We start from the raw sequence: 52,549 nt of genomic DNA, 5'->3' as shown, positions 1-52,549 counted from the left end.
GCCATAACTCACGCCCTTTATTGCTCTTTTTACATAATTTAGCATTATATTTTATAAACTCTAAGATATAGCTTTTAAATAAGCGTAATTAAGCTTAAAGTTATTAAGGGCTAATAAGAAAGAGTTATCATTGTTTTTAGTAGATTTTTGAAATAAAGGGCGTTTTTATGCGTTAGAATAGGTAGAGTGTGAAAAACTTCGTTTTTCAATGCTTCCACTCACACGCTTTGGCGTGTTCGTTGTTAATTAGGGGTAAACCCCTAATAACCCCAATTGAAGTTTTTTTATTTACTCGGCTTTCTGTAAATCATCATTATTATTAGGAATAATGATACTTTCTAAAATGCTATTAATTACCATTTTTGAAAGGTTTTTATTGCGTGTTAAATAATGATGAGTAGTAGTAATGTTAGCGTGTCCTAGTGTAAGCATTACGCTTTCCATACTAAGTCCTAAATGATTAATAGCATAAGTTCCTATTAAATGCCTTATGTCGTGAAGTCTCATTTTTGGTAGATTGTTTTTATTTAAAAAGTTATTCCAAGCTCTGCGTAAATCTATATATTTATTTGCTGTATCTGGGTTTGTAAAAACGAAATCTTCTTCGGAATTGAAAAAAGTCCATTCAAAATGTAGTTTTAATCTATCTTTTAAAAGTGGTGTTAATGAATATTCCATAGTTTTAGAGATTTTACAATTTTCGGAGCGTATTATATAGCTTTCGTTTTTAAAATCTATATCTTTCCACTTAAGGCTTAATACTTCGTTTTTTCTTCTTCCGTGTAGTAAGAATAAAAAAATATTACTATACTTATCTTTATTATTAACAATGGCTTTAATTATATTCTTTTGAATATCGGTTGTATGTCTAAAATAAAGCTATTTTAGTTTATAGCCTTTTTTAGCAATTTATAAAATATCTTACTAAAAACCTTAAACTTAATTTATATCTTGATTAGCTGCAAAAAATCTCATTGTTGCAATTTCATCTAACTCTAACGCTTGTTTTTTTTCAAATTCTTTTTTCTTTTTTTTAATTTCTTCATCGTGTAAGTATTTTATTTTCTCATAATCTAGCGAAGCTTTTTTATACAAATGAGTAAAATGCACTATCTCTTTTTCACATAAACTAATTTTTTCTAGTAATTCTTTTTGTTTATTTAAATTAAAAAAAATCGCTTCATTTGCTAATTTTATTTCAAGTATAGTTTTTGGTTCTGGATATGTGTCTAATTCTTTTTTTACTAATTCAAATTCTTGTTCAATTGCAGTTTTTTTAAGTTTTGCTTTATTTAAAGCAAGCTCTGCATTTTGTAAAGCTTGCTTTTTTACACTTAATATTTGTTTAAATTTCATAAAATGATTGTATCTTCACGCTCAGGAGAAGTAGAAATCATTTTTATTTTTACACCAACTAATTCTTCAATTTTTGAGATATATTTTTTCGCATTTACAGGTAAATCATCATATCTTCTAATTCCATAAATTTTACCAAAGCCATCAACACTTTCATAAATTGGTTTTACATTTTCTAAATCAGCTGGAACATAATCAATTATTTCGCCCTTATATTCATATGCTTTACAAATCTTAATGCTATCAAAATTTTCTAAAACATCTAATTTCATTAAAGCAAGTTCGCTAAGCCCATTTAATCTAGCAGTATATCTTACAGCTACTGCATCAAACCATCCGCAGCGTCTTTTTCTACCTGTGCTAACACCTATTTCTTTTCCTATTTCGCCTATTCTTTCGCCCTGCTCTGTTTTATCTTCTGTAGGGAAAGGTCCGTGCCCAACTCTTGTAGTATAAGCTTTTACTATTCCTATTGATTTGCCTGCTTCATAAGGACTTAATCCTAAACCACTTAAAGCTCCTGCAGCAATAGTTGTTGAGCTAGTTACATAAGGATAAGTTCCGTGGTCAATATCTAATAAACTACCTTGAGCTCCCTCTAATAAGACTTTTTTATCTTCATCTAAAGCTTTCCATATAAGTCTTGTAGTATCACAAATAAATGGTGCTAACATTTCTTTATATCTTTTAAGATTAGCCAAAAGCTCATTTGCATCAGGTGCATTTACACCTAAAGTATCAAAATAAGGTTTATTTATCACAAAATCTTTCAAAATTGCATTACAAAGTTTTTCAGGTTCAAGCAACTCACTTACTCTATGCCCGCTTCTTGAAATCTTATCAGCGTAGCAAGGTCCTATTCCTTTACCAGTCGTTCCTATTGCATTATCACCTTTAAATTTTTCTTTAGCAATATCAATTTGTGCATGATAACTTAAATTAAGATGAGCTCTATCACTAATAAATAATCTACCTTCTAAATTATCAAATTGAGCCATTTCTGTAATCAAAACTTCAGGATTTAATACAACCCCATTTCCTATTACATTTTTACAACGATGATGTAAAATACCACTAGGCAATAAATGTAAAGCATAACGAACTCCATCAACCCAAATAGTATGACCTGCGTTATGTCCTCCTGCACTCCTACATACAAAATCATAGTTAGCGCATAATTTATCTACAACTTTGCCTTTACCTTCATCTCCCCACTGAATACCTACTAATATGTCAGCTTTGCTCATATATATCTCCTATAAAAATATTATTTCCGTTTTCATACATTTGCATAATTTTATCTCTATTTTTTTCTTTCACTAAAGATACTAATCTACTCATATAATCTGCTTTAATAGCCAATTCTTCATTAGTAAAATCAAAATTTCTAATATTATTTAAGAATTTATCAAAATCTAAATTATCAAAAGATTCGTTATTGTTAATTCTATTGCCAATTACTTTATAGTAATATTCGCAATACAAAATATCTAAATTCTCATTATTTACAATTCTATTTTTACAAAATACAACAAAATTATCCAATTCTGCTGGGTCGTATTCTTGTCTAAAAATTAAACAATATAAATTCTCACCTAAAGAATTCTTAGTTACAACATAGCTTAATTTATTAGGATGCAATATGTTATTAAAGTCTTTTAAATAAACAATATCCTTAATAGAACAAGTTTTGCCATCTAATATATTTGCAATAATTTTATCTTGTTCTTTTGCTAACAAGTCTTTTAAATATATCTTAGGTACATTTTGAGTATTTAATAAATTTCTTAGTTCTTTATTAGCACTAATACATTTAAATTCTTTATCAAATATACCTATGATAGAATTACTTTGTTTATAAATATCACTAAAAGATATAGGTTCTTTTATTTCATCTTCTAATATATCTTGTTTTAATAAAGCAAGATGAGCTGTTATATTTAAAAACCTAGCTTGTTTACTATCATAATTATAATCTCTTGAAATATTAAAGCTAACTTTAAATTCTGCATATCTACCATTATTTTGTCTTAAATATAAATTTTGTTCAATTACTTTAGAATAATTTGTAAAACTATTATCTTTAAGATTTTTTAATTTTAATAAAAATTCAATATAAGCAGGATAGCTACTTTTATGTAAAAGCTCTTTAAAATAAGTATAACTTAAAGCTGTATAACCTAAAATTCTATCTATATTTTTACTACAACTTCTTATTTTTAACTTACCACCTTTAAGGGTAAAATTCATAGTAATAATGAAACTTTTTTCTAAAGCTTCATATTGAGATTTAATATTTTCATAACTTTTACTAACCATATTAGTATCTAAAATCATCAAAATATCATAGCAAAATCTCTCTGATCTCATAACGAATGGATATATTTTAACTTCTTTAAAGTCTTCTCCATTCACATAGTGTTCAGTTTGTATATAAAATCCTTGATTTTTAATAGAATTTTGCATATTGTTTGCAAAATTTATCGGGTCTATAATAGTATCTCTTTGCTCTTTTTTACCAAGCATATATAAATTCATTTTAGACATACCTGTAATTTTTTGATTATAAAAATCAAGTGCTGATTGATTTGCTTTAAAAATCTTAGCCGTAAAAGCATCAATCATTAGCATAGGAATTGTGCTTTTACTAAACATAGAGCTAAGTCTTTGTTCTAATTCTCTATATTCTTTTTTAATATCTTTATATTCAAGAACTGAAAATGCCGTTTGTTTTTGCAAATCTTCTAAATCAGAGCCTTCTATTAGCTCAAAATTTTGAAACTCATCAATATCGCTAGCACCTTGTAAATCATAGCAATACCTTACTTGTCTTACTAAACCATTTTCAACCAACATAGAATCAAGATAAGCGTTCCAAAAATACATAACTAATATTATTAGCAAAAATGCACTTAACACAAAATAATAATTAAAATACTCGCTTGCAGATATAAAGCTTCTCACATTAAAGCCGCTATATTCTACTTCTTTAATAATATTATCAGAATTACTTGCTGTTTGATAAATTCCAGATAAATACCAATAGTAACTAAACTCATTTACATTGACAGATAAATCTAATTTTGATTGATTACTTGAATACAAAACATTACCAAAAGAATCTACTAATATATAATCAGTATTAAATTTATTCACACTTTTTAAAAGTTCTTTTAAATCAAGCTTTGCAACCAAAAATGTATTTTTATTATTCTCTAATTTTTTTGCAAAATATATGCTACTTTGTAAGTCTTTAGTAGTAATTAATTCGCTAATATAAGTAGTTTTGCCAGTTAAATTCCTAGTATTAATTTCTATAAATTTTTTTAAAGGGTCAACTTCATCACTGCTAATTTTATCTAAAACTTCTCCATCTTCATTAAGATAATAAAATGCTGAAAATGTATTTAAGTCTAAATTTTTTAAACTAGGATTCATCTCAAGTGCTTTTGAATATAAATCTAGTCTAATTTTATGCTGTTTTATAGCATTTTGAATACTATGAGAAATCAATTTGTTATTATTAATTAGTTTATCATTGACTGTTGTAAAATTTACATAAAAACTAAAAAATAATACTAATACAAGTAAAATAAAAGTAATAAAAAAATTTTTTCTTAAAAGCCAAATTATATTATTAAACTTAAGCACTTAAATCCTTCTTTGATAATTCGTTTTTAAAATAACCCTTAAAATATAAACTAATTATAAGTGATGGTAATAAAAACAAAGAACCGCATAATAATAAAATCATAACTAAAACAGTCAGTAATCCAAAATAAATAGTAGGTGTAAAATTAGAGCTCATCATAAGACAAAATCCTAAAACAATAGTGCAAGTTGTATAATAAAGTGCTGAACCAATACTTTGATGACTTGCCCTAATAGCATCATTTAAATTCCTTTTTTTGATTTCTTCTTTAAATCTATGAACATAATGTATTATATCATCAACTCCAATTCCAATAGAAATTGCTGCAATTGTAATACTCATTAAATCAAGACTTAACCCGCTAAAAGCAATAATCGCAAATAATAATGAAATAGGAATCAAATTAGCAATTATTCCAATAATACTAAATCTTATATTTCTAAAAATTATTAAAAATAATGCAAATAAGCTAAGTATAACAAAATTAAGAGTATCTACTTGAGAGCTTATAAGTGAGCTTAGCATATTGTTATAAAGCACCATAACTCCACTTACTTGAATATTTATATTATCATTTTTTGTAAGTTCTCTTAAATTATCATTTAAATCTTTTAAAAATTTAGCTCTTTTTAAAGTTTTATCACTATCAACCATTCTAATTGCTATTCTAAATTCTTTTGATTTTTCGTTGTAATATGGATAAATAATTTGCTTTTTAGTGCTTTCTTCAAGGTTATTTTGCAATATATTTAGCAAAAAGCCATCAATATCTTTACCATTATTCATAGATTTTGCAAAATCTAAAAGCGAATAAAGGCTTAAAACACTGCCTACATAATTTTGATTTTCTAAGAAATTATGAATTTTTTTTAGAATTTCTACTTTTGATGGTGTTAAATAGTACTTATCACTATTATCTAAAAATTCAGCAAACTCATCAGCTTGTTCATCGTCTTCATCGTTAAATTTAACAATTACATCTAACGGAAGCGTTCCACCTAGTTTTTCATCAATTAATAATAAACCTTTTTTAATATCACTACTATCTTTAAAATAATTCACAAAACTATTTTCAGCACTAAGCTTTGGAATTGAAACAATAGCAAAAACAACTATTATCAAGCTTACAAAATATACTATTTTTCTATGATTTATTGCAGTATTTGCACAAAACAATAAAAACTTAGGCTCTTTAGCAAAATATACATTTTTAAAATCTTTTTTTGCAAGTAACAAATAAGGCAAATATAAATAGCATAAAAGCAAACTAACACTAATACCAATGCTCATCATAACGCCTAATTCACTAATAGGTTTTATTCCTGAAAAAACAAGACTTAAAAACCCAACTACGGTTGTTAAAATAGCATAAAAGCTAGGTTTTGCCTTAGCTAATAATGTGTGTCTTACTTGTGTTAATCTATCTGTATTTTTATTAAAATTTATAAGTTCTGAAAAATGAGATAATAAATGCACTATAACAGAAATTGTAATAATTAAAACCAATGCTACATAATTACTTGAAATAACGGTTATATTATAACCCAAAATCGCCAAAATTCCCGTCGTGCTAAAAAGAGAAATTAAGCATATAAACATACAAACAAATACAAAATACAAACTTCTAAAAAATATAAAAATAGCAATTGATAATAATACAAACAACCCTATTCCATAAACATATAAATCAGATTTAACATAAGTAATCATATCACTTGCAATAACGCTCATCCCACCTAAAATCAAATCATTATCAAGCGCAAATTGCTTTAATGTAACAATCAAATCATCTGGGTTATTTGCATATATTAAAAAATCAACAACCGAATAATCTTTGCTAATTAAATTCTTTAAATAAAATTTATTTTTACTTATTTCATCTTTAGCTTTTAATAAATTAGCTCCTTCATTTATACTTTTTCCATCACTTAAAAATAATGGAGCATTTAAAATACTAAGAACTGATTTAACACCATCTATTTTTAATAGTTTTTTTTCTATATTTTGAAGTTTTTCAATACTTTCAATACTAAAGACATCGCCTTGGCTTTTATAGGCTAATACTAAAAAATCTTGAGAACCAAAAGTTTTTATACTTTCATTAAATAGTTGTAAATCCTTATCATCTTCTAAGAAAAAGCTAGTTGATTTTGCTTCAACTTCTATCTTAGTAGAATAATATGATAACCCTAAACAAAGTAAAAGAGTTATCATAAAAACTTTTTTAGAATTTACAAGAAGAAAATTAATTATTTTATTCATTTAAGCTTTTCAAATAAGCCATTAATTCCACTCTGTTTTATAATATCTAAAAACTGAGCTCTATAACTAGCTATTAAACTTGTATTTAAAATATCAATATCATATAACTTACATTCGTTATTGATAATTCTAAACTTAAATATCATTTCTTTAACTTGTTCTTCATACTCAACTTTCATATTTGCCTGACATCTTTTATCATCTATATTAGTGCTTGTTAATTCAAGGCTACTACCTTTAACCAAATCAATTTTAGATGAAAAATCTTTTTTAAGTCTTTCTATAAAAATATTTTGAAATTCTGCTAATTTTTCAGCGCTTAACTCATTAGCGTTTTTTGAAAGAACTAATTTTGTCATTAATTCAATATCTAAATCATCTTTTAATAAATTAAATAAATCTTGTGATTTATCGTTGCCATCACCCTTAAAGATATCTTGTATTTTTGCAACATCTAAAACAATGTCATCTTTAAAAGTATCAATTTTGTAAGCATATAAACTTGCTAAGCTTAAAGCTATTATTAATAATTTTTTCATTCTAATTCCTTTCGGTTTTTTTCATAAAAATCCCTTATTGTTACATAAGGATTTATACTTTTATAAGCTTCATTAATTAAAACAGAATTACTACTTGTTTTATCAATCAGCCCAAAAGTAGAAACGCTAATACTAGCATTATTAGTTAAATAAAAATTAGGCTTTAAAGCATAATCAAACGGCAATGCCAAAGCATCTCTTACATTTGAAGGTCCTAAAAATGGTAAAACAATATGCTCTCCTGGTGGAACACCCCATCTAGCAAGCATCAAGCCAAAATCACTTTCTTTTTCATATTTAAAAGGTCTTAAAATACCACCTAAACCCAATGTGGTATTACCTAAAAATGCTCCTAATTCAGCAGTTCCTGATTTAAATTCTCCACTCAAGTATAAAGTAATAAATCTAAGCGGAGACCCTAAATTGTGGAAAAAATTATTAACACCTTTTTTAACTATTGGAGGGGTGATAGTGTTGTAAATATTGCTAAGTGGTCTTAAACTCATATTATAAACTGCATAATTAAAACTAGTAACAGCTTTATTGTAATTATAAAATTTATCTACTCTTTCTACTTGATTAAATTCTGCTTCAAAATCATCAATTTCGTTCGCAACTACTAGCGTAATCAAAGAAAGGATAAAAAATAATTTTTTTATCACAAAATTACTCCATATTTAGTATTTTTGGCAAATAATAACAAAAAAATATTAAGAACAAACTATGAAAATTAATCTAGAAATTGAATTTATTTTAAATGATAATGTAAAAATTACAAAAAAACATATATTGCTTTTGCAACAAATTAAAATAGACAAAAGCATTAGCAAAGCTGCTAAGAATTTGAATATTTCTTATAAAAATGCTTGGGATAGTCTTGATGAAATAAGCAAAGCTAGTGAGTATAATCTATTTTCAAATACTTCAAGAAAAGAAGGAAGTAAATTAAGTGCTTTTAGCGAAGATATATTAAAAAAATATGAAGAGTTTTGCAAATTTAAAGCAAAACTCAATGATGATTTTACCTATAAACTATCAGCTCAAAATAAAATTAAAGCTAAAATAGTTGAGATTAAAAATGAGAAAAATTATATAAATCTAACTTGCAAATGCGGTGATGACTTAATAAAAGCAAATATTTCAGTAGCTGCTCTTACTGAATTAAATCTAAAATTATTTGATGAAGTTATATTAATAACAAAAATTAATTTTATAGAATTAGAAAATAATAAAGAAAATAGCTTTAATGCAATTATTCAAAATATAGATATTAAAGATGAGTTAATTTATTTTACATTAAATTTCAATAATCAAATCATCAAAGCAATTGGTAAAAAAAATAAATTATGTAAAAATTACTCAATAAATGATGTAATTCAATTTCAAATTCCCGCTAAAAAAATCATAGTATCTTTATAACTTGTTACGGAATGTAACAATTTTTAATTTAATTTATAAAAATGTTACATTTTAGATAAGATTTAAATAAAATTATGTTAAAAACTTACTCAAAATCATAATTTTAAGGATAATTATGTTGGATATAACGCTTATTTTATTGGCTGCAGGTAATTCTACTAGGTTTAATTTACCTTGTAAAAAGCAAAATTTATATATAAATAAATCCCCATTATGGCTATATTTAGCAAAAGAATTTGAGAAATTATATAAGTTTTCAAAAATAATAATTGTTTGTGATGAGCCTTGTTTTTATGAAGTTAAAGAGCCAAATTATATTTATGTTAAAGGCGGTAAAGAAAGATTTGAAAGTATTGAAAATGCTTTAGAAAAAGTAAATTCTCAATATGTTTTCATTACTGATGTAGCAAGAGCTTTTATCAATCCTAATGTATTAAACGAACTTATATTAAATGCTAAAAATTATGATTGCGTTTTTCCAGCTATTAAAATTGTTGATACAATTTATAATGAAGAAAAACAATGTTATTTAAATAGAAATGAACTAAGATTGGTTCAAACCCCACAACTTAGCAAAAGCTCTGCTTTAAAATCTGCGAATTTAAAAAATTTTACAGATGAAAGCTCGGCAATATTAGCAAATAACGGAACAATAAAAGCTATAAATGGAGATGAATTAAGCTTTAAAATAACTACAAAAAATGACTTGCAAAAATTAAAATTACTCAATCTAGCAAAGCCAAGTAAAGATATTTTTGTTGGATATGGATACGATGTTCATGAGTTTTGCCACTCTAATGTAGGGCATAAATTAGATGAAGATAATAAAAATGAAGAATTAATCTTAGCAGGTGTAAGACTAGGGAAAGAATATGCTCTAAAAGCACACTCTGATGGAGATGTATTAGCTCACGCATTTACTGATGCTTTATTTGGAGCTTGTGGCTTAGGAGATATTGGGGCTGCTTTTAGCCCTGATGATGATAATTATCATAACGCAAATTCTATGCAATTATTAAAACTTGCTTATGATAAATGCAAATCTTATGGATACGAGCTAATTAATGCTGATATTACAATATGTGCTGAAAAACCAAAACTATTAAAATATAAACAAGAAATGCTAAAAAATTTAATCACTACCTTAAAAACAAGCAATATTAATATAAAAGCTACTACAACAGAAAAACTAGGTTTTGTTGGGCGATGCGAAGGTATAAGCGTAAGCGTAGTTGTTAATATGAAATTATTTGATTGGAGCGAGTATGAGAATATTAATAGTTGAAAATGAGATTTACTTAGCTCAAAGTATGGCTTTAAAGCTAAATGATGCTGGATATATTTGTGAAGTTGCAAATGATTTTAAAGATATAAAAAACAAATATTATGATGTTATTTTGCTATCTACTAATATAGATAATTTTTTAAAGGTTATTCAAAATCATAAAAATAGCGTTATATTATTGTTAGTTTCTTATGTGAGTAGTGATACAGTTAGTATGCCTATTGAAGCTGGAGCGTATGATTACATACAAAAACCTTTTATGATAGAAGAACTTATTAGAAAAATAAACTATTTTTATGGCTACAACAAGCTAAAAGCTCAAAATACCGCACTAAGTAGCTATATAAAATCAGTTATTGATTCAAAATTTCATACAGCAAAAAGATTAGTATTTCCAACACTAATAAAAACAAATAAGCAAATCTTAGCAGATAGCTATGTTTTTAATTATGTATTTTCTCATAATGTAAATATTCATTTTACTGATTTAAGTAGCTCATTTAATCTAAACAATTTATTAGTAGGAGATAGAGATATTAGGTATTTTACAAATTTTCAAGTTTTAAAAGGCTCTAAATTAGAGCAAATTATCAAGCTTAGTAAAGGGCAAAATTTTATATTTCACACTAATGGAAATGCCGATATTGAAGGCTTTAACATAATTGAGCTAGAAGACAACTCAAATACACTAGCATTAGGAGAAATTCTAACAATTGATGATTACATAAAAAATATGATAATTAATTGGCAAAAAAGCTATTCTGATACAGAACTTAGTAAAAAATTAGGATTAAGCAGAAAATCACTTTGGGAAAAAAGGAGAAAATATGGAATCAATAAAAAATAAAATAAAAGAAATAAAAATTACTGAAAAAGAATTAAGTATATTAAGTTTAATTGAAATTAATTCTTTTAATACCAATGGATATTTACCAAATAAAGAAGAAGTTTTTAAGGAATTTAATTCCGCCACAATTGATAAAAATATATCAGCCTGTACTTTGGCTTTTTCTCCTAATTACGAATTAAATAATGATATTAAAAACTATCAATTTAACAATGAAATTACATTAATATTAAATGATAAAAAAGTAGGAAAAATCACTCAAGCAACTACTTTTGATAATGATAAAGCATACACAAATATATTTAGTGCAAATACTTGCAAATTAGATAAAGAATTAAATCCTTGCATAGCAGGAAAGGTTGAGATTTTTAATAATGAATTTAAAAAAGTAAAAACTACTCTAAATAATAAAATCAAAAAAAATAATGCCAAAAAAATAACAGCCCTAATCCTAAATGCCGACCCAATTACAAGAGCACACGAAAGAATGCTAAGATGGACTATTGATAAGGCTGATTTAGTGATAATTTTCGTAGTTGAAGGATATGATACAAATTCTTTAAATTTTCAAGCAAAAAAAGAATGCTTTGAATACTATGCGAAAAACTTTTTACCACTTGAGAGAATTTTCCCTGTGTATTTAAAAAACATAGATTTATTTAGTCCTTATCTTGACCCAAATTACGAATGTTTATTGGCAAGTTCATTTGGTGCAAATAAGCTAGTAATAGGACAAAACCATCAAGGTTTAGGATTGTTTTATGATAATAATTTAGCACATACAGCTATAGATGAATTATCTAAAAAAACAGGCTTAGAGCTAATAGTTTTACCTGAATTTGTATTTTGTAATAAATGCAATGTAATGGTAAGCACAAAATCATGCCCACACGGAGCTCATCATCACATAAAATATCGCTCATCAATGATTAGAGAAATGCTTCATTCAGGGCTAATCCCGCCAACCGTTTTAGTAAGAAAAGAAATATCAGCAAAGCTATTAGCACACTTACACCCTAATAGATTTAAAAATGTTCAAATGATTTATGATGGATTATTTCCAAGTAATGGTATTATAGAAAAACGAAGTGATGAAGACCTTTATAAAGAGCTAATTACTTTATATCAAACAAGTTATATGATTTAAGGAGATTTTATGAATAATTTTAATGAATTTTGTGAAAAAGTTCAAAGCGAAAAAGACTTTTTTAAACCACTTGCTTTTGCTTTAGGAGTTGGGTATTTCGGACAAAAAAGCAAAGAATTAATTTATATTGATTTTGCAAATGTAAATTATATGCAAAATTTCGGCACTTTTGCTGTATATTTTAAAGAATTAGCACTAAATAATTACAAAAATGAAAGTGAATTTTGTATCGAGCTTAAAGAAGAGCAAATCAAAAATATCTTAAAACATTTTGAATGCTTTGAAAGCGATGGCAAAAGACACGAAAATATAATAAGTCTAAAAGCAGCTTTAAAAAATATAAAAAATGAAAGAATTTTTCTAGTTGCACTAAATAGCGATGAAGCACCTAAAAGCATTGCTAGTGTTTATTTAAAACTACATTTATTATCAAGACAATTCGTAAAACCAAGAGAGATTAATCTAAATGGAGCTTTTGGGCTATTAAAAAATCTTGCTTGGAGCAATTCAAAACCTTATGAATTAGAATATTTAAGAGAATTTGAAGCTGAATTAAAATTTAGCAAAACTTATCCTGAAATTGATTTTGTAGATAAATTCCCAAGATATTTACAAACAATAATCCCAGCTGATAATACAAGGATTTTAGATACTTCTAAGGTTAGATTAGGAGCACATTTAGCTAATGGAACAACGATTATGCCAGGTGCAAGTTATGTGAATTTTAACGCAGGAACTCTAGGTTCAGTGATGTGTGAAGGTAGAATTTCAAGCTCTGCAATAGTAGGCGAAGGTAGTGATGTTGGCGGTGGTGCAAGTATTTTAGGAGTATTAAGCGGGACTGATGGCACACCAATTAGTGTTGGTAAAAGATGTTTATTAGGAGCAAATAGTGTTACAGGAATAGTTTTAGGAGATGATTGTGTAATTGATGCAGGTATTGCAATTTTAGGTGGAAGCAAGGTTGAATTGTTATTATGTGATGGACTTAAGAATGCAAATCCTAATTTTAATTTTGATAAAAATGTTTATAAGGCTAAAGAATTATCAGGATTAAATGCCCTACACTTTAGACTAAACTCAACTAATGGAAAACTTCAAGTAGGCTTTAATAAAAAAGCAATTAAACTAAATAAAGATTTACATTAAAAACTAAGAAATTACGAGAAATCGTAATTTCTAAATATCACTTAAAATATGTATTTTTATTAGTATTAAATATAAACTTATAAATCAATAAGAATACGCTTATAAAATTCTTTGAATTATAAGTTTATTTCTAGTTTAATATATAATTTTATGAATATAAAAGAATATAAAAACAAATTTATTTTACAACAACAATTGCTCTGCAATAAAAAATTTATAAATATTTTAATAAAGCAAATACAATCCATAAATTTGAATACTAATTTATTTTGTGAAGCTTTAAAATATATTAGTTTAAATTCTCTTAAAAATTTTAATATCTGTTTTAATAAAAAATTCTATCAATTTTAACACATAAATTGATTTTAAAATCTATTTAGTAGATTTTACAAAAATTATTAAATTACATTTTAAGGATTTTAAAAACATTTTATAAAGCAAAAGCCCTTTTTATAAATCACTTATATTGTAAAAATTAAGCTCAAATAACGATTATAAATTTTGAACCTGTATTGTTTAAGGGTATTATTTTTATTCGTTATTAAGCAATATTAATTGTAAATTTTATAAGCAATCTTAAAAATAAAATATGTTTTTATAATTTACTTATTTAATAATTCACCTACAAAATCACTCATAGAATAATTTTTATTCTCTTTAGTAATAAGCCATTTTGCTACATTAATAGCACCTTTAGCAAATATTACTCTAGAATTTGCATTATGAATTAATTCTATACTTTCATCATCTCCATAAAATCCAACACTATGATACCCTGCAACGCTTCCACCTCTAAGGCTTACTAAACCTATTTCGTTATCTTCTCTTTTGCCTTCTCTATTAAAGCAAATCTTATGCTCTTTATTTAAAGCTTTATTTCTAGCTTCAAGTGCATTTTTTGCTAATGTTAGAGCTGTTCCACTAGGAGCATCAACTTTATGCTTATGATGTTTTTCATAAATTTCTATATCAAATTCTTTTAAAGCAAGTGCAGCAATTTTCGTAAGTTCATTTAATATTGCAACACCCAATGAAGTATTAGAAGCCCAAAAAAACTTACCTTTATAAGATTTAGCTTTTTTAAAATATTCATCTTTAAGCCCAGTAGTTCCAACAACTAAAGCTGGTGGATTATCTAATAAGCTAGCTTTTTCAAGTAACTCAACACTAGCAGCAGGAGTAGAAAAATCTATTATAACATTAGCTTTAAAAAGCTCATTATAATCATTATTTTCCTTAGTAAAAGAATATACTAAATCAATATTCTCATCAGCCAAAGCTAGTTTTACTAGCTCCTTACCCATTCTACCATTTGCCCCAAATACTGCTAGATTTATCATTTTATTATAATAGTGAGTTTAATTTATCAGCTAAAGCTTGTTTTGCTTGAGCACCAATTACCGTATCAACTATTTCGCCATTTTTGAAAAATAACATAGTAGGAACTGAGCGAATTCCAAACTCAGCAGCTAATTCTTCACAATCATCAATATTAACCTTAGCCACTAATGCTTTACCTTCAAATTCATTTGCTAATTCTTCAATAGCAGGTGCAAGCATTCTGCAAGGTCCACACCATGGTGCCCAAAAATCTACTAAAGCAACGCCTTTTTTAGCTAAATTAATATTTTCACTTGTTAATTCTTTTGCCATTTTATTCTCCTAAAAAAATATTTGTAAATAAAAATTATCATCTAACTTAGTTAATGAATATTTATTTTATTAAAGCACAATAACACAAATTACAATAAGGAAAAATTATGATATTTAGTGATGAAGAATTAATTGAACCTTGTTTAAATGTCCTAAAATCAAAGCTTCACATACTTCATAATGATGGTGGTGATTTGGAGTTTTTGGGTGTTAAAAACGGGGTTGTTTATATAAAATTACTTGGTGCTTGTCATGGTTGTGCTGCTGCAAATACCACTTTAAAATTAGGGCTTGAAAGGGCTTTAAAAGAACAAATTGATAGCAATATTTCGCTAATAAATCTTGAAGGTGGAAAGGAAGCTTTTGAAAAACTATGAAAGTTAATTTAGATAATTCTTACATAACAGATAATTCAAATGAATGTGAAAAAGGTTGTTATTTTTTACTAACCAATTCAAATTCCAAATACGAAAACGATGCAAAATCTAAAGGTGCTTTAGTGATTAACGAAGCAAAAGCAAGAGAACTTTTAAAAATCAATGAAAATATAAAAATTATAGGTATAACAGGCACAAATGGTAAAACCACTACCGCTGCTGCAATTTATTCTATATTGCTTGATTTAGGAAAAAAAGTATTTTTATGTGGAACTCGTGGGGCATTTTGTAATGATAAAAAAGTTGCGGCAAAATCTTTAACAACAGGATTTTTATTAGAATTATTATCGTATTTACAAATTGCAACTTTAAATAATTGCGAATATTTTGTAATGGAAGTAAGCTCTCACGCAATTGCACAAAATCGCTGTGGAGATATGAAATTCGCTGCTAAAATCTATACTAATTTAACTCAAGACCATTTAGATTTTCACGAAACTTTTGAAAATTATGCAAATTGTAAAGCAAGTTTTTTTCAAGATGAATGCTTAAAAATAATAAATCAAGATGCTTATAAATTTTCTTATAATGTAAAAGGTGCTATTACTTATGGTATAGAAAATCCTGCTTTATATAGCGTAAAAGCTTATACATTAATTGATGGTATTGAAGCAGTTTTTGCTGTTAAAAATGAGCTTTATGAGATTAGCTCTTCTTTAAAAGGCTTATTTAATATCTATAATCTTCTTGCAGCTTTTGCTTGTGTTAATGAATTGGTAAAACCTAATAAAGATGATTTAACTAATGCTATTGCTAATTATGCAGGGGTAATGGGAAGAATGCAAAGCATTCCTAATAAATATAATAAAGAAATAATAGTAGATTTTGCCCATACTCCAGATGGAATTGCTAATGTGCTAGAAGCAATGAAGCATAAAGAATTAATAGTAGTATTAGGTGCAGGTGGTAATCGCGATAAAAGTAAAAGAACTCCTATGGCAAAAATAGCTAGTCATTATGCAAAAACTTTATTTTTAACAAGTGATAATCCAAGAGATGAAGAACCTATTACTATTCTTAAAGATATGATAGATGGCTTAAGCGAAAACGAATTAAAAAATATAAATATTGTAATTGATAGAAGATTAGCGATTTATAAAGCACTTTTAGCTCAAAATAAAAATGAATGTGTTATGATTTTAGGTAAAGGTGATGAAGATTACCAAGAAATAAAAGGTGTAAAATATCCATTTTTAGATGAAAAAATAGCACTTGAATGCTTAGATGAAATACACAATTATGAAGAAAAAATTAGATTGAAAGGTGAATATGTTTAAAGATTTTGATTTTTCTAAAATGCAAGAAATGTTGCAAGATGTCCAAAATAAAGCTAAAGAATTTGAAAACGAATTAGCAAATAAAGAATTTGTAGCAAAAAGTGGTGCTGGAATGGTAGAAGTTAAAGTAAATGGCAAATTTCAAGTAATTGATATAAAAATAGATGATGAATTATTAAAAGACAAATCATCTATGCAAATATTATTAATTTCTGCACTAAATGAAGCATTAGAAAGTGCAAGTTCAAGCACAAAAAATGCTGCGGCTGATATGTTTTTTAAGGTAGGAAAATGAGAAAACTTGCATTATCTTTAATGTTAGTAGCGACCTTATTTGGCGTAGAGCGACCTACATTTGATGATTATTTAGCATGTTATGAAAAAAATAAAGCAAGTATGTTAAATTACGAAGGCTTACCTGCTTTTGTGTTAGATGAAAATCTTTTAGCTGTAGTAAAATTACCTGATACAAAATTAAATTCATACATTAAATACGACCCATTTTTAAATCTTTATTTAGTAAGGACTGATTTTTCTTTAATAAAGCCAATCACAGATGATGAAACAACAAGAACTAGAAATGATTGGCTAGGAATTATTGATGCTAAAAAAGAATATATAGGACATTTAAAATATCTAGCTCAAGGTTTGTTTGAAAGAGATAAGCTTGATTTTAATACAAAAATTGGCTTATTAAATTCTCCTTGTTGCAAGGTTTTGGGTATTAGTTTATTAAATGGAGAATTCATAGGCAATCGCTATTTAAATCATTTTAAAAAATATAATGATGTTTATTGGGGCGATATTGGTGCTACATTTACTCAAAGAGGGGATAGATATTTTGTAAGTGGTATTACTTTTAATAGCAACTTAAGATTAAATGATGAAATCTTAAGCATAGATGATAAGCCTATAGAATCACTTAGGGCATTAAATGAAAGAATACTTTTTGCAGAAAATCAAAGCACTATTTATTTAAAAGTTTTAAGAGATAATGAAGAAATTAATATAAGCTCTGTTGTAAGTCCTAAAATATATGAACAACCAGTATTTACAACAAAAAAAGCAATTGTTAAAAAACAGATTTCAAATTCTTTAGGAATAACTTTAGATAATAATCTAAATGTAATAGGAATTTCAAATAAAAATTTAGGCTTTAAACTAAAAGATAAAATCCTAAGAGTAAATAATGTAATAGTAAATACTAAAGCAGATTTTAATAAACAAATTCAACAAAGCGGTGTTTTAAATATATTAATTCAAAGATATATTAAAGACGAGAATAAAAACGGGGATTTTCAATTCTTTATAACAATTAACAAAGGAAAATAAATGTTAGAAAAAATGTCAAATAATTTAAGATTTTTAAGTGTAGATATGATTAATCGTGCAAATAGTGGTCATCCAGGCGTAGCAATGGGGCTTAGTGATATTTTAGCAGTGCTTAGCACAAAAATTAATCTAAATACAAAAAATCATATAAATCGTGATAGATTAGTATTTTCAGGCGGACACGCAAGTTCTTTAATATATTCGTTTTTACATTTAAGTGGATTTAATTTAAGTCTTGATGAGCTTAAAAATTTTCGCCAATTAGGCTCACTTGCAGCAGGGCATCCTGAGATTAAAACTCACGGAGTAGAAATAGATACAGGCCCACTTGGTCAAGGTATTGCAAATGCTGTTGGTTTCGCAATGGCAGCAAAATTTGCTAGTAGCAAACTAAATAATTCGTTAAATCATAAAATATACTGCCTTTGTGGAGATGGGGATTTGCAAGAAGGAATTAGCTATGAGGCTTGTTCTTTAGCAAATGTTCATAATTTAAATAACTTAGTATTAATTTATGATAGTAACGAAATTAGTATTGAAGGCGATGTAAAACAAGCATTTCGTGATGATATAAAGGCTAGATTTAATAGCGTTGGCTTTGATGTTTATACTATTGATGGGCATAATTTTGATGAAATTAGCAAGGCTTTAGAAATGACTAAAAATGCTGAGCGTCCAAGTATTATCATAGCTAAAACCAAGATTGGAAAAGGTGCTTGTGAATTAGAAGGAAGCGAGAAAACTCACGGCTCACCACTAGGTGCTGAACTAGCTTTAAAAGCTAAAAAAGCAGCTAATTGGAATGAAGAAGAGTTTTATATAGATAGCGAAGCTAAAAATGGCTTTGAGAAAATGTGTAGAAGAAGTGATGAGTATTTTGCAAGTTGGGATAAAGCAAATAAATTTAATGATGAACAATTAGAATTTATAGCTTATTTAGAAGGTAAAAAAGATTTAAATGTGGATTTTTCTAAACTTGATTTAAGTAAAAATTACGCTACAAGAGATAGCAACCACGCTTGTCTAAACGAAATAGCAAAACAAATTCCTACATTTTTAGGTGGTTCAGCAGACTTAGCACCATCAAATAAAACTTATCTAAAAGATTATGCAGATATTAGAAATGGTGGTAAAAATATAGCTTTTGGTATTCGTGAGCATGCAATGGGTGCAATTATAAATGCAATGGCAAGATATGGTTTGCATCCGTTTTGTGCTACATTTTTAGTATTTAGTGATTATTTAAAGCCTTCAATAAGATTAGCGGCTTTAATGAATTTGAAAGCATTTTTTGTATTTTCACACGATAGCATAGGAGTAGGAGAAGATGGTCCAACTCATCAACCAATTGAGCAAATCAGCACTCTTAGAAATATTCCTAATCTATACACTTTCCGTCCTGCTGATATGGCTGAAAATATAGCTTGTTGGCAAGTGGCTTTAAAGCTAAATAATCCAAGTGCATTCACACTTAGTCGTTCAGCACTTCCAAGCTTAAATACAAGTATTCCTGATATTAGCAAGGGAGCTTATTTTATAAAATATAGCGATAATGCAGAAGCTACAATAATTGCAAGTGGTAGTGAAGTTGCACTCGCACTTGAAGTTGCAAAAGATAAAAATATAAATGTATTAAGTATGCCTTGCTTTGAATTATTTGATAAAGAATTTGATAAATCTTTATTAAAAGGCAAGATTATCGGAATAGAAGCTGCAAGGTCTTATGAATTATATAAATACTGCGATGAGCTTTTCATAATGGATAGTTTTGGCGCTAGTGGTAAAGAAAAAGATGTATTTAAATATTTTGGATTTGATGCAGAAAAAATAAAAGAAAAACTATAAGTTTAAAGGCAATTTATTTGCCTTTAAATCAATTCTTCTATTTGTAATTTATAAAGATAAGCACTAATTAATAAAAATCTAATTTTAGCGCTACAGAACTAAAGGCAATTTATTTGCCTTTAAATCAATTCTTCAATCATACCTTTTATATTTGTAATTCCTAAAGATAAAGCACTAATTAATAAAGCTCTAGCCTTAACATCACTTAAATATTCACTCATAATTACACCATTTTTAATCAAATCAACTTCAGCTCCAGCATAAGCATAGGTTCTAAGACCTGCTTTACCACTTTCACATCTACTTGTCATAATTATTGGAATATTTGCTTTTTGAATAATTGGCATAGCTCTAGCCATTACATGCCCTGCTCCATAGCCACTAATTACCAAACCATCATAATTATTTAAAGCATATTCAAGCATATCATTATCAAAATCAAGGCACATTTTTAGTAAGGCTACTTTTTTAGTAATTTCTTTTAAAGGCTTTAGTTTTAGCCTTTTATAATTATTATTAAATAAATAAAACCTACCTTCTTTAATCTCTCCAACCAAACCACGATTAAAACTTGTAAAAGTTTCAAGACTAAATGAATTGCTTTTATGGATAAATTGTGCTGAATGAACGCTATCATTTAATACACAAAGCACACCTAAACCCCTTGCTAACTCACTATTTGCTAAAGTAATTGCATTGCTAATATTAGCTAGATAATCACTTCCTAACTCGCTAGGATTTTTCATAGCACCTGTAAAAATTAGTGGCTCATCTAAATCCCAAAATAAATTACAAAAAAATGAACTTTCTTCTAAAGTATCAGTTCCTTGAGTAATAATTACAGCACGAGAGCCTTTTTTAATCTCTTCTTTTGCAAGATTTAAAACTTCAATTAACATTGAAAAAGTTATATTTGGACTTGAGATATTGCTAAAAGTTATTGCATTAATGTCTTTAAATGAACTTGTTAAATCATCGGCATTTAGGCTAGGAATTGCTCCTTCGCCTAAATTACGCATAGAAATTGTCCCGCCAAGAGATATTAAACTAAGCATTTCTTACACAATCTATTAAATATCTTACATTTTCTACTGGAATATCAGGTAAAATTCCATGCCCTAAATTAAATATATGAGCCTTATCTTTTGTAAGTTCTTTTATGATTTCAACGCCTTCTTTTATAGCTTTTTTACTATAAAGTCTGCAAGGCTCAAGATTTCCTTGCAATACATAAGGAGTTTTTGCTGCTACTTGAAGTGGAGTGCTCCAATCAACACCTAAAACATCAATTTTTGCATCTAAACATTCAATAAAACCACCTACTCCTTTAGGAAAAGCAATTATTGCAATATGTGGGTATTTTGTCTTTAAATAACTTGCTAAATCTTGAATATATTTCCAAGCAAATTCCAAATAAGCACTAGGCTCAAGCGCATTAGCCCAGCTATCAAAAATCTGAATAGCATTAGCACCTGCTTTTATTTGATTTTCGCAGTATTCTTTTAAAACTTCAGTAATTTTTGCTAATAATTTATGTGCTAGGGCTGGATTTTCATAAATCATTCTTTTGCTTTTTGCATAAGTTTTAGAGCCTTTTCCTTCTATCATATATGTTGCTAAAGTCCAAGGAGCACCACAAAATCCTATTAAAGCTTTATTTGAAGCTAATTTTTCACGAGTTAATTTTATAGCGTCATAAACATAAGTTAATTTACTAGCTGCATTTATATTTAATTTTTCTACATCAATTTCACTTGATATTATCTCATCAAACACAGGACCTTCACCTGCTTCAAATCTAAGTGGTAAGCCCATCTCAAGTGGCACTACTAAAATATCTGAAAATATAATAGCTGCATCAAAATCTAGTATATCCACTGGCTGAAGCGTAACTTCGCTAGCTAATTTATAATCCTTACAAAGACTTAAAAAATCTCCTGCTCTAGCACGAGTAGCCTTGTATTCAGCTAGGTATCTACCTGCTTGACGCATCATCCAAATAGGCATAACATCACTTTTTTTTCCAAAACAAGTATCTATAAATATCATCTTTGCTCCTTAGTGTTCTTTAGATTTATTATCACTTTTATGTAAAGCCCATAATCCAAGGCAAATACACATAATACCGATTGCTAAATAAAGCATATCCATACTTGAGCTAAATTTTAAATTAAGTGCGTGTTGGAAAAAATTAACAACTAAAACCATAATAATAACTTTACCAAGCTTATCTTTTAGCTCATCTAAACTATGAACTTCTAAAACCTTGCTTTGTTTATATTGTTTAAATTCTTCAACATCGCTTATAAATAATTCATATATTCCAAAAGAAAATATATAAAAAACTAAAGCCATTAAATATAAATCAACAGCTCCAACTATAGTGCTTACAGCTTCTTCGTGAATATCAATATCAGCACCTAAAAAATAATAAGTATATGTAACTTTTATGACCTTATACACATCAAAACTAGCAATAAAAAATAACATAAAAGCACCTAAAAGACCAAAAATAACAGGTAAGATTGTAATAAACCTAGAATTTACTAGGAATTTTTCAAAATATTTTTCTAACATTTATTCCCTTATTTCATAAAATCCGAATTGTTGGTATTCGTGTGGTTTATTATAAAAATCTTTTGTAGTGCTTTGATAAATAGGACTTAAACTTAACTTAAAGTTATTTGAATTTTTATAAGTAGAATTACTTTGTTGTAAAAACAACCAATCTATTTGATTTTTGAAAAGTTCTAAGGCATTAAACCCGCCTTCAATCATTACAAATTTAATATTTTGCTCTTGCAATTCATCTTTTAATTTTAAAGGATTTTTACCAAAAATAATTTCTCTATTAGTTTTAAAAATATTTAGAGATTTAAAATTAGAATTTAAATCTTGAAAATATTTTGAAAATACTAATAAATTAGGTGCTTTTTTGCTAGTAGAATATCTAGCATCAAGCATAGGATTATCAAGTCTTAAAGTATTGCCACAAATTATTAAATAATCTATATTGGTTCTAATTTCGTGAAAATATGTCCTTAAATACTCATTACTAATACTACCTTCATTGTTATAATTTAGATTAATTGCTAATTTAAATAAAACAAAAGGCTTATTATCTAGCCAGAATTTAAATGGAGCAATTAATTTATCGCATTCATCTTGTAAAATCCCAAGATTTACTTTAATTCCAGCTTGTCTTAATTCATTTATACCATTTTGAGAACTATCACTTGAGCCTATATTTACTTCTTTAACTTTATATTTTATTAATAATTCGTGGCAAGGTGGAGTGCGACCTTGCTTACTGCAAGGCTCTAAAGTTACATAAAATACACTATCTTTTAAAGCATCTTTTCCATATTTTTCTAAGATTTCATTCACACATAATCTTTCTGCGTGAAATGTTCCTGCTTTTTGGTGTGCTTTAATACTTAAAATCTTGCCGTATTTATCTAATACTAGACAACCTACGGCAGGATTTGGATAAGTTAAGAATTGATATTTCCAAGCCTCTTTTAAGGCTAGGTTCATATAAAAATCACTTCCTAAATTCAAGTTTTTTAACTCCAATAGCTTTATAAGCATCAATTCCTGCAGTTATCTTGCCTAATTTTAAATCAATTTGCTCTATTAAGCTATTTTGTAAAGCTCTTTCGCTATCTAAGAATTCTAAAAAGCTGATTTCTCCTTCATTAAATTTAAGCTTATTAAACTCATAAATTTCTTCTTCTAGTTTTACTATTTCATCATAATCTCTTAATTTAACTTCGGCATTATTATATTTTAAAATAGCATCTTCTATTTCTTTTAACGCAGTTTTGACTACTTTTTCATAGCCTAATACTGCATTATCTTGAGCTAAATTTGCTCTAATTACTTGCTCATCAACATCACCTAAATTAAATAAAGGTTGTAACAAACTAGCAGTAATTGAGCCAACAGGGTCAGAAAATACATTATGTGTATCTCCACTCCAACTAACACCAGCACCTATTGTAAAGGTTGGAAAAAAGCTATCCCAAGCAATTTTTGCATTATTATGAGCTATTTTTACATCTAAAATTGCTTTTGCTATATCAGGACGATTTGTCATAACAGAGCTTGGTATAGTAGCTGGCATAACAAAATCTTCTATTAAGTTATTAGCAAATTTAATTGGTTCTTTTTCTTGATTTAATCCATAAACTAAAATATCTAAAGAATTAATATATAAATCTCTTTCTAATTTTAAACTTCTTAATTTAGTTTGATTTAGAGTAAATTGTTCTTTAGTTTGTAAAAGAACTGATTTTGTAATAAAGCCTAATTTATATTGCTCTTCTTTTAATTTTAAAGTTTTTTCATAGCTATTTATAAAGTCTTCTAAAATTTCTATTTTTTTATTAGTTGCTACAACTTGATAATAAAGTTTTGCGATACTAAATCCAATAGTTTGATAAGTATTTTCTACATCAAATTCGCTAATATTAGCACTATAAATAGCGTTATCTTTAGCCTTACCAAATTTATTTAATAAATCTATTTCATAAGATAAATTAAGACCTAAAGAATGTCCGTAAGTTGGCTTTTGGTGTTTAATTAATCTCTCATTTGCATTAATTCCAAGATTAATGCTAGGCTCTCTTTTAATCCCAACACTTACTAAATTTGATTCAGCTATTAAAAGATTATTAATAGCCATTTTAACATCTTCATTGTTTTCCATAGCAATCTCAATCAAGCGATTAAGATTTGCATCATTACCTAAACTTCTCCAATCTTTAATTTCAAATTTAGTATTATTATCTAAATTATTTGGAGTTTTAAGCTCATAATTATTAACACTAGAGCAAGCAGCTAAAAATAAAGCTGCGATTGCTGATATTAAAAGCTTATTCATTAATTTGCTTTCCTTTCTTTTTAAAAACCTTATCATTTAAACTCTCTAGTAAATAGAAAAATAAAGGCACAAATAAAATAGATATACTAGAAGCTATAATAATACCACCAACTAGCCCTGTGCTAAGTGAGTGTCTAGCAGCACTACCTGAACCTTCGCTAAATACTAAAGGTAAAATACCAAAACCAAACGCTAAAGAAGTCATAATAATAGGTCTAAATCTAAGTTTTGCCGCCTTTATAGCTGCATCATAAGTATTTAAGCCGTGTTTATATTTTTCTTCCATAGCAAATTCAACAATTAATATAGCATTTTTTGCACTAAGACCAATTAACAATAATAAACCTATTTGAAAATATATGTCATTTTGCATACCCCTTAAATAAGTTGCTGCTAAACTTCCAAATACTGCAAAAGGAACTGCCGTAATTACTGCAAGTGGCATTAACCATCTTTCATATTGAGCTGCAAGTATTAAAAATACAAATACCATACCTAATGCAAATGCAGTAGAACCACTACCACTAGCATTTACTTCCTCATAAGAACTTCCTGCCCAAGCATAAGAATATTCATCTTTATTCATAGTTTCATTAAATACTTCAACTATAGCATTAATAGCATCTCCACTAGTATATCCTGGAGCTGGCGAAGCTGTAACTTTTGCAGCTGGGAAAAGGTTAAATCTAGTTACTGAAAACGCTGCTACACTTGGCTTAATATCAACAACACTAGCTAAAGATATACTTTTGCCTTCACTATTTTTAACATAAATATTTTCAAGACTTGTTCTTTTATTTCTAAATTCTTCATCGCCTCTTACATTTACTTGGAAATTTTTACCTAAAGCAGTAAAATCATTCACATAAACAGAACCAAAAATTAAATTTAAATTTGAATATATATCACTTAAACTAAGCCCTAAAATTTTAGCTTTTTTCTCATCAACACTTACTTTTAACTCAGGATAATCAGTGTTTAAAGTCGTTCTTGCTTGAGTTAATTCAGGTCTTTTTGATGCTGCTGCAAGTAAAGTATCTATATCTTTTTTAATTTCTTCATAACTTTTACCTGATTTATTTTGCACATACATTTCAAATCCGCCTGTTAAAGAAAGCCCCATAATCGGTGGTGGATTTAAGAAAAATGCAAAACCATCAGGGTCAAGCCACATATTTTTCATCCAAGTATTAGCTAAATTTTCACTATCTCCATTAATACCTAAATCTTTTCTATCTTTATAATCTTTTAATGTAATAAATGAAATTCCAGCACTTGGAGAAAGAGCTGAACTCTCTACATCAAATCCATTTAAAGAAATCATACTTTCTACTGCAGGATTATTCTTAACCATATCATAGATTTTATTATTAAAGGCTAGAGTTTTATCTAGGTTGCTAGAAGATTTTAATTGTGATAAAACCAATACAGCACCCTTATCTTCGCTAGGAACAAGTGAGCTAGGAATAATTTTTAGTAAGGCAAAAATTCCATAAAAGAATATAGCAACTACTATTAAACTTGGAATTACATGTCTTAAAACTTTTGCAACTGCACTACCAAAAATATTAATACTCCAATCAAAAAAGTCATTAAATTTTTTAACTAAATAAAAAGGCTTATCTTCATGGTCTTTTAATAATATACCGCATAATGCAGGAGTTAGCGTTAATGCAACAAAACCTGAAATACAAACAGAAATTACAAGAGTAATTGCAAATTGTCTTTGAATTTGCCCTACAAAACCATCTAAAAATGATACAGGAATAAATACCGCACTTAATACTAAAACGATAGAAATTACAGGTCCGGTTACTTCATCCATTGCCATTTTAGTAGCTGCTTTTACATCTTTTGTAATACCACTTCTAAACACACGCTCAACATTTTCTACAACAACAATAGCATCATCAACAACAATGCCGATTGCTAAAACTAAAGCAAATAATGTAATAAGATTGATTGTAAAACCAAAAACATAAAGGAAAGCAAAAGTTCCAAGTAAAGAAACCGGCACAGCAATTAATGGAATAATAGTTGCACGAAGGTTTTTTAAGAACATATACATAACTATTAAAACAAGTAAAATAGCTTCAACAAATGTTTGAACAACTTCGCTTATACTATCTTTTACGAAATCAGTAGTATCATAAGGCATACTATAAGCAACACCACTTGGGAAGAATTTGCTTAGCTCTTCTAATTTTTCTTGCACAGCTTTAGCTACTGCTATAGCATTTGCACCTGATTTTAAATTAATCATCATAGGAACCATTTTTTTACCATTATTAAGTCCGGCAAAACCATAGTTTTTAGTTCCTATCTCTACTCTTGCTATATCTTTTAAATATAAAATATTTCCATTTGGAAGTGCTTTTATTATGATATTTTCAAAATCACTTACCTTACTAAGCTTACCTTTAGCACTCATTGTATAAACAAATGGACTAATTTCTTTCATAGGTAAATCGCCTATCGTTCCTGTTGGATATTGTGAGTTTTGTTCTCTTATAGCTGCACTTACAACAGCTGGATTTAAATCATATTTATTAAGCTTTTCTGAATCAAGCCAAATTCTCATAGAATAATCTTTAGCTCCAATTACTTCAGCACTACCAATACCTTCTAATCTCTTTAACTCTTCAGCCACATTTAATGTAGCATAGTTACTTAGATAAGTTTCATCACGGCTATCATCAGGAGAATAAAACGAAACAACAGCTAAAATATTTGAGCTAGTCTCATCAACACTAACACCTAATTTTTTAACTTCTTCAGGCATTTTTGCTTGAACGCTTTGAACTTTATTATTAACATCAATTAATGCTTTTGATGGGTCTTTTCCAACCTTAAAATAAACATTTAAAAACATCAAACCACTTGAACTTGAGCTTGAAGTTATATAAATCATATCTTCAACACCATTAATTGCGTCTTCAAGAATACTTGCTACATTTTGAGAAAGCGTAGCTGCATCAACGCCAGAATAATTAGCAGTTACCCTAACCGTTGGAGATGTTACATTAGGATATTCTTCAATAGGCAAACCCTTCATTCCTAAAATACCAGCAATAGTAATTATGATTGAAACAACTATTGCAAATACTGGTCTATATATAAAAAACTTAGAAAACATTATTGTTCCTTAGTCTGCTCTTTAGGAGCTTGCTTTTGCATCATCGCACCAAATTCTGCCTTAGTTGCTATTTTTGCGCCAGGATAAATCTTTTTATAATTATTTAAAATCAATTCATCATCAACTTTTAAATCACTTGTTTTTGCGTCAATTACGGCAATTTTCTCATCATCAAAAATTGTTTTAACATGAATTTGTTTTGTTATATTTTTGTCTTTAACAAATACATAATATCCATCAATATCTTGTAATAAATTTTCTCTACTAATTACAAAAGAATCATTTTGCATAATATTGCTTAGTTTAAGACTAACAAAGGTTCCTGCACTTAATTCTTGATTAGTATTTTCAAAAACCGCATAAGCCTTAGTGCTTGCTAATTCATTATAATTTGATATAAACTCAACTTTACCTTCATAAGTCTTACCATTTAAAGTAAAATTAGCTTTTGCACTTTTTAAATCATTATTATTTCTTTTAATTTGTTCCATATTTGTATCTGATATAAAAAATGTAGCTTTTAAAGTATTTTGATCTACAATTTTTACTAATTGAGTATTATTTGCATTAGCATAGCTTCCAGCATCAACTAACGAAGCTTGCACATATCCATCAAATGGAGCTTTTACATTAGTATAATCATAGTTTAATTTAGCTATCTTATAAGCTGCATTGGCTTTATCTAAACTAGCTTTTGCACTTTTAAAGGCTGCTTCTTTTGTATCAAATTCTTTTTGACTAACTGCTTTTTTAGCATATAAGTCTTTAGTTCTATTATAATCAGTATTAGCGTTTTCGTAGTTTGCTTTAGCAACACCAACATCAGCTAACGCTAAATCCAAACTAGCTTTATATTGCTCATCATCAATTTTATATAAAATTGTTCCCTTTTTTACAAAATCACCATCTTTAAATAATATTTTTTTAATCTCACCAGATACTTTTGGCAAAACTATTACATCTTTATTAGCTTCTAATTTCGCTGCATATTGATAATAAATTTCAGCATTTTCTAAACTTACTTTTTTAATATCTACAATAGAAGGTGGCATTTCTTGCTGCTTTTGCTCTACCTTGTCATTGCAAGCTGTAAATAATAATAAGCTAGCAACGAAACTTAATTTAATAAGTCTTTTCATAAATCTTCCTTGTTGTAATTTTAAATTTTAAAGATGTAATTATAATTACATTTAAGTTAATGAAATTAACGCAAAGCCCTTAAAAATAAGATATTTACATTTTTTACATGCTCACTTAATTCATCTTTTGTAAAGATTTCTTTAGAGTTAAAAATCAAATCAAAAATCTTATTACTTCTAATCATAGAGCAATATAAATTAGCTAAATTATAAGCACTTATTTCATTTAGAATTTCTTTTTTGATTTTTTTCTCAAATACTTCACATAAAAATCTAATTATTACATCTTTATCTGCTTTTGCACATTCTTGTTTAAAATTAATATCTTGATAAGTTCTCTCAAGAACTAATCTTAAAAATTTTGCATTATCTTCGCCTATAAAAAAATTACAATATTCATTACCAAATACATTTAAAAAATCTGGTAAATCCAAGTTGGCTTTTGAAGAAATCATAATTTTTAAATTCTCTAACCTAGTTTCTGCCCTAAATTTTAAAGCCTTTAAAAATAAATTATTTTTATTTTCAAATTTTTTATATATCGTCGCAAGAGAACCGCCAGTTACTTTAACAATATCGTTTAAACTTGTATTTTCATAGCCCTTTTCTAAAAATAGTTCAAGGGCTACTTTTAAAATTATTTCTTCTTTTCCTTCCATTTTTTCTCCTTAGGATATATAAATATTGTATCCTTTATGGTAAATATTTTATCATCATCTAAGGCATAAGCTCTTATATTAATATGCTTATGATGTTTTTTAACTTTCTTAAGCTCGCTTCTTAAAATAACAATTTGTTTTAATTTCTCACCAGCTTTAACTCTAAAATCTTTTTTAGGTTTTAAAATACTAATATCATCATCTAATATTTCTAAATAAAATCTATGGTCTTGCTTGCTAGTATTGTGAAATAATATAACATAGGCATTATCAACATAATTTTCATCTTTATTTATTGTATATAATTCAGTAGTTCTATTTATATTCATAAGCATAGTTTCTTTACTACCAGCCGTTAAAACTAACCCAATAAACATAGCACACAATACAACTATATAAACAATAGTTCTAAATCTAAAGAATTTAAGTTTTTCTTTAGTTTTTATTTCTTTTGTGCTAGACCAAGATATTAATGATGGTCTATTAAATCTTGCTTGAACATTTGAACAAGCATCAGCACATTCAAGACAATTTATACAATCAAGTTGCATTCCTTTTCTAATATCTATATGAGTTGGGCATATTTTTACACAGGCTTCACAAGCTATACATTCTCCACCTATTGGTTTTTTTGTAATTTTTTCTCCATCTTTATAAATAATTCCGCCACGACTTTCATCATATATAACACTTTTTGTGTCGTTGTCAAACATAACGCTTTGAATTCTTGCATAAGGACAAATATAAGCACAAAAATTCTCTTTAATAAAAGTAATATCAAATGTTATAAATAAAGATAAACATAAAACAATTCCAAATAAAAGTAAGTGTTCATTAAAATGGTCAAGATAAGTAAAGAAATCTTCAGGTGGAACAAAATACCATAAAAAATTACTTGCAGCAATTAAGCTAATTGGGTAAAACACAATAACACTTGCAATTCTTGCAAATATTTTATTTCTTGGTTTATTTTGTTTATTTTTTCTGCCACTATAAATTCTAAATAATTTAGTTTGTATTAAATCTCTAAAAATTATTCTAAATATAGTTTGAGGACAGCCCCAAGCACACCAAACTCTACCAAGTAAATTTGTAATAAAAAAAATAAATACAAACATCATAATTAATAAAAATGGCATTAAATACAACTCGTTTGTATTAAAAGATATGAAAAATAAATCTAATTTTTGTTTATCAAAACTAAGCAAAAATAAATGATTACCATTTATTCTAATAAATGGAATAATAAAAATAATACAGGTAAGTAAAACATAAAATGTAGTCCGCTTTTTAAAATAATTTGTAATATTTCCCATTACGCTCTCCTTAATTTTAACTTAATTTGTAATTTTAAGATAATTTTAGTCTTTAAAAATTAAGAATAGTAAATTAAAAAATATTTTGTTTATTAACAATTTTTTTATAAATTAGCACTTTTAATTTTACAACGAAAGGAAGTGATTGCCGTGCCAGGGATTAAAGTTCATAATAACGAATCTTTTGACGAGGCTTATCGCAAATTCAAAAAGCAAACTGATCGTAACCTAATCGTAACAGAAGTTAGAGCAAGACGCTTTTTTGAACCTATGACTGAAATTCGCAAAAAACAAAAAATTTCAGCTAGAAAAAAAATGCTAAAACGCCTATATATGTTAAGACATTACGAAGCAAAGCTTTAATAAAAAGGGGTTATCCCCTTTTTAAAGGTTAGAAATGAAACTCTTAGTAAAAGACGCCGCAAAATACTTAAATATCAGCAAAGAAGCTATTTATAATAGAATTAGAAGAGGCACTTTAAAATCAATAAAAGAAGATAATAAAACCTATGTTTTAATAGAACCAGAACAAAATAGTTTAGCTATTAAAGATGAGCTATTAGAACAAATAAAAATCTTAAAACTAAGCAACGAAGAATTAAAAAAAGAAAACGAAGAATTAAAAAATAAAATAAATCTACCAGTAATTATAAAAGCAAAATGGATTTTAATAGATGAATATTTATTAAGATTTAAGAAAAAAAAGCGTGAAAAAATAAAAAAATATCTAATATCAAGGCTTTTTAAAAGTAAAAAAATAAAACTAGAAAACAATCAAGTATTTATAAGAAACAAAAAATTATCAAAGATTTAGGAGGAAAAATGTTTAAGAATTTAAATAACTTAACTTACAAAGCGTCTTTAACTGCAATTGTAGCTGGTTCATTATTAAGTGCTTGTGGTGGTGAAGAGCAACAACAAGCTAAAGGCTCATTTTTAATAATAGAAGAATATGCTCCTAAACAATACAGAATTAAAGATGAATTTCCAAGCGATGAAACAAGAGTAGTTCTAAAAGAATTAAATGGAAATGAAAGAGTATTAAGCAAGGCTGAGATGGATGAGCTAATAAAAGCTGAAAATGCAAAAATAGAAGCAAATCAAAGCTCATTAACAAATGAAAGTATTGGTTCAAATCATTCATTAGGCGAAGTTTTGCTAAGCTCTGTAGCAGGTGCAATCATTGGCTCTTGGATAGGCAATAAGTTATTTAATAATTCACATTTTAATGCAAACAAAGCTACGCATTATCAAAACCCAAGCACATATCAAAGAAGTGTAAATAGCTTTAAAAGCACACCTAGTGCAGGAGCTTCAAAAAGTAGTGGATTTTTTAAAAGCCAAAGCACAAGTGGTGCTAGTAGTTCTGGTAGTTTTGGCTCTTAATGTATATTGAAATTATAAAATTTAAAAACTTTATAGTTTTAATAAAAGCTAATGATGAGTATTTGATTTCAGTTGATATTACAAATCTTGCTACTTTAAAAGAAAAACCAAATCAAATAACTTCATTAGTAAAATCTGAACTTTTAAAGTATTTTAAGGGAGAAGATTTTGATTTTACAAATATAAAACTTAATCTTGATAAATTTTCTACTTTTACAAAAGAAGTTTTAAATGAACTTAAAAATATACCTTATGCAAACACTATAACTTATAAAGAATTAGCATATAGAATAAATTCTAAAGCCTATCGTGCAGTAGGAACTGCATTATCAAAAAACCCTTATTTAATAATACTACCTTGCCATAGAGTAATTCGCTCTGATGAAAGTCTAGGAAGATTTACTTGTGAAGTGTCTAATATGAAAGAGTTTTTAAATAAACACGAAAAAAATAATATCAAACCAAATAATTTTTAAAGTATTTTATAAGCCATTATTAATTTATAAAATACTTAATCCTAATTTAAATTCCAAAAAGGAATTTAAATTAGAAATTTAACTTAATAATCTTTTCTAGTAAATACATAGCCTTGCATTAAGCATCTTGCAGTCCTAATCACACTCACACTATCATTATCAATAAATCCCGTAATTGTCCCACTTGGATGAGCTATTACTAATTCATTAGAAAAGCTACTTAAATGCTCATTAATTAATGTGCCTTGTGTCTTTGCTGCCATTGAAATACATACCGTTCCTGTAACTGCAATTGATGGGTGTGGGCGTTGCATACTCATCATTCTAACGCATACATTTATATCATTTTTTGATATTTTAGCACCACTTGTGCTAGTGTAATCTTGCACGAAATCAACCAAACAAGCTTTAGGCACTGATGGATTTTTTGCTGTTGCTTCTTCTTTTTTTGCTAAGCCAATTAGCTCACTTGCTATACTTCTTACTTCTTCAATTTTATCAAGCTCGTTTTGAGAAATTTCATCATACATATTGCCACTTAATAAATCTTTAGCTCTCATAAACACAAGCGCTGCTCCAGCATCTACTATACTAATTTCAATATTGCCAAAACTTGTATTTACAACTTGTTTTGCAGAATTTGTAGGCAATAATCCTTTATTCATAGAGCCTTCAGGATTAATAAAACCTAATTTAATTTCACTAGCTGTATTTGGCACTCCTGCTATTTTAGTATCTCCTGCTGGTTCAAAACTCTTTAAATCATCGCTTAATTTAAATCTAGCTTTTAAATATTTATTTGTATTAGTATTTAAAATCCTAACGCAAATTATTTTATTTTCTAAATCACACTCATCTTTTATAATGATTTTTTCATACATTTTAGAATCATTTAAATCAATCAAACCCAAATCATAAGCAAAAGCACCAACGCATGAGCTAATATTTCCACAATTACTATTAAAATCAACCATTTCTTTATCAATATTTACTTGAGCGAAAGTATAAGTTAATTCATTATTTTTAATATCAACTATAGCTACTTTTGAAGTTACTGACGCAGCACCACCAATTCCATCAATTTGCTTTGTAGCAGTTCCCATAACATCAGCTAAAAACTCACCCCATTTAACTCTTGCTGGCATATCTTTTTCATAAAAACAAGCAGCTTTAGATGTGCCACCTCTATAAATACTACATTTAAATTTCTTCATATTTTCTCCTTTTAATTAATGTAAATAAATCCGTCCATTATTCTTCTTGCACTTCTTTTAAGTCCAACACCTATGATTTTACCACTTTCTATCTCTACGCTAACATCTACTACGCCTAAAAAATGTTTAATTTTTACATCTTGAATACCATTTTGTATCATAGTTAAACCACTAAGCTCATTTGCTAAAGTGCCATTTTCTAATGCTGCAACGGCTAAATTATATAATCCACTAGCAGGAGAGCTTTTGTGAAGATTTCTAAGGCTTAAAACCCTAATTCCTATATCAAATTCACTTTTATCATCAGATTTAAAAAGTGCTGCTATTTTTGGTATAGCTTGATTGTTTTCTAAATCATTTTCATCTTTAGCAAAACCTAATTTAATAGCATAAAAATCTCTTAATTTGTTTAAATCTTCAATAGCTTTTAAAGCACTAAAATCATTATAATTTAAATTAAAATCTAAATCAAATTCCCTTGCATCAACATATAAAAATGGATTTATTAAATCAAGTAAAGTAGCTCTATAACCATTAAAATTGCTAATTTTTCCTAATGGATATTTAAGTCCTGTTTGTTCAGCCCCTGCATTTTTAATAAAAACATCAGCCAGCTCACAACCACCAAAAACTCCTTGCATAATACTAGAACCTTTTTCTACAAATTCTCCATCTTTAGTCTTAGCTTTAAATTCAATAATTTTTTGAATATTTGTATTGTAAATTCTAACACATACATTGCTTGCAAACCTATCAAAACTAAATAACTTTTCATTAATAGCATAAGCTCCAACAGCAGCTATTAAATTCCCGCAAGTGCCTTTATTATCTATACTATCTTTCATAACCCCAGCTTGAAAGAATTCCCACTCAATATCATAATTTTTATTATTTACACTTTTTACAACGCATATTTTATTGGTTGATGATATAGAACCACCTAGCCCATCAATAGCGTTTTGGTTATGACAATCAATAGATTTTTTAAATATATCAGCCCAAGTGCTTTTATCTTTAGGCAAGTCATTTGCGTTAAATATTAGCCCCCTACTCGTGCCACCCCTATAAACACTGCATTTAATTTTCATAATTATCCTTTAAATTTATTTTCTATATCCATCCACTTATCAAATTCACATATTCTATTTCTTTCTTTCATAGAAATCATTAAATGTTCTGCATTATCTGTTCTGCCTGTAGTTTTTAAATGATTTAATAAATCATTCATACCTTTAATAGCAGCTTTTAAAGTAGCATTTGCATAAAGAACTATATTAAAGCCCATTTTTTGTAATTCATCATTGCTCAATATCGGAGTTTTGCCACCTTCTACCATATTTGCAATATGATAAGCTTTTACTAATTTAGGAAGACTTGCCATTTGTTCTATGCTAGTAGGAGCTTCTATAAATAATATATCAGCTCCACTTTCTAAATACGCATTAGCTCTATTAATAGCATCATCAAAACCATTAACAGCAATTGCGTCTGTTCTTGCAATTATTAAAGTATCATATTCTAAAGCGTCTTTACAAGCTTTGATTTTCGCACACATTTCATCTTGAGATATTAATTTTTTCCCATCAAAATGCCCGCACCTTTTTGGTAGTTGCTGGTCTTCTATTTGAATTGCTGCTATTTTGTTTTTGCTAAATTCTTTTGCTGTTCTATAAACATTTAAAGCATTGCCGTAGCCATTATCTATATCTGCTATTACGGGAAGATTTGTAGCATCGTTTATTCTCTTTGTATTTTCTAACATTTCATTCATACTAACAAGTCCTATATCGGGAAAACCAAACTGCATATTTGCCATACCTGCTCCTGTAGCATAAACAACTTTAAAACCTGCTAATTCAATAAGTCTTGCATATAAAGCACAAGAAGCTCCTGGTGCTACTAGAATTTCTTGTGAATTAAGTGCTTCTTTTAAAATTTTTGCTTTCATTAGCACTCCTTTTAAAAAATGCTTAATCTTAACACAAAATTTTAATTTTTGATATTAATTGTTAATTAATAAGAAATAAGTGTGTAGAATTGTAACAAGATGATTTAATTAAAAATCATCTTTTTTACTAAAGGCATTAATAATATATCCTAATATAAACATAACAATCACAGGTATAACCCAGCCAAGCATAGATGAGTAAAATGGCAACATTTCTAAATATTTAGCTATACCTAAATAAGATAATATTTTTTCATCGTTTATGCTTAAAATTGAGCTATCAATTGCGTTTAAAATTCCTATAAAAGCCGCAGTATAAACGCTAAATCTATAAATGATTTTGCTCTCATTTATTAAATTATTTATTAAAGATAAAATTATTAAAACTATAGCTATTGGATAAATCGCTATTAATATAGGAACGCTTACTTTTAAAATCTGCGTTAAACCTTGAATTGATAAAACAAAACTAGCAACTACCCAAATAATAACCCAAGTTTTATAAGAAATCTTAGTAACACTACTAAAATAGCTAGCACTTGAGCCAATCAAACCAATCGTAGTAGTAAGACAAGCAAGTAAGGCAGTAAATCCTAAAATAAATCTACCAAAACTACCAAATAAATCATCACTAATTAATGATAATAAAATAGCCCCATTACTAGCGTCTTTAAAGGTATTACCATAAACATAGCCTAAATACCCTAAAGCAAAATAAACTATCATTAAAATAATTCCAGAAAATAATCCTGCTTTTATAGTAAGTAATGATAATTGATGTTTATTAGTAACTCCTAATGATTTTAAAGCTCCAACAACGCTAATCCCAAATACTAAAGCAGCAAGCGCATCCATAGTCTGATAGCCTTCTACAAATGCTGTTGCTACTGGGTGGGTAGTGTAATTTTGATTAGGAATGCTAACATTTACTTCTGAATAAATTAAAGTGCATATAAAAAATACTGCTATTAAAATAAGTAAAATCGGTGTTAAATACTTGCCTAATGTATCTAACATAGTGCTAGGATTTAAGCATATATAATAATTAAGTGCAAAATATATAAAACTATAAAAAGCTAAATAATATACATTATATTCATTATCAACAAAAGGTAAAATCATTATTTCATAAGGCATAGTGCTAGCTCTTGGAATTGCTACTAAAGGCCCTATGGTAATATAAATAACTGCTACAAAAATTACTGCAAATGTTACATTTACTCTACTTGCTAATTCTTTTAATGTTCCTGCTTTAGCAACTGCAGCAACGCCTAAAACAGGTAAAGCAACACCTGTTACACAAAAAAACAAAATCGCTAAATAAAAATTACTCCCCGCATCCATTCCTAGTTTTGGTGGCAAAATAAAATTCCCCGCACCAAAAAACATAGCAAATAGCATTAATGCAACTACATAAAATTCTTTTTTTCCTATTTTTGTCATATTTCTCCTTAGATTTTTTTACAAAAGACTTCTTACGCCTTTTGCGTTAGGTTCGCTCAAAATTCCTTGCTTTTCGCACTGCTCTACAATATTAGCAGCTCTATTATAACCTATATTTAATTGGCGTTGAATATAAGAAATACTAGTTTTTCCGCTCTCTTGCATAATTCTTACAGCTTCACTGAATAATTCATCTACACTATCATCATTATTTTTAACATAGGTTTGAGTAAAGCTTGAATCTTGTAAAATACTCTCATCATAATTTGATTTTTCTTGTTTTTTTAGGTGCTCTACTACTCTAATTATCTCTTCTTCACTTGCAAATGGAGCGTGCAATCTTACTATCTGACTTGTTCCTGGTGGAGTAAATAAACTATCTCCACGACCAAGCAAACTCTCAGCTCCTTTAGAATCTAGTATAACCTTACTATCAACTCCAGTTCCAACTTTATAGCTTAATCTACTAGGTAAATTTGCCTTAATAAGACCTGTTATTACATCTACACTTGGGCGTTGTGTAGCTACTATTAGATGAATTCCTGCTGCTCTTGCCATTTGAGCTAATCTTGCTATATAAGTTTCTACTTCTTTTCCACTAGTCATTATTAAATCAGCCAATTCATCAATAATAATTACAATATAAGCAAAAGGCTCAAGTCCTAATTTAGGTGCTTTTTCATTAAAACTTTCAATATTTTTAGTATAAACGCTAGCCATTAATTCATATCGTCTTTCCATCTCTAAAACCATATTTTTTAAAGCTAAAGTTGCTTTTTCTGCTCTTGTAATTACAGGAGTTAATAAGTGCGGAATATCATTATACATTGAAAATTCAAGCATTTTAGGGTCAATCATCAATAACCTTAAAGTCCTTGGGCTATTTTTATATAAAAGACTTAAAATCATAGCATTAATACCTACACTCTTACCACTTCCTGTAGTTCCTGCTATTAATAAATGCGGTAAGCGTTTTAAATCAGTTACAAAAGTATTTCCTACTATATCCTTACCTAAGGCTATTGTTAATTTGCTTTTAGATTTTGAAAATAATTCATCTTCAAAAATAGTTCTAATGTTAATTGTTTGAGAAGTTTTATTTGGAATTTCAATCCCTACCACATCTTTTCCTGGAATTGGTGCTTGAATTCTAATACTTGTAGCCTTAAGTGCCATAGCTAAATCATCAGCTAAGCCTGAAATTTTGCTAAGCTTTACATCAGCAGCAGGTCTAAACTCAAATGTAGTAACCACAGGACCCCAATAGGTTTTAACCACATCTCCATCAATCTTAAAATGCTTTAATTTTGCTAAAAGCTCGTTTATTTTCTCATCAAGCTCATCTTCATTAATTATTATTTCTGTAGTTACGGCTTTATCTAATAATTCCACACTAGGTAGTTCAAAATCTCTTGGTATTTCAATCGCTCCTAATTCAATATCTTTTAAAATTGCTTTATTTTCTTCAAGCTCATTTAAAATCTCTACTTTTTTGCCTTTTTTAGGGACAAAACTTTGAGAATCTTGCTCATCTACTATCAAAATATCTTGAAAATCATTAGAATTTAAAACAGGAATTTCATTTTGTATTTCTTCGGTTTGCTCTACTGATTTTTCTTCTTTTATTTCGTTTTTAACTATTTTAAAATCATCTTTATTAATGCTATCTTTGTTTATTTTCTGCATTAAAGGCTCTAAGATTATTTTTGGCTCACTAATTATTTTGCCTTGTTCGTTTGTAAAATTAATTTTAGTCTTTTCATCTTCTTTAGGAGTTTTTATTTCATATGATTTTACAAATCTAATATTGCCTAAATCGCTTAAAATTTCTTCTTTTGGTTTTGATTTGTCTTCTTTAGGAGTTTTTATTTCTTTTATGATTTTTTCTTTTTTAATAGGTTTTTCTTTGCTTTTAAAAAGATTTTTGAACTTATCTTTATCTTGTAATTTTGAATAAATATAAGAATGATTAAAATAAATTAAAACAAATACAAGCAAGATAAAAAATACAATATTTACAAAACCTAAAAAGCTAATAATTCCAAAATCAAAAACACTAGAAAAAGGTAAAGATAATATCAAAATACTACAAATTATATTGGCTAACATTTTTAAAGCATATTTAAAAGATTTATATACAAATAAGTAATTTCCTACAAATGCTAATAAAAAAATATAAGAAAGATTTCCAAAACAAATTCTTAAGCCCTTGCTAAAATAAGCACTTGCTAAAAACAATCCATTAGCTTCGGGCAAAAACAGCCCGAAACTAAAATAAAATAATATAAATGAAACAAATATAAATATAAATTCTTTTTTCATCTTACATATAATTTAATAAGCTTAATTTTGAAACCTGCGCACTAGCTTGTAAAGTAGCTTGTAAGGTAATTGTCGCTTGCATTAGCATTAATTGGCTTTCTACAGGGTCTGAATTAAGAACCTTTGCCTTAACTTGTTCAACATTTACTTTCATTAAATCCGCTCTATCTTGAGAATTTTGAATACTTGTTTGAGTTGCACCTATTTTTGTATGAACTTTATTAATATGATCTTGTAAATGGTCAATCCTTTTTAAAGCTCCTTGAATACCAACACTTTTTAACAATTCAGGATTATTGCTATCTGCTCTATAATTTCCATTTCTAACAGCTTCTATCATCTTATCAAGGTCTTTTATAATATCAACCCTGCCTTCATCAACAATTAAAGTAGAATTTGTATTAAAATTAAACAAATCTCCCTTTTTAGAACCTTCAGCAATTGGCAAACCATTAGCATCATTTCCAAAATCAAATTCATTAGCGTTCATAGTATTAGCATCAAATATAGCTAAATCTATTTTAGTAGTAGTCGCACCTTTGTCTATTAAAGTCATTTGACCTTTTTCGTTAAGACCTACATCAACTGAATTTTTAGAATTAATTAACAGCCTTTCTAATTCTGCTTTATCATCATTATTTAAAATCATAGGAGAATTAGCTTGATTTGGATATTTTTGAACTAATTGATAATCTTTAGTTGGGATATTATCACTAGCAAACATAGAAATAATATCTCCTAATTGCTTATATGTTATATTTTCAGGATTTGTCTTAACACTATCTGAAATATGCTGATTATTATCATAAACCACATTTGTAATAGGTAAAGTTACTTTTTTATCTTGACCATTTTGTTTATAACTAGCCGTTGCAGTGCCTTGAGTAATATTAAAATCTATTGAATAATGCACCTTATTTTTTGAAGTAATTTCTAGTTTTAAAACACTATCAGGTCTTGTAGCATCATTTGGATTTAGCTTTAATGTTCCTTGCGAAGCCTCAACTAATTTAGTCTCATTAGTAGCTACATTATTACTTTTATCTACTTGAGCTATGTTTGAGCTTAAGATATTATCTTTTTTACTAAATAAAGACCTAGAATAATCAATCCCATCACTAGTAAAAGAAGTATCAATATTACCTGTATTTGTAAATTCTAAAACAAAAACATTATTATTATTTCTTAAATCATTTGGATTAGTTACACTTGCTAACTCACTTTTAACAGGAAAAGGAATGATAGGCATTGGTGGTGTATCAGGTATTTTTGGTGGATAAATTTGTCCGAAATCATCAGCCTTAGCAGTAGCTGCAAACATAGAAAAATTAATTCTACTTTCTTGATTTTTTAAATCAGTAATTTCTATTGTTCCATTATTGCTAAGCGTTACATCTACTACCTTATTTTCTTTAGTATTTCCGTATAACTCACCTATTTTACTAAGCATAGCACCAACATCTTCACTAGCACCCATCTTAAACTTAGCTTTAAAACTCTCACCATTTCCCTTAGTCCCACGAACATAAAAATAAGTATCAGGAAATCTTCCTTCATCATTTTTTAAAAAATGATCATTCACATTAAGCTCTTTTCCATTAGCTTGTGGTTTTAAATATTCTTTACCAATTAAGTCTTTAATCTTACTATCTTGAGTAATATAATGCACTTCTTCTGGTTTATTAATATCATATCTTCTATCAACCAAACGAACATTTGTGCTGATTATTTTTTTATAATCATTATCAACACCCTTCATAAGCTCTTGACCTGAAATATTGTAATCATTATACACATTAGACCCTAGTAAAACTTGCATATTCTCATCATTGCCATAATAATTACCTTTTTCATCAAAAGGCTTAGTCCCAACATTAGTTCCACTGAATAAATATTGTCCGTTAATACTTGTATTTGCAATATTTACAATATGATCTCTTATTTTTTGTAAGTCATTTGCTAAAGCGTTTAAAGAAGTATCAGAATGAACTTCGTTTGCACCTTGGATTAATTTGTTTTTAAATTGGTCTAGTGCCTTACTCATTTCATCTACTGCTTTATCAGAGTTTTTTGTAATATTTATAGCTTTACTAGCAGCTTCGCTAATTTGCTGAAATGTAGAAATCTCATAAACAAGTCTTGAACCTTCTGAATAAATTCCAGCGTCATCATAAGATTGATTAATCTTCAAACCACTTGTTAATTGGTTATTTGCGTCATTTATCATATTTTGCTGACGCTGAAAATTGCCTAAATTTTGTGAATAAATATAAGAGCTTGTTATTCTCATTCTTTTTCCTTGTTAATAATCTTTAGGGTATATCGGTAAAAAAATTATTTTATTAAGTCTAAAACTTCACTAGGTGTATTTGCTATGCTAAAAATATTTAAAGAACTCTCATCAATTGCACCGGAATTTAAAAGTGTATTTTTAAAAAAATCAACCAATGGTTTAAAAAATTCTTCGTTATATAAAATGATTTTATAATTTCTTAATTTTGTTTGAGCTAAGGTTAAAACTTCAAATAATTCATCTAAAGTTCCGTATCCACCAGCACAAACTATCATTACATCATTTTGCATTAAGGCTTTTTTTCTTAAAGATAAATCGCTAAATTCAATAGATTTAGTGCAATATTCATTTAATCTTTGTTCCATTGGTAATTTTATATTAATACCAATACTCTCAACCCCGCCAACTAAAAAAGCAGCTTTATTAGCAGCGTGCATAATACCACCGCCACCACCTGTAGTAATGCTATAGCCGTTCTTTGCTAGAACTTCACTTAATTCAAAAGCGTCTTTATAATATTTATTATTTTCATCAAATCTAGCCGAGCCAAAAATTGTAACTGATTTCATCTAAGACTTTCTAACCTTTCTTTTTTATCTCCGATTTTAGTAATTTGCACACCAAAATTTCCATCAACAATAACAACTTCTCCTTCAGCAAAACATTTATCCCCAACTAAGATTTCTAAAGGGTCATTTGCTAATTGGTCAAGCTCAATAACTGAGCCTATATCCATTGTTAAAACATCTTTTAAAAGCATTTTTTTACTACCAATTCTAACTCTAATCGGAAGCTTTACATCCATTATTAAATTAATATTTTTTAACTCACCCAAATCCATTTTAGGCGCACTTACTTCACTTTCTTTTGTAGAATTTGAATTAGGATTTAAAAGCTTATAAGCTTTTTCATTGATAGCAAGACTTATTTGCTCATTTAAATCATTGATATTTACATCATAAAAATAAATTTTATAAAACTTAGATAAATCACACTCATCAGTCAAAAACTCACATTTTTCTAAGCTAAAATTAAACTTAGGTAAATCTTTTTGTGCATTTAATGAAGTTGAAAATGCTGAAAATATATTGCTAATTGCTTCTTTGCTAGCGTCAAGCTCATCTGTGCCTAAATTCTCATTCATTGAGATTTCTTCTTCACCCATCATCCATTCAGAAATCGCACTCATTAAAACAGGACTTGATAAAAATGCAAATTCTTTATCTTCGCTTTTAAAAACTGCTTTTAAAATAGGTGGCTTTAAGGCATTGTTTTTAATATCAAACTCACTATATTCGCTAAATCTAGCACTTTTTCCTGTAAGCCCTTCAATAGTGGCAATACATTCATTTACAAATAAACCTAAAAACTCATCAATCATCTAATTTTTCCTCATCTTCCATTGACAATTCTTCTTGAATTTCTACTACTTTATCAAATTCTGCAGCCTTTGTTTTACGCTCTAGTTCGTAAGCTTCAAGTATGTTTTTAACCTCATCTTTATCAGTTTTAATTAAATCTAAAATCTTAATTGATTTTTGGTATCTATGAATACCAAATTGAGCTAAAAATACATCTTTTCCATCAACGCTCACAATAGCTTTATCATCAGCATTTCTATTTAGCTTAATAATATTTCCATTTTCAAGTCCTAAAAATTCTTCTACACTAATAAAAGCCTTACCTAAAATCACTTCATAGACCATATCAGCACGACCTACTAAGGTTTTGATTTCTTTATTTCTACTTTTTTTAGCACTTGTTTCGCCTAGCATTACATCACGATTTGCTAAACGACCTAAAATTGGTTCTAAATAAATTACAGGATAACAAATATTAATCATACCGCTATTATTACCTATAGTAAGCTCCATAACAACCATTATTACTATTTCGTTTTGGCTTACGATTTGAACAACACTTGGGCTACTTTCTTTAGCTTCTACGCTAGGATACATATCAGTAATTATTGACCAACTTTCTTTAAGCCTACCCATCATAATTCTTAAAATACTATCAAGTAAGTTAATCTCAATATCTGTTAATTCTCTATTTTTTTCACTTCCTTCTCCAGCTCCGCCTAATAATTTATCAATCATAGGAAAGGCAATACTAGGATTTATCTCTAAAACACAAGTTCCATCTAAAGGCTTGATTGAAAAAACATTAAAGCTAGTAGGATTTGGTAAAGACATCAAAAACTCACCATAAGTCATCTGGTCAACTGAATGTAGCTTTATTTCCACCATACTTCTCATCATTTGAGAAATTTGAGTAGCAAGGCTTCTTGCTAATTTATCATGAATTCCTTTTACTGCACGAAGTTGTTCTTTACTAACACGATTTGGACGCTTAAAATCATATATTATGATTTGCCTTTCATCGTTTTCTTTCTTTACTTCAGGGACACTATCGGCTGAATCAACGGAATTTAAAAGTGCGTCTATTTCTTCTTGAGATAAAATATCAGCCATCAATTAGCCTTTTTCTTAATGTATTAATTACCCTACTTTGCAACTGCGATACTCTTGATTCGCTAATTTGCAAAATTTCACTAATTTCTTTTAAACTAAGCTCTTCATAAAAATATAACTGAATAATCAATTGTTCTCTTTCATTTAATTCTTCTAAAACTTCGGTAATTTTTTCTAATAAATTTTCTTTATCAAGTCTTTCATTAGCGTCTTCATCGCTTAATACTTGTAATTGTTCATCTAATGGAACGATATAGCTAATTGATTGTGCTAATCTTGCTTCTTTAATCTTATCTATATCTATACCTAATTCACTTGCTAAATACTCATCACTTGGTTCTTCATCAAAATCATTTATATAATCATTTATTATTTTTTCTATATCTTTTACAATTTTTCTATTGCTTCTGCTTAAAGTATCAAGACTTCTTAAAAAATCAAGCATAGAACCATATACTCTTTTTCTAGCATATCCCCAAAAATTATCATTTTGTAAATCATCATAGCGTCTTGCTAATTTGATTAATTCTTCAGTCCCAACACCTATTAAATCATTAACATCAACACTAGCAGGCAAGCGTTCTTTTAATCTAAATGCCATAGCTCTTAATGCTGGTTGATATTTAACAGCTAATTCATCTTGAGCATTTCTTAAAGCACTTGCATACGCATTAAGCCGCTTTTGCATTATATTTCCTTGCAGGTTTTGTTTGCTTTTTGATAATTTCTAATTCACTTTCTACACTCTGAATAATCTTATCCATTCTATTTTCTCTAATTTCAAGCTCTTTTATAAAATGATTTGTGGTATTTTCATAAGCAAATTTATCAAAATTCCTACTACCTAATTTCTTTGCATCAACAAAATTAAGAACAACAAGGTGAATTAAAATATAAAAAACAAAAGTAGTAAATAAGGTAAAACCTATCATCATAAACGGATCATCAATCTTAAATACAGCACAAATAAAACCTATAAAAAATCCACAAACTGTAACAAAAGCAATATAATTATCCGTTCTCATATACCTTAAATCCTATCAATTAATCTTTTAAAAAAGCTTTTTATATTTCCTGAATCAGAATCTTTAAGCACATTTCGTTCCAATCTTGATAAAAGATTATTAGTAGCTTTTTTTAATTGATTAGTTTCTCTTGATGAACTTTGAGAAAACAAAACTCTACTTTTAATACAATCAATAACATAAGCAGAGCTTTCTAAATATCCTAAATACTTTAATTCAGGATTATTTTTAATATTTGCTGATGCAACTTTTGAAATATTTGTAAATAAATCTAGTGCTTCTTTTTCGCTTTTTACCACATTAAAAAGCATTAAAAAATCATTTCTTACATCAGAAGTAACTTTAATAGTAGCATAAGCATCAGTAATTGCAGCAGGATCAGGTGTAGTTACAACAATAACTTCATCAGCAATTTCTAAAAAATGTAAAGTAGTTCCACCAATACCAGCACCCGTATCAATTATCAAAAAGTCTAAATCTTCTAATAATTCAGCATCTTCTAAAAAAGCATCAAAATAACTTGAATTATTGTATTTTAAAATCTCTCCACCACTATCACCTGGGATTAGTTTTAAATTCGGTTTTACTTGTTTAATAATATCAGCTAGTTTGCATTCTCCTTTTAAAACATGTAATAAATTTTTGCCTATTTTTACATTTAAAATCACATCAAGATTTGCAAGACCAATATCAGCATCAAAAAGACCTACTTTATATCCATCATTTGCAAGTAAATTAGCAATATTAGCACTTATTGTGCTTTTGCCAACCCCACCTTTACCACTTGTAATTGCAATAAATTTTGTATTTTTCTTATTTACTTTATGCTCATTTTTCATAAGCTCATTTAATTTATCAGCTTGTGTTTGCATAATTTATCCTTTAAATCCATCTAAAACGCATTTAATTAAATACTCGCTATTAGCTACTAAAATATCATCAGGAACATTCTGACCTATTGAAAAAAACGAAACAGGTTTTTTAATATTAAAAATTAATGAAAAAATATTACCAAAAGCTCTAGTTTCATCAAATTTTGTAAGTATTAAAGTATCAATATTTAAAGCATTAAAAGCATTAAAAGTCTCTTCCATATCATCATACTTCATACCTGCATTTAATACTAATGCAACTTCAATTTCACTCTCACTAGCCTTTAAATAACTTTCTAATTTTTCAATTTTTGTCTTATCATATTGAGAATTACCAGTTGAATCTATTAAAACCACATCATAACCACTTAAAGTCTCAAGGTTTTTATGTAAATCTTCTTCGGTTGATACAAATGCAATTGGTAATCTCATAGTCCTAGCGTATTCAGCTAATTGCTCTTTAGCACCTAGTCTAAAATTATCAAGTGAAACTATAGCAGTTTTGTATCTTTTGCTTCCGTATGCGTATCTATAAGCTAGCTTAGCTAATGTTGTAGTCTTGCCAACCCCTGTTGGACCAACTAACATAATTATTTTTTGTTTTCTAATAGGTGCATCAACTCTGCAAGGTATCATACTCTTAAGTAAGGTTGTAAAATATCTAGTAATTGCTTCTTTATTACTCAATAAAGCTTTTGGCATATTTTTAAGAGTTGCTCTCATAATTTCATCTAAATGAGTTTGTAACATATCACTTTTTTTTGCTTTATCATAAATTAATGCAAACTCAGGTGGAATTTCAAGATTATTTCTAGCAGGAGCAAGTTCTCCCCATCTCATACTCATTAAATAATCTACTTTGCTATTTAACTCATTTAATAATTGCTTATCATCTTTTGACTTATTGCTAGAATTAGGATTAAACTTTAATCTAGATAATTCTTTTTTAGAATTTAAATCTTGATTAAGTGATTTATTTTCATTTTGATTTTGCTTATTTTCTATAGCTATTTTTCTATCAAAATTATCGCTTTTAAATTCTTTTAAACTATTTTCGTAGTGTAACGCTGCTCTTTTATTTACAATTGGTTGCTTTTTTTCTTTTGTATCATTAATAGCTACAACTACTTCTACCATAGCAGGGCTTGTTGGAGTTCTTCCTTCTACTTGAGTTACAGCAACTATTTCAGCTTCATCTCCATAATAATCTCTAACATAAGCTAAATAATCTTGTCCTTTTTCTACTCTAAAACTATCTTGCCTAATTGCCATATTTTTTCCTTACATTGTTCCTAATACTAAAGTTATACTAATCCTATCTTCTGCACCATAATGTGGTAATACTAATCTCTTATCGCAATATGTTTTTTCACTAAAATAAACAATATCTAAATCAAGAGTTCTAGGTGCATTTTTAAAACTTCTTGTCCTATGAAAAATATTTTCATAGTGTTGTAAAACTTTTAAAAGCTCTCTTGCGTGAAGACTTGTTTTAACAAACATTAAAGCATTTGTAAAATCTTTTTGCTCTTTACACCCAAAAGCTTCATTTATTAATAATGCTGAAGTTTGAATAATCTTAAATCTTCTATCAGATTTTAATTTTTTAAATAATCTTACAAATCTTTCACACTCAGGCTCTATATTACTACCAAGAGAAATTAAAGCTAAATATTTATAAGCTTTATTATCCTTGCTAAAATACGGATAATACTTAATCCTTTTAAAATATCTCGCTTCATTTATCTTGATATTTGGCATTAAGCGTTATTTGCTTTTAGTGCTTCTTCTTGAGCTGCTATAAATGCTCTTTGTTGTTGAACCATTTGAATTGCACTAAGTAATGCTAAATGATAGCTAAATGGTCCAAAACCACTAATAGTTCCAGCACATACAGGACTTAAGAAACTCTTAGCTCTAAATTCTTCTCTAGCATAAATATTGCTAATATGAACTTCAACTACAGGCATTCTAGTAGCTGCTATTGCATCAGCAATCGCAATTGATGTATGAGTATATCCACCAGCATTTATAATAATTGCATCACAAGTTCCTACACACTCTTGAATTTTATCAATTATTTCGCCTTCATAATTGCTTTGATAAAACTCTATATCAACATTGCTTTCTTTAGCAGCTATACTCATTTGTTCATGTATTTGAGCCATAGTCATAGTTCCATAAATTCTAGGGTCTCTTTGACCTAACATATTTAAATTTGGTCCTTGAATTACCATTATTTTCATATTTCTTCCTTTAATAAATATTTTAATGTTGGATTATAAGTTTTTAATTTTAATATAAGTTATTAAAAAATATTTTTTAAATCAATATCCAAAAAAAGAATTTCAAATAAATATAAAGATTAATAAAATTTTTACGATATGGAATATATTTTGCTAACAAGCTTAAATCAAGTTAAAGTTTTAAAGGTTAATTATGAGTATATTTTCAACACTAAATACAGGTGTAAGTGGTCTTGGAGCTGCACAAGTTCAAATATCTACAACAGGACATAACATTACAAATGCAAACAATCCTTATTATACTAGGCAAAGAGTGGTTCAATCAGCAGCAGATGCTTTACATGTGCCAGCTGGTGATATTGGACTTGGAACTAAGGTTGATAAGATTGTAAGAATTCACGATGAGTATGTTTTCACAAAAATGCGTGATAATACAAATAATTTTGAACATACTAAATATCTAAAAACAAAACTTGAAGAAGCAGCACAAAGATTTCCTGATTTAAAAGATGTTGGAATTTTAAATGATTTGCAAGCTTATCAAAAAGCTTGGAATAATTATGCTAGCAACCCTGCTGATGGTGCTACAAAAATAAATCTAGTTCAAGTAGCAACAACCCTTGCAAAAGATATAAAAGCTACTAGAGATGATATGTTTAAAATGCAAAAATCAGTAAATGATGATGTAGTTTTAACTATTGAAGAAATAAATAGAATTGGTAAGGATATTTCTACAATTAATGCTCAAATAGCAGCAAGTGAGAGTGCTGGTGATTCTATGGCAAATGATTTAAGAGATAAAAGAGATGAATTAGAATTAAGACTTTCAAAACTCGTTAAATCATCAGTTTTTAAAGAGAATTTAGAACAAAATGCTTCATTTGATACAAATGTAAAAGATGGGAGCATAGATTATCATTTAAATATTGAAGGTTTTTCTATAGTTGATGGGACAACATTTCATCCATTAAGAATAGATAGTGTTGCTGCAGGAAGCCCTTTTCAAAGGATTTATTATGAGCTTCAAGATGGAACTACTGCTGATTTAACTTCTAAATTAAGTGGGGGACAATTAGGAGCTCAACTTGATTTAAGGGGTCGTGAGTTTAATACCCAAACTAATGGATTTGATGATGGTATTTTGCAAGATTATATAAACAATCTTGATTCTTTTGCAAAAACTATGATTACAGAAACAAACAATATCTACTCAAGAGCAGCTCAAAAACAAATATTATCAAATGAAATGTCTCATCTAAAGAGTGATGATATTATTATGAATGCAGATAATAGATTAAAAACAGGCACATTTGATTTAATCGTATATAACGATAATGGTAAAGAAGTAGCAAGAAAAACAATCACTCTTGATACAAGCACATCAATGACAGGTGGAGTAAGAAGTTCTAGTTTATTAGAAAAAATTAATTCTAATACAGATGATAATAATGATAATAACAATTTAAACGATTTTGATGATTATTTTTTAGCTGATTATTCTTATGATGAAACAAAAGATAGTGGTATTTTTAGTCTTATTCCTAAACTAGATGGATTTAAAGTAGGCGTAGAAGATCATGGCACGAATTTTCCTGGAATTTTTGGTCTTGGGAAATTCTTTGAAGGCACTAATGGTAGCAATATAAATGTAGATACTAGCCTAAGACACGACCCAACTTTACTTAGAGCAAGTAGTTCTGGTGCTGATGGAAATAACGATGTAGCAAATGCAATCAATCAGCTTCAATATAATAAAATTGATTTTTACGATACTAAAGGAGAAAGCACTCAAGCTACTTTTGAAGGATTTTATAGGTCTTTAACAACAGATATAGCAAGTCGTGCAGAAAACAATAATACTTTATACAAAACAAACGAAGCTATCTTGGCTAATGTAACAGCAGAATTTCAATCAGTAAGTGGTGTTGATATGAACGAAGAATTAAGCAATCTTATGAAATATCAAGCAAGTTTTGGTGCAAGTGCTAAAATCATCACAACGGTTGATAAAATGTTAGATACTTTGCTAGGACTTAAACAATAATAGCTAAAATGAGCTTTTTTAATAAAGGATATATATGCAAAAAATAATGTTAATAGGAAAGCCAAATGTTGGCAAAAGCTCACTATTTAATCGCTTGGCAAAAGAACGCTTAGCGATAACTTCTGATATTAGTGGCACTACTAGAGATACTAATAGAAAAATAGTTGATATTAATGGAAAAAAGGCTATTTTAGTAGATAGCGGTGGGCTTGATGATAAAGATGAATTATTTCAAAATGTTAAAAAGAACACCTTAAAAGAAGCAAAAGACGCTGATATAATCGTTTATATGGTAGATTGTAAATTGGGCGCAAATGATGATGATAGGGCTTATTTTTATGATTTATTAAAGCTTAAAAAACCAACAGCTTTAGTAATTAATAAAGTAGATAGTAAAAAAGATGAAGAAAGAAGCTTGGAATTTACTCGTTTTGGATTTAAAAATGTATTTAATATAAGCGTATCTCACGCAACGGGAATTGATGAATTAAATGATTTTTTAAGCTCACATTTGCGTGATACTTTCGTGCCTGATAATTCAGAGCTTAGCTTAGAAGATTTCTTAGATGAAAACATAGCTGGTGAATATGATGAAGAAGGCATTAATGAAGTTAGCGAAATTGATGAAAATCATATAAAAATCTCAATTTTAGGGCGTGTAAATGTAGGCAAAAGCTCACTTTTAAACGCACTTGTAAATGATGAAAGATGTGTTGTAAGTAGCATTGCAGGAACTACGATTGACCCTGTAAATGAAAGTATTGAATATAATGGCAAAACACTTGAATTTGTTGATACCGCAGGAATTAGAAGAAGAAGTAAAATTTTAGGTATAGAAAAATACGCTCTAAATCGCACCGAAAAAATGCTAGAAAACTCTCAAATCGCCTTGCTTGTATTAGACGCTGCTGAAGGATTTAACGAGCTTGATGAAAGAATAGCTGGGCTTTTGGGTAAGAATTATTTAGGCGTGATTATAGTTTTAAATAAATGGGATTTATGTGGTAAGAGTGATAAAGAATTTGATGAAGTTTGCAAACATTTAAGGCTTGATAGATTTAAATTCTTAGCCTATGCACCTATTATTAGCGTTTCAGCACTTAGCAAAAAGCGTATTAAAAATCTTTTAGATTTAATCTTAAAAGTGCATTCAAACTACATTCAAAAAATCCAAACTTCAAAACTAAATCAAATAATAGAAGAAGCTTGTCTAGCTCATCCATTGCCACACGATAAAGGCAAACTTGTTAAGATTTATTACGCTACTCAATATAGCGTTGCACCACCAAAAATAGCACTTGTAATGAATAGACCAAAAGCACTTCATTTTTCTTACAAACGCTATTTACAAAATGTATTAAGAAAGCATTATGATTTAAGTGGAGTCCCACTAATCATAGCAGCTCGTAAAAAAGGCGAAAAAGAATTAATTGAAGAGTAATTAGGAAGTTAATTCCTAATTATTCGCTAA

The 52,549-nt window shown here is 28.0% G+C and carries 49 protein-coding genes; 16 read left to right on the top strand and 33 right to left on the bottom strand.

All coding sequences use genetic code 11. From position 1 onward, the window contains the following. Nucleotides 1-288: 288 nt before the first annotated feature. The 7 genes from AVBRAN9333_RS05145 to AVBRAN9333_RS05115 form a co-directional block, all read right to left on the bottom strand. The gene (locus AVBRAN9333_RS05145; protein ID WP_336609543.1) at nucleotides 289-801 is read right to left on the bottom strand and encodes a site-specific integrase; all 513 of its coding nucleotides are present in this window, start codon (nucleotides 799-801) and stop codon (nucleotides 289-291) included. Between the two features lie 138 nt (nucleotides 802-939). Then, complete coding sequence (locus AVBRAN9333_RS05140; protein ID WP_214117182.1) at nucleotides 940-1,356, bottom strand: hypothetical protein; 417 nt, start codon at nucleotides 1,354-1,356, stop codon at nucleotides 940-942. Continuing rightward, nucleotides 1,353-2,603, bottom strand: coding sequence for an adenylosuccinate synthase (locus AVBRAN9333_RS05135; protein WP_214117184.1), 1,251 nt, complete (start codon nucleotides 2,601-2,603; stop codon nucleotides 1,353-1,355). Before AVBRAN9333_RS05135 ends, AVBRAN9333_RS05140 begins: the two co-directional genes overlap by 4 nt. Beyond that, the gene (locus AVBRAN9333_RS05130) at nucleotides 2,590-5,007 is read right to left on the bottom strand and encodes a hypothetical protein (protein WP_336609542.1); all 2,418 of its coding nucleotides are present in this window, start codon (nucleotides 5,005-5,007) and stop codon (nucleotides 2,590-2,592) included. The genes AVBRAN9333_RS05135 and AVBRAN9333_RS05130 overlap by 14 nt, the downstream gene beginning before the upstream one ends. Next, a complete protein-coding gene (locus AVBRAN9333_RS05125) occupies nucleotides 5,000-7,222 on the bottom strand; it encodes an efflux RND transporter permease subunit (protein ID WP_336607321.1) in 2,223 nt (740 codons plus the stop codon). Before AVBRAN9333_RS05125 ends, AVBRAN9333_RS05130 begins: the two co-directional genes overlap by 8 nt. 44 nt (nucleotides 7,223-7,266) lie before the next feature. Continuing rightward, complete coding sequence (locus AVBRAN9333_RS05120) at nucleotides 7,267-7,809, bottom strand: MlaC/ttg2D family ABC transporter substrate-binding protein (protein ID WP_336607322.1); 543 nt, start codon at nucleotides 7,807-7,809, stop codon at nucleotides 7,267-7,269. Continuing rightward, the gene (locus AVBRAN9333_RS05115; RefSeq protein WP_239803552.1) at nucleotides 7,806-8,441 is read right to left on the bottom strand and encodes an MlaA family lipoprotein; all 636 of its coding nucleotides are present in this window, start codon (nucleotides 8,439-8,441) and stop codon (nucleotides 7,806-7,808) included. Before AVBRAN9333_RS05115 ends, AVBRAN9333_RS05120 begins: the two co-directional genes overlap by 4 nt. Before the next feature lie 91 nt (nucleotides 8,442-8,532). Between AVBRAN9333_RS05115 and AVBRAN9333_RS05110 the strand changes: the two genes are divergently transcribed. From AVBRAN9333_RS05110 to AVBRAN9333_RS05090, 5 genes are all read left to right on the top strand, one after another. After that, nucleotides 8,533-9,228, top strand: coding sequence for a molybdenum-dependent transcriptional regulator (locus AVBRAN9333_RS05110; RefSeq protein WP_214117195.1), 696 nt, complete (start codon nucleotides 8,533-8,535; stop codon nucleotides 9,226-9,228). 115 nt (nucleotides 9,229-9,343) lie between these two features. Further along, complete coding sequence (gene ispF, locus AVBRAN9333_RS05105; RefSeq protein WP_336609541.1) at nucleotides 9,344-10,513, top strand: 2-C-methyl-D-erythritol 2,4-cyclodiphosphate synthase; 1,170 nt, start codon at nucleotides 9,344-9,346, stop codon at nucleotides 10,511-10,513. Further along, complete coding sequence (locus tag AVBRAN9333_RS05100) at nucleotides 10,494-11,360, top strand: response regulator (RefSeq protein WP_214117208.1); 867 nt, start codon at nucleotides 10,494-10,496, stop codon at nucleotides 11,358-11,360. Before ispF ends, AVBRAN9333_RS05100 begins: the two co-directional genes overlap by 20 nt. Further along, a complete protein-coding gene (locus AVBRAN9333_RS05095; protein WP_336609540.1) occupies nucleotides 11,341-12,507 on the top strand; it encodes a sulfate adenylyltransferase in 1,167 nt (388 codons plus the stop codon). Before AVBRAN9333_RS05100 ends, AVBRAN9333_RS05095 begins: the two co-directional genes overlap by 20 nt. Nucleotides 12,508-12,516: 9 nt before the next feature. Next, nucleotides 12,517-13,656, top strand: a complete 1,140-nt coding sequence (locus AVBRAN9333_RS05090; protein WP_336609539.1) for a tetrahydrodipicolinate N-succinyltransferase N-terminal domain-containing protein — start codon at nucleotides 12,517-12,519, stop codon at nucleotides 13,654-13,656. 602 nt (nucleotides 13,657-14,258) lie between these two features. On the opposite strand, the gene dapB is transcribed toward AVBRAN9333_RS05090, so the two are convergent. Continuing rightward, a complete protein-coding gene (gene dapB, locus AVBRAN9333_RS05085; RefSeq protein WP_214119956.1) occupies nucleotides 14,259-14,996 on the bottom strand; it encodes a 4-hydroxy-tetrahydrodipicolinate reductase in 738 nt (245 codons plus the stop codon). Between the two features lie 4 nt (nucleotides 14,997-15,000). Continuing rightward, nucleotides 15,001-15,309, bottom strand: a complete 309-nt coding sequence (gene trxA / locus AVBRAN9333_RS05080; RefSeq protein WP_214117217.1) for a thioredoxin — start codon at nucleotides 15,307-15,309, stop codon at nucleotides 15,001-15,003. Between the two features lie 104 nt (nucleotides 15,310-15,413). Between trxA and AVBRAN9333_RS05075 the strand changes: the two genes are divergently transcribed. From AVBRAN9333_RS05075 to AVBRAN9333_RS05055, 5 genes are read left to right on the top strand one after another with little or no spacing between them, the layout of a single operon-like run. Further along, nucleotides 15,414-15,686, top strand: a complete 273-nt coding sequence (locus tag AVBRAN9333_RS05075) for a NifU family protein (RefSeq protein WP_214117289.1) — start codon at nucleotides 15,414-15,416, stop codon at nucleotides 15,684-15,686. After that, nucleotides 15,683-17,023 (top strand): UDP-N-acetylmuramoyl-L-alanyl-D-glutamate--2,6-diaminopimelate ligase, encoded by a 1,341-nt coding sequence (locus AVBRAN9333_RS05070; RefSeq protein ID WP_336609538.1) that lies wholly within the window; start codon nucleotides 15,683-15,685, stop codon nucleotides 17,021-17,023. The genes AVBRAN9333_RS05075 and AVBRAN9333_RS05070 overlap by 4 nt, the downstream gene beginning before the upstream one ends. Then, nucleotides 17,016-17,318 (top strand): YbaB/EbfC family nucleoid-associated protein, encoded by a 303-nt coding sequence (locus AVBRAN9333_RS05065; protein ID WP_336609537.1) that lies wholly within the window; start codon nucleotides 17,016-17,018, stop codon nucleotides 17,316-17,318. The genes AVBRAN9333_RS05070 and AVBRAN9333_RS05065 overlap by 8 nt, the downstream gene beginning before the upstream one ends. Next, a complete protein-coding gene (locus AVBRAN9333_RS05060) occupies nucleotides 17,315-18,355 on the top strand; it encodes a DUF7488 domain-containing protein (protein ID WP_214117224.1) in 1,041 nt (346 codons plus the stop codon). The genes AVBRAN9333_RS05065 and AVBRAN9333_RS05060 overlap by 4 nt, the downstream gene beginning before the upstream one ends. Next, a complete protein-coding gene (locus AVBRAN9333_RS05055; protein ID WP_214117226.1) occupies nucleotides 18,356-20,200 on the top strand; it encodes a transketolase family protein in 1,845 nt (614 codons plus the stop codon). A 119-nt stretch (nucleotides 20,201-20,319) separates the two neighbouring features. Here the strand turns inward: AVBRAN9333_RS05055 and AVBRAN9333_RS05050 are convergent, their stop codons facing one another. The 9 genes from AVBRAN9333_RS05050 to ccoG all read right to left on the bottom strand — a co-directional run bounded on the left by AVBRAN9333_RS05050 (nucleotide 20,320) and on the right by ccoG (nucleotide 31,335). Next, on the bottom strand, nucleotides 20,320-21,255 hold the full coding sequence (locus AVBRAN9333_RS05050) for an asparaginase (RefSeq protein WP_214117228.1): 936 nt from the start codon (nucleotides 21,253-21,255) through the stop codon (nucleotides 20,320-20,322). Further along, the gene (hemE, locus tag AVBRAN9333_RS05045; protein WP_214119953.1) at nucleotides 21,248-22,249 is read right to left on the bottom strand and encodes a uroporphyrinogen decarboxylase; all 1,002 of its coding nucleotides are present in this window, start codon (nucleotides 22,247-22,249) and stop codon (nucleotides 21,248-21,250) included. Before hemE ends, AVBRAN9333_RS05050 begins: the two co-directional genes overlap by 8 nt. 9 nt (nucleotides 22,250-22,258) lie before the next feature. Then, nucleotides 22,259-22,777 (bottom strand): YqhA family protein, encoded by a 519-nt coding sequence (locus AVBRAN9333_RS05040; protein ID WP_214117232.1) that lies wholly within the window; start codon nucleotides 22,775-22,777, stop codon nucleotides 22,259-22,261. Then, nucleotides 22,778-23,776, bottom strand: a complete 999-nt coding sequence (ribD, locus tag AVBRAN9333_RS05035; RefSeq protein WP_267524008.1) for a bifunctional diaminohydroxyphosphoribosylaminopyrimidine deaminase/5-amino-6-(5-phosphoribosylamino)uracil reductase RibD — start codon at nucleotides 23,774-23,776, stop codon at nucleotides 22,778-22,780. Further along, nucleotides 23,745-25,085 carry a TolC family protein gene (locus tag AVBRAN9333_RS05030; RefSeq protein WP_214119951.1) on the bottom strand — a complete coding sequence of 447 codons (1,341 nt, stop codon included), beginning with the start codon at nucleotides 25,083-25,085 and terminating at the stop codon, nucleotides 23,745-23,747. The genes ribD and AVBRAN9333_RS05030 overlap by 32 nt, the downstream gene beginning before the upstream one ends. Next, nucleotides 25,078-28,221 (bottom strand): efflux RND transporter permease subunit, encoded by a 3,144-nt coding sequence (locus tag AVBRAN9333_RS05025; RefSeq protein WP_214117239.1) that lies wholly within the window; start codon nucleotides 28,219-28,221, stop codon nucleotides 25,078-25,080. Before AVBRAN9333_RS05025 ends, AVBRAN9333_RS05030 begins: the two co-directional genes overlap by 8 nt. Then, entirely contained in the window at nucleotides 28,221-29,360 is a 1,140-nt protein-coding gene (locus tag AVBRAN9333_RS05020) for an efflux RND transporter periplasmic adaptor subunit (protein WP_214142574.1), read from the bottom strand. The genes AVBRAN9333_RS05025 and AVBRAN9333_RS05020 overlap by 1 nt, the downstream gene beginning before the upstream one ends. Before the next feature lie 65 nt (nucleotides 29,361-29,425). Beyond that, complete coding sequence (locus tag AVBRAN9333_RS05015; RefSeq protein WP_214117243.1) at nucleotides 29,426-30,019, bottom strand: TetR/AcrR family transcriptional regulator; 594 nt, start codon at nucleotides 30,017-30,019, stop codon at nucleotides 29,426-29,428. Next, the gene (ccoG, locus tag AVBRAN9333_RS05010; RefSeq protein ID WP_336609536.1) at nucleotides 29,998-31,335 is read right to left on the bottom strand and encodes a cytochrome c oxidase accessory protein CcoG; all 1,338 of its coding nucleotides are present in this window, start codon (nucleotides 31,333-31,335) and stop codon (nucleotides 29,998-30,000) included. Before ccoG ends, AVBRAN9333_RS05015 begins: the two co-directional genes overlap by 22 nt. 150 nt (nucleotides 31,336-31,485) lie before the next feature. Between ccoG and rpsU the strand changes: the two genes are divergently transcribed. Genes rpsU through AVBRAN9333_RS04990 form a run of 4 tightly spaced genes read left to right on the top strand, consistent with a single transcriptional unit; the run spans nucleotide 31,486 to nucleotide 33,197 of the window. After that, nucleotides 31,486-31,698, top strand: coding sequence for a 30S ribosomal protein S21 (gene rpsU, locus AVBRAN9333_RS05005; protein ID WP_214117291.1), 213 nt, complete (start codon nucleotides 31,486-31,488; stop codon nucleotides 31,696-31,698). Nucleotides 31,699-31,732: 34 nt separating this feature from the next. Continuing rightward, nucleotides 31,733-32,149: a helix-turn-helix domain-containing protein gene (locus tag AVBRAN9333_RS05000; protein WP_214117248.1), complete on the top strand. Its 417-nt coding sequence runs from the start codon at nucleotides 31,733-31,735 to the stop codon at nucleotides 32,147-32,149. Nucleotides 32,150-32,157: 8 nt separating this feature from the next. Then, entirely contained in the window at nucleotides 32,158-32,721 is a 564-nt protein-coding gene (locus AVBRAN9333_RS04995) for a UPF0323 family lipoprotein (protein WP_214117251.1), read from the top strand. Beyond that, nucleotides 32,721-33,197, top strand: coding sequence for a methylated-DNA--[protein]-cysteine S-methyltransferase (locus tag AVBRAN9333_RS04990; protein ID WP_214117253.1), 477 nt, complete (start codon nucleotides 32,721-32,723; stop codon nucleotides 33,195-33,197). Before AVBRAN9333_RS04995 ends, AVBRAN9333_RS04990 begins: the two co-directional genes overlap by 1 nt. Before the next feature lie 83 nt (nucleotides 33,198-33,280). Here the strand turns inward: AVBRAN9333_RS04990 and AVBRAN9333_RS04985 are convergent, their stop codons facing one another. From AVBRAN9333_RS04985 to aroQ, 15 genes are all read right to left on the bottom strand, one after another. Further along, nucleotides 33,281-34,411, bottom strand: coding sequence for a PrpF domain-containing protein (locus AVBRAN9333_RS04985; protein WP_214142578.1), 1,131 nt, complete (start codon nucleotides 34,409-34,411; stop codon nucleotides 33,281-33,283). An 11-nt stretch (nucleotides 34,412-34,422) separates the two neighbouring features. Next, nucleotides 34,423-35,499: a PrpF domain-containing protein gene (locus AVBRAN9333_RS04980; protein ID WP_336609535.1), complete on the bottom strand. Its 1,077-nt coding sequence runs from the start codon at nucleotides 35,497-35,499 to the stop codon at nucleotides 34,423-34,425. 2 nt (nucleotides 35,500-35,501) lie between these two features. Further along, complete coding sequence (locus tag AVBRAN9333_RS04975; protein ID WP_214119946.1) at nucleotides 35,502-36,359, bottom strand: isocitrate lyase/PEP mutase family protein; 858 nt, start codon at nucleotides 36,357-36,359, stop codon at nucleotides 35,502-35,504. A 108-nt stretch (nucleotides 36,360-36,467) separates the two neighbouring features. Beyond that, nucleotides 36,468-37,802 (bottom strand): branched-chain amino acid transport system II carrier protein, encoded by a 1,335-nt coding sequence (gene brnQ / locus AVBRAN9333_RS04970; protein WP_336607860.1) that lies wholly within the window; start codon nucleotides 37,800-37,802, stop codon nucleotides 36,468-36,470. An 18-nt stretch (nucleotides 37,803-37,820) separates the two neighbouring features. Beyond that, nucleotides 37,821-40,124, bottom strand: coding sequence for a DNA translocase FtsK (locus AVBRAN9333_RS04965; RefSeq protein WP_336609534.1), 2,304 nt, complete (start codon nucleotides 40,122-40,124; stop codon nucleotides 37,821-37,823). Between the two features lies 1 nt (nucleotide 40,125). Then, nucleotides 40,126-42,414, bottom strand: coding sequence for a flagellin N-terminal helical domain-containing protein (locus AVBRAN9333_RS04960; protein WP_336609533.1), 2,289 nt, complete (start codon nucleotides 42,412-42,414; stop codon nucleotides 40,126-40,128). Nucleotides 42,415-42,458: 44 nt separating this feature from the next. Beyond that, on the bottom strand, nucleotides 42,459-42,986 hold the full coding sequence (locus AVBRAN9333_RS04955; protein ID WP_214117266.1) for a TIGR00730 family Rossman fold protein: 528 nt from the start codon (nucleotides 42,984-42,986) through the stop codon (nucleotides 42,459-42,461). After that, nucleotides 42,983-43,798 carry a flagellar motor switch protein FliY gene (gene fliY, locus AVBRAN9333_RS04950; RefSeq protein ID WP_214117267.1) on the bottom strand — a complete coding sequence of 272 codons (816 nt, stop codon included), beginning with the start codon at nucleotides 43,796-43,798 and terminating at the stop codon, nucleotides 42,983-42,985. Before fliY ends, AVBRAN9333_RS04955 begins: the two co-directional genes overlap by 4 nt. Then, on the bottom strand, nucleotides 43,791-44,891 hold the full coding sequence (fliM, locus tag AVBRAN9333_RS04945) for a flagellar motor switch protein FliM (RefSeq protein ID WP_214117268.1): 1,101 nt from the start codon (nucleotides 44,889-44,891) through the stop codon (nucleotides 43,791-43,793). Before fliM ends, fliY begins: the two co-directional genes overlap by 8 nt. Continuing rightward, nucleotides 44,884-45,579 carry an RNA polymerase sigma factor FliA gene (locus AVBRAN9333_RS04940; protein WP_250325125.1) on the bottom strand — a complete coding sequence of 232 codons (696 nt, stop codon included), beginning with the start codon at nucleotides 45,577-45,579 and terminating at the stop codon, nucleotides 44,884-44,886. Before AVBRAN9333_RS04940 ends, fliM begins: the two co-directional genes overlap by 8 nt. Continuing rightward, the gene (locus tag AVBRAN9333_RS04935) at nucleotides 45,563-45,916 is read right to left on the bottom strand and encodes a hypothetical protein (protein WP_214149799.1); all 354 of its coding nucleotides are present in this window, start codon (nucleotides 45,914-45,916) and stop codon (nucleotides 45,563-45,565) included. Before AVBRAN9333_RS04935 ends, AVBRAN9333_RS04940 begins: the two co-directional genes overlap by 17 nt. Before the next feature lie 5 nt (nucleotides 45,917-45,921). After that, nucleotides 45,922-46,788: a P-loop NTPase gene (locus AVBRAN9333_RS04930; RefSeq protein WP_214117271.1), complete on the bottom strand. Its 867-nt coding sequence runs from the start codon at nucleotides 46,786-46,788 to the stop codon at nucleotides 45,922-45,924. Nucleotides 46,789-46,791: 3 nt separating this feature from the next. Continuing rightward, the gene (gene flhF, locus AVBRAN9333_RS04925) at nucleotides 46,792-48,060 is read right to left on the bottom strand and encodes a flagellar biosynthesis protein FlhF (RefSeq protein ID WP_214117273.1); all 1,269 of its coding nucleotides are present in this window, start codon (nucleotides 48,058-48,060) and stop codon (nucleotides 46,792-46,794) included. Nucleotides 48,061-48,069: 9 nt separating this feature from the next. Further along, nucleotides 48,070-48,549: a 2-amino-4-hydroxy-6-hydroxymethyldihydropteridine diphosphokinase gene (gene folK, locus AVBRAN9333_RS04920; RefSeq protein WP_336609532.1), complete on the bottom strand. Its 480-nt coding sequence runs from the start codon at nucleotides 48,547-48,549 to the stop codon at nucleotides 48,070-48,072. Continuing rightward, nucleotides 48,549-49,034 carry a type II 3-dehydroquinate dehydratase gene (aroQ, locus tag AVBRAN9333_RS04915; RefSeq protein WP_214117276.1) on the bottom strand — a complete coding sequence of 162 codons (486 nt, stop codon included), beginning with the start codon at nucleotides 49,032-49,034 and terminating at the stop codon, nucleotides 48,549-48,551. Before aroQ ends, folK begins: the two co-directional genes overlap by 1 nt. A 193-nt stretch (nucleotides 49,035-49,227) precedes the next feature. On the opposite strand from aroQ, the gene flgK reads away from it, so the two are divergent. Together flgK and der are read left to right on the top strand one after the other, a co-directional pair. Continuing rightward, entirely contained in the window at nucleotides 49,228-51,078 is a 1,851-nt protein-coding gene (flgK, locus tag AVBRAN9333_RS04910; RefSeq protein ID WP_336609531.1) for a flagellar hook-associated protein FlgK, read from the top strand. Nucleotides 51,079-51,112: 34 nt separating this feature from the next. After that, the gene (der, locus tag AVBRAN9333_RS04905) at nucleotides 51,113-52,519 is read left to right on the top strand and encodes a ribosome biogenesis GTPase Der (RefSeq protein ID WP_214149802.1); all 1,407 of its coding nucleotides are present in this window, start codon (nucleotides 51,113-51,115) and stop codon (nucleotides 52,517-52,519) included. The last annotated feature ends 30 nt before the right edge of the window (nucleotides 52,520-52,549 follow it).

This window comes from Campylobacter sp. RM9333 (assembly GCF_020137705.1).
GTDB lineage: Bacteria > Campylobacterota > Campylobacteria > Campylobacterales > Campylobacteraceae > Campylobacter_E.
Note: the sequence above shows the minus strand (reverse complement) of the source record. Positions and strands in the feature narration are given on the sequence as shown.

Coding starts and splice junctions, on each gene's coding strand:
- AVBRAN9333_RS05020 (WP_214142574.1), bottom strand. CDS start 29,360: ATGAAAAGACTTATTAAATTAAGTTTCGTTGCTAGCTTATTATTATTT.
- AVBRAN9333_RS04985 (WP_214142578.1), bottom strand. CDS start 34,411: ATGAAGAAATTTAAATGTAGTATTTATAGAGGTGGCACATCTAAAGCT.
- AVBRAN9333_RS05110 (WP_214117195.1), top strand. CDS start 8,533: ATGAAAATTAATCTAGAAATTGAATTTATTTTAAATGATAATGTAAAA.
- AVBRAN9333_RS04930 (WP_214117271.1), bottom strand. CDS start 46,788: ATGCAAACACAAGCTGATAAATTAAATGAGCTTATGAAAAATGAGCAT.
- AVBRAN9333_RS04980 (WP_336609535.1), bottom strand. CDS start 35,499: ATGAAAATTAAATGCAGTGTTTATAGGGGTGGCACGAGTAGGGGGCTA.
- AVBRAN9333_RS05060 (WP_214117224.1), top strand. CDS start 17,315: ATGAGAAAACTTGCATTATCTTTAATGTTAGTAGCGACCTTATTTGGC.
- AVBRAN9333_RS05000 (WP_214117248.1), top strand. CDS start 31,733: ATGAAACTCTTAGTAAAAGACGCCGCAAAATACTTAAATATCAGCAAA.
- dapB (WP_214119956.1), bottom strand. CDS start 14,996: ATGATAAATCTAGCAGTATTTGGGGCAAATGGTAGAATGGGTAAGGAG.
- AVBRAN9333_RS05120 (WP_336607322.1), bottom strand. CDS start 7,809: ATGAAAAAATTATTAATAATAGCTTTAAGCTTAGCAAGTTTATATGCT.
- brnQ (WP_336607860.1), bottom strand. CDS start 37,802: ATGACAAAAATAGGAAAAAAAGAATTTTATGTAGTTGCATTAATGCTA.
- aroQ (WP_214117276.1), bottom strand. CDS start 49,034: ATGAAAATAATGGTAATTCAAGGACCAAATTTAAATATGTTAGGTCAA.
- flgK (WP_336609531.1), top strand. CDS start 49,228: ATGAGTATATTTTCAACACTAAATACAGGTGTAAGTGGTCTTGGAGCT.
- AVBRAN9333_RS05055 (WP_214117226.1), top strand. CDS start 18,356: ATGTTAGAAAAAATGTCAAATAATTTAAGATTTTTAAGTGTAGATATG.
- fliM (WP_214117268.1), bottom strand. CDS start 44,891: ATGGCTGATATTTTATCTCAAGAAGAAATAGACGCACTTTTAAATTCC.
- AVBRAN9333_RS04995 (WP_214117251.1), top strand. CDS start 32,158: ATGTTTAAGAATTTAAATAACTTAACTTACAAAGCGTCTTTAACTGCA.
- der (WP_214149802.1), top strand. CDS start 51,113: ATGCAAAAAATAATGTTAATAGGAAAGCCAAATGTTGGCAAAAGCTCA.
- AVBRAN9333_RS04960 (WP_336609533.1), bottom strand. CDS start 42,414: ATGAGAATAACAAGCTCTTATATTTATTCACAAAATTTAGGCAATTTT.
- AVBRAN9333_RS04965 (WP_336609534.1), bottom strand. CDS start 40,124: ATGAAAAAAGAATTTATATTTATATTTGTTTCATTTATATTATTTTAT.
- AVBRAN9333_RS05025 (WP_214117239.1), bottom strand. CDS start 28,221: ATGTTTTCTAAGTTTTTTATATATAGACCAGTATTTGCAATAGTTGTT.
- AVBRAN9333_RS05125 (WP_336607321.1), bottom strand. CDS start 7,222: ATGATAACTCTTTTACTTTGTTTAGGGTTATCATATTATTCTACTAAG.
- ispF (WP_336609541.1), top strand. CDS start 9,344: ATGTTGGATATAACGCTTATTTTATTGGCTGCAGGTAATTCTACTAGG.
- AVBRAN9333_RS04990 (WP_214117253.1), top strand. CDS start 32,721: ATGTATATTGAAATTATAAAATTTAAAAACTTTATAGTTTTAATAAAA.
- AVBRAN9333_RS05015 (WP_214117243.1), bottom strand. CDS start 30,019: ATGGAAGGAAAAGAAGAAATAATTTTAAAAGTAGCCCTTGAACTATTT.
- AVBRAN9333_RS05070 (WP_336609538.1), top strand. CDS start 15,683: ATGAAAGTTAATTTAGATAATTCTTACATAACAGATAATTCAAATGAA.
- trxA (WP_214117217.1), bottom strand. CDS start 15,309: ATGGCAAAAGAATTAACAAGTGAAAATATTAATTTAGCTAAAAAAGGC.
- AVBRAN9333_RS04955 (WP_214117266.1), bottom strand. CDS start 42,986: ATGAAATCAGTTACAATTTTTGGCTCGGCTAGATTTGATGAAAATAAT.
- AVBRAN9333_RS04940 (WP_250325125.1), bottom strand. CDS start 45,579: ATGCAAAAGCGGCTTAATGCGTATGCAAGTGCTTTAAGAAATGCTCAA.
- AVBRAN9333_RS05100 (WP_214117208.1), top strand. CDS start 10,494: ATGAGAATATTAATAGTTGAAAATGAGATTTACTTAGCTCAAAGTATG.
- AVBRAN9333_RS05135 (WP_214117184.1), bottom strand. CDS start 2,603: ATGAGCAAAGCTGACATATTAGTAGGTATTCAGTGGGGAGATGAAGGT.
- AVBRAN9333_RS05140 (WP_214117182.1), bottom strand. CDS start 1,356: ATGAAATTTAAACAAATATTAAGTGTAAAAAAGCAAGCTTTACAAAAT.
- AVBRAN9333_RS05065 (WP_336609537.1), top strand. CDS start 17,016: ATGTTTAAAGATTTTGATTTTTCTAAAATGCAAGAAATGTTGCAAGAT.
- AVBRAN9333_RS05050 (WP_214117228.1), bottom strand. CDS start 21,255: ATGCTTAGTTTAATATCTCTTGGCGGGACAATTTCTATGCGTAATTTA.
- AVBRAN9333_RS05090 (WP_336609539.1), top strand. CDS start 12,517: ATGAATAATTTTAATGAATTTTGTGAAAAAGTTCAAAGCGAAAAAGAC.
- AVBRAN9333_RS05040 (WP_214117232.1), bottom strand. CDS start 22,777: ATGTTAGAAAAATATTTTGAAAAATTCCTAGTAAATTCTAGGTTTATT.
- ccoG (WP_336609536.1), bottom strand. CDS start 31,335: ATGGGAAATATTACAAATTATTTTAAAAAGCGGACTACATTTTATGTT.
- flhF (WP_214117273.1), bottom strand. CDS start 48,060: ATGGCAATTAGGCAAGATAGTTTTAGAGTAGAAAAAGGACAAGATTAT.
- AVBRAN9333_RS05030 (WP_214119951.1), bottom strand. CDS start 25,085: ATGAATAAGCTTTTAATATCAGCAATCGCAGCTTTATTTTTAGCTGCT.
- folK (WP_336609532.1), bottom strand. CDS start 48,549: ATGCCAAATATCAAGATAAATGAAGCGAGATATTTTAAAAGGATTAAG.
- AVBRAN9333_RS04935 (WP_214149799.1), bottom strand. CDS start 45,916: ATGAGAACGGATAATTATATTGCTTTTGTTACAGTTTGTGGATTTTTT.
- AVBRAN9333_RS04975 (WP_214119946.1), bottom strand. CDS start 36,359: ATGAAAGCAAAAATTTTAAAAGAAGCACTTAATTCACAAGAAATTCTA.
- fliY (WP_214117267.1), bottom strand. CDS start 43,798: ATGATTGATGAGTTTTTAGGTTTATTTGTAAATGAATGTATTGCCACT.
- hemE (WP_214119953.1), bottom strand. CDS start 22,249: ATGATATTTATAGATACTTGTTTTGGAAAAAAAAGTGATGTTATGCCT.
- AVBRAN9333_RS05095 (WP_336609540.1), top strand. CDS start 11,341: ATGGAATCAATAAAAAATAAAATAAAAGAAATAAAAATTACTGAAAAA.